Here is a 57,671-nt window from a genome sequence, read left to right on the forward strand (position 1 = left end):
TCCTTGAACGCCACCAGGATGGTTTGCTCGTATTGTGCCAATACCTGCCTCGCCTGGGCTTCCGCGGCCCGCTGGTCGAAACCCAGGCCTTGCGCGTTCAGCAAGGGGCCGGCCAGTCCGAGCCCACCCACTCCAAACTCGCTTCCCGAGAGCAGCAGATTGGATAAAGCCGGGCTGGCGACCCCTAGAAAGCCCGTGATGGTGAGCTTGGGAAACCGCGCCGCCTTGGCCATCCCGATTCTGGCGGTGGCCGCCGCCAGGGTTTGCTCCGCCTGTAAAATATCGGGACGCCGCTGCAGCAGCTCGGAAGGCAGGCCGGCGGGCACTTCCGGCGGCATCAATTGTTCCGTCAGCGAGTGGCCCCGCACAATCGGCACCGGGTTTTTTCCCAGCAGTACACTCAGTTCATTTTCCTTCTGAACCATCTGCCGTTCAAGTTCCGCCACCCTGGCCGTCGCGTTGGCCCGCTCCGCTTCGAACTGATCCAGATCGAGGCGGGAAATCAACCCGCCTCGCAATTGGGCCCGGGAAATGGCAACGGATTCTTCCCACGATGCCAGGGCGCGCCGGGCAATATCCAATTGCATATCAAATTGCAGCAGATCGAAATAGGACTGTGCTACCGAACTTACCAACGTTAGCACTATCGCCCGGCGACTTTCCTCACGCGCCATCAGATCGGCGCGGGCAGCCTCATTGGAACGGCGCAGCCTGCCCCAGATATCCAGCTCCCAGTTGAGGGTCGTCTGTCCAAAGTAATTGAAAGGGGTGGGAAAACCGGGTATCAGGAAGCCGCCGAGGGTACCCATCGCCGGAGCATTGGCGTTTATGTCCATTTTGGGAAGGAAGTCCATGCGTGCTATGCGCAGGCGTGCCTGGAGTTCCTCGACGCTCGCCACCGCCCGCTTGAGATCCCTATTCTCCAACAAGGCCTGGTTGATGAGCCGCTGAAGTTCTTCATCCTGCAGGAGTTCCCACCAGGGGAGGTTGGCGATGGACTGCCCTTCCGTTTGCGCCATGCGAAACTTCTCGGCGGTGTCGATGGGAGGCCGGGAATAGTCGGGTCCCATGGCGCAAGATGCCAGGAGCAAGCTGGAGAATAATAGAAGAATCCGGATTCTATTATGAGATTGCATCATGCCGTTTCCTGAGGTCGATTGCCCGAAATGGCATTATCGTATTCACACTAACCAAAGTCTTGTCGCATGGTTCGAAAGACAAGATGCAGGTGAGTGCTGCCGTGAGTGAGAATTCCGCATCGGACAGAAACGCCTGGATCAACAATAACATCCGGTTTAGCATTTAAGATGATTCTTTTTCCGAGAAGGGGGCGTCAGTCGCACTTTGCCGAGTTTCAGCCGCCGAATGCTTACCTCGTCGCGCTATTTTTCCAATCATTACAAAAAAAAGCGGCACAAAGAATATGGCCAGAAATGTGGCGGTCAGCATGCCACCAAACACGCCTGTTCCAATGGAATTCCGGCTGGCCGCACCAGCCCCCGAAGCCACCACAAGGGGGAATACCCCTAGAATAAAGGCTAGGGAAGTCATAACAATAGGCCGAAAACGAAGATGCGCTGCTTCGAGCGCGGCGTCAGCCAGCGGCACACCCGTCGCGTATCGCTGATTGGCAAACTCGACGATCAGGATCGCGTTTTTTGCAGCCAGCCCGATCAGTGTTACTAATCCGATCTGGAAATAAATGTCATTGGTCAGCCCCCGCGTCCATATGGCCAGCAATGCGCCCAAGACTCCAAAAGGTATTGCGAGAATGACTGCCAGTGGAATCGACCAGCTTTCGTACAGAGCGGCCAGGACGAGAAAGACCATGAGCAGGGCGAAGGCAAATACCACGATGGATTGTCCCCCGGCTTTATGCTCCTGGAACGAGATTCCGCTCCATTCGATCGCGTAACCCCTGGGAATCAGGATTTCGTTGGCTACCTGTTCCAATGCTTCAAGCGCTTGTCCCGAGCTGTATCCGGGTGCGGCGCCTCCCAGCACGAGCGCGGTGTTGAATCCATTGAAATGCGTGACCGGGTCCGGACCGCTGGTGAACTCGGTGGTGACGACCGAGTCCAGCGGAATCATGGTGCGACCCTCGTTGTTCTGGGCGCGCACATAGACCTTGCTGATATCCTCCGGGCTGGACCGGTATTCAGGGAGCGCCTCCGTTTGCACGCGATAGATGCGGCCGAATTTTACGAAATCATTGATATACAGATTCCCAAAATAAGCCTGCATGGTATCGAACACCTCGGAAATGGGCACGCCCAGCGCTTTGGCCCGTTCCCGGTCCACCTGCGCATAGAGCCGGGGTGCGCTCACACGAAAATTTGTGCTGGCAGCCGCAATTGCAGGGTGTTCCACAGCCTTGGCCACAAATTCCTGAGCGACGGCGGCGAACTCGGAAAAATCACCCCCGCTGGGGTCTTGCAATTGGAGGGAAAAACCTCCCGTGGAACCCAGGCCCCTGATGGAAGGGGCATTAAAGGCCAGGATCAGGGCCTCGGGGATTTTGGCAAATTCCTGAAAAGCCGCGGCAATAAGACCGGGAACTTGTTCGTCGGCATTCTTGCGTGTATCCCAATGATGCAGCGGGACGAACATTGTCGCCTGATTTGTTCCGCGCGTCCCGAAAACAAAATTCTGGCCGGCCAGAGTGTCTGTCGAGTGAATGGCCGGAATCGACTTAAAGTAACTTTCGATTCTACTCAGTACCTCTATCGTCCGTGTCTTGGAAGCTCCATCCGGTAGTTGAACGATGGTAATAAAGTAGCCCTGATCCTCTTCCGGAAGGAAACTGCCCGGGATAGTTTTGAACAGGCCAAGGATGATCGCTATCAGCGCTCCGAAGATAACCAGAGCCATCATCGATCGTTTCAGGATGATTCCGACAGCTCCAACGTAGCGGGTCTGTATCCAGCCAAACGAGCGGTTGAACATTTTCCATATTCCCCTGGGCTGGCCGTGACCTGGCTTGAGAACAAGGGCGCACAGGGCAGGGCTCAGCGTGAGTGCCACGAACCCTGAAATGGCCACTGACAGGGCAATGGTAATTGCAAATTGTTTGTACAGCTCACCGGTAATTCCTCCCAGAAAGGCAACCGGCACAAACACGGCAGCCAGCACCAGGACGATTGCAATGACTGGCCCGGTCACTTCATCCATGGCTTTTTTAGCCGCGTCCCTGGGCGACAGGCCGCCCTGGGTCATGTGCCGCTCAACGTTCTCCACCACCACGATCGCATCATCCACCACGATGCCGATGGCCAGGACCATGCCGAACAAGGTCAAGGTATTAATCGAAAAACCCAGTGCTGCCATGCCAGCAAGGGTTCCAATAAGCGAAATCGGAACGGCGATGGCTGGAATGAGCGTCGCACGCCAGCTCTGCAAAAAAACAAAAACGACCAGGATGACCAGAAGTGTCGCTTCAGCGAGCGTCTTCAGGACTTCCTTGATGGAGACATCAATGAAGGTGGTGGTGTCATAGGGAATATCGTAGGACACGCCTGCCGGAAAACTCTTGGCGAGCTTATCCATTTCCGCACGGACCCGCCGGACGGTATCAAGCGCATTGGCTCCCGGCGCAAGAAAGGTCAAAAGAAACGTGTTGGGTTTTCCATTCCATCGACCTTCAAGATCGTACGATTGGGCGCCCAGTTCCACTCGCGCGATGTCCCGCATCCGTACCATGGAGCCATCCGGATAGGCCCGCACTATCATGTCCTCGAATTCCTTCACCTCGCTCATTCGGCCCCGCGTAATGACCGGGATAGTGAGTTCGGTGCCCTGGGAGGTGGGCTCGCGCCCAACTCTTCCAGCTGGGAAATCCCGATTCTGCTCTCGAACCACAGCCGCGATCTCGGTTGGCGTGAGGTCGAGCTGAGCCATCCGGACGGGATCAAGAATCAACCGCATGGAATAGTTCTGACCGCCAAAAATAGTGGCGTCTCCGACACCCGGCAGCCGCTTGACGTTATCGAGAATTCGAAGCAGGGCATAGTTCGAGAGAAAAACGGTGTCATGGCGGGGATCGGTGGAGCTCAGCGCGATGACCGCCAGCAGATCCGGAGACGTCTTTTTAACAGTTACGCCCTGGCGGACGACCTCGTCAGGCAACTGCGGTTCGGCAAGGCGCTGCCGATTCTGTGTCTGAACCTGGGCGATATCCACGTCTGTTCCGATTTCGAATGTGAGCCTCATCGTCATATGCCCATCATTCGTACTTGTGGAGTCGTAGTACAGAAGATTATCGATGCCGGGGAGCTGTACCTCGATCGGGCGCGCCACAGCCTCTGCCACGACTTCCGCGCTGGCGCCCGGATAATCGGCGTCAATCTGCACCATGGGGGGTGTAATTTGCGGAAACTGCGCGATGGGCAGCGTCTTTAACGCGACCAGACCGACCACCACAATAACGATGGACAGGACCGATGAGAAAATGGGACGATCAATAAAAAAATGAGAGTTCATGGCATCTTTTGCGCGTCTTGTTCCTCCGGACGCTCACTCGACGAGGCCTTCTTATTCCGGTATGGAATGGTGCTTACTTGAATGCCTGGCCGCACGCGATGAAAACCTTCCACAACCACCCGTTCTCCGGTATGGAGACCATCTTCGATCAACCACTCGTTCCCACGCCACATGCTGGCATGAATCGGGCGAAGTTCCGCTTTGTCTTCCGCATCGATTACATAAACAAACGATCCCTTGGGTCCCTGCTGAACGGCCCGCTGCGGGATGAGCATGGCATCGGTCCGTATATAGCCCTTGATACGAATCTTGACGAACTGCCCAGGATAAAAGTACGACTGCCCGGGAGAATATCCCCCTTCCGGATTGGAAAACATAAATCGCGCCTGCAGCATTCCTGTCTCGGAGCGTAAGGTAACATCGGCAAAATCCAGTATCCCTTCTTCTGGATATACACTTCCGTCAGAAAAGGTCATCACACCACGTAATTGAAAAATATCCGGCCGCTCGACTTTATGTTCCGCAAGTTCGCGGCGTCGCCGGAGGAGATAGCTTTCCGGAACGCTCACATTGACATACATGGGATCCAGTTGATCGATGGTGGTCAAAAGGTTGGTCTGGGCAGAGACCAACCGCCCTTCGTAGAAATGGCTGCGTCCGATGCGGCCGTTTACGGGTGCGGTAATGAGCGTGTTATCGAGATCGAATTTCGCCTTGACCAGATCGCTTTGCGCGGCCTCCAGCGCGGCCCTGGTTCCCAGTACTGCCGCTACGGCATCATCGACATTTTTTCGGCTTACGGCCTGTTCCTCAAGAAGCGGTTTTACGCGAGCCAGGTCCTGCTCAGCCTGGACAAGCTCAGCCTGAGCCTGGGCCACTCTGGCTTTGCCGCTGAGATAGATGGCTCTGAAGGGCACAGGATCGATGAGATACAACCGATCATCCTTTTTGACGTTCCGGCCTTCGGTAAAAAAGACTTTCTTGATAATCCCGGTTACCTGCGATCGAATCTCCACGGGACGAAAGGCTTCTGTCTGCCCGATAAACTCCGGTTCATCCGGGACCGTTTGAGTGGCTACAGTAATGACTTCCACCTGAGGGATGGGCGGAGGGGGAGCGGGCGCTTTCTCCGAACAGCCGGCAAGGAGCGTCAGGAGCAGCCCGGTACTCATGCGAATAATGGCAGCCCCGTCTTTGGGGGCCAGCATCATCGGCCATTGTATTGTCAAGTTCATATGCGTGGCTCTTCCTGACAAAAGGATGAAATATCTGAAGAGTTATGGCGTTCAGGTATTGAAAACTCCCGTTTCCGGAAAATCAGATCCCGGTAGAAATCCAAAGAAACCCTCGGTTCGCGTATGTCAATGACGCGGCATCGATCATCCCGGCATCCATCCTCCACCCAGGGCCTTATAGAGTTGAACGACAGACACCAGATGGAAGCGGCGTGTCGCCGTGAGGGCAAATTCTGCATCGAACAGATTGCGCTTGGCAAGGAGCACATCCACATAGCTCGTAATGCCCCCCTTGTAGCGAAGGTCGGCCACATGCAAAGCGGAGCGCAATGCTTCGACCTGCTCCTGCTGCGCCTTGCGCTGGTCATTGACGGTACGAATAGCCACCAGGGCGTCTTCCACCTCCTTGAACGCCACCAGGATGGTTTGCTCATATTCTGCCAACACTTGCCTTGCCTGGGCCTCTGCGGCCCGCTGGTCGAAACCCAGGCTTTGCGCATTAAGCAAGGGGCCGGCCAGTCCGAGCCCACCCACTCCGAACTCGCTTCCCGAGAGCAGCAGACGGGACAAAGCCGGACTGGCCACCCCCAGAAAGCCCGTGATGGTGAGCTTGGGAAATCGCGCCGCCTTGGCCATCCCGATTCTGGCGGTGGCCGCCGCCAGGGTTTGCTCCGCCTGTAAAATATCGGGACGCCGCTGCAGCAGCTCGGAAGGCAGGCCGGCGGGCACTTCCGGCGGCATCAATTGTTCCGTCAGCGAGTGGCCCCGCACAATCGGCACCGGGTTTTTTCCCAGCAGTACACTCAGTTCATTTTCCTTCTGAACCATCTGGCGTTCAAGTTCTGCTACTCGGGTGGCGGCATTGGCCCGCTCCGCCTCGAACTGATCCAGATCGAGGCGGGAAATCAACCCGCCTCGCAATTGGGCCCGGGAAATGGCAACGGATTCTTCCCACGACGCCAGGGCGCGCCGGGCAATATCCAATTGCATATCAAATTGCAGCAGATCGAAATAGGACTGCGCCACCGAACTTACTAACGTTAGCACTATCGCCCGGCGATTTTCCTCGCGTGCCATCAGATCGGCGCGGGCAGCTTCATTGGAACGGCGCAGCCTGCCCCAGATATCCAGCTCCCAGTTCAAGGTTGTCTGTCCGAAATAACTGTAGGGCGTGGGAAAGCCGGGACGAAGGAAGCCGCCGAGGGTACCCATCGCCGGAGCATTGGCGTTTATGTCCATTTTGGGAAGGAAGTCCATGCGCGCTATGCTTAGGCGTGCCTGGAGTTCTTCGATACTTGCCACCGCCTGCTTGAGATCCTTATTCTCCAGCAAGGCCTGGTTGATGAGCCGCTGAAGTTCTTCATCCTGCAGGAGCTCCCACCAGGGGAGGTTGGCGATGGACTGCCCTTCCGTTTGCGCCATGCGAAACTTCTCCGCGGTGTCGATGGGAGGACGGAAATAGTCGGGTCCCATGGCGCAGGATGTCAACAGAATGCTCGGGAGTAATAACAGTATGCGGATTCGGCGGTAATATCCCTTCTTCCTCGAGGAAAGCGCGGCCGATGATAACTCTCCGGGGATAGCGGAAAGCGTTGTGGCTGTATCAACCGATTTAACGCCGTTGACCAAGGCAACCACCGGATGGGGTAATCTTGAATATGGCATCATGTCGCTTCTGTCTGCGCATTTTCAACCTGCTTCTCCGTTTGCTTACGAGAAAGCCAGGTAAAAAACAAGGGAATGAATATGGTGGCAACAAAGGTTGCAAGTATCATTCCTCCAAACACGCCGGTACCCATTGAGCGGCGGGCAGCGGCTCCTGCTCCTGTGGCAATCACCAGCGGCACGATCCCCAGCACAAAAGCCATGGAGGTCATGACAATCGGCCGAAAGCGCAGACGCGCAGCCTCAACCGCGGCTTGCGCAACCGGCATCCCTTCCCGCATTTTCTGACTGGCAAATTCTACAATCAGGATAGCATTCTTTGCCGCCAGTCCTATCAGTGTAATCAGGCCAACCTGAAAATAAATATCATTGGGCATCCCGCGAATTAAAACGGCAAGCAGCGCGCCGGTCAGCGCAAATGGCACAGCCATGATAACGGCCAGCGGCAGTGCCCAGGTTTCGAACTGTGCGGCCAGAATGAGAAATACCATGATGATGGCGAAACTGAAAGCGAGGACTGCGGCCGAACCGGTACGTTTCTCCTGATAGGCCTGTGCTGTCCAGGCAATTTGATAATTATCGGGTAAATTCCTTGCCGCAATCTCCTCCACCAGCTTGATGGCGTCACCCGAGCTTACTCCAGGTGCGCCGCTCCCCATAATTTTTGCGGAAAGCAGACCATTGTAACGCTCCAACTGTTCCGCCCCGACTATGGTGCTGATTTTGCTCAGTGCCGACATAGGCACCATCTCGCCGGATTGTGACCGGACGTACACCCTGCCGAGATCCTCCGGTTTCATGCGGTATTGGGGCTCAGCCTGTAATTGCACACGATAAGTGCGCCCGGCCTTATTGAAATCATTGATATAGAGCGAACCCATGGTGCTCTGCAAGGTGGCATACAGGTCGGCAATCGACACCCCTTGCGAGATTGCCTTGGCCTCATCCACTTCAATAAAGAACTGCGGCACGGTAGGCCGGAAAAAGGTGGCTATGCCGGCGAGACGTGGTTCATGGTTGAGTGCGTCAATGAAATTATTCACGACACCCGACAACTGCAAAGGGTCCGAACCACCACGGCTTTGCACGTAAACCTCAAAGCCTCCCGCAGTACCGAGGCCACGAATGGCTGGCGGATTAAACGTTATCGCAATGCCGTCCGGCTGCTGCATGCCGATGCCCGACAGCTTGCCGACGATATCCTCCGCTGTGGCGGTGCGCTCGGACCAGTCTTTAAATGCAACGAACATGGTTGCCGAGCTGGTTTTATTCCCGCCGCCGATAAGATCGAAGCCATTGACCACAAATTCGTGGGCAACAGCCGGATCTTCCGCAATAGCGGCGCGCACCGCTTCGGCGGTTTTGGTGGTTCGGGCGAGCGTGGCACCGTCCGGCAAAATTGTTGCGGTTACCACATAACCCTGATCTTCCGGAGGTACGAAGCTTTCAGGAACTATTTTAATCAGGTAGATTGCGGCGGCGATAATGCCTGTGAATACGAACGTTCCAATGATCCTGTGTTTTAAGGTCGTGCTGACCGTCTGGATATAAAAATTGGTCAGGCGGCTGAAGCCGTTATTAAATGCGCGAAAAAATGCGGAGTCGCCATGCGTATGTTTCAGCAGGATGGCGCATAACGCGGGCGTGAGCGTCAATGCCACCACACCCGATATGATGACCGCGACAGCGACTGTCACCGCAAACTGGCGATATAATTCGCCGGCAATGCCCCCCATGAACGCTACAGGCACAAATACCGCGCACAGTACCAATACAATGGCCACTACGGCACTTGCAACCTGCTCCATGGATCGGATGGCGGCTTTCATCGGCGACAGTTTTTCTTCGTCCATCAAGCGTTCGATATTTTCCAGCACGACAATGGCATCATCCACCACGATCCCGATGGACAGCACCATGGCGAATAGCGTAAGCGTATTGATGGAGAAACCGAATACCCACAAACCGGCAAAAGTGCCGATCAGGGAAATGGGTACCGCGATAATGGGAATCAGCGTGGCACGCCAGCTTTGCAGGAAGAGGTAGACAACCAGTATAACCAGGATCATCGCCTCGCCGAGCGTTTTGACCACTTCCCACATGGAGGCTTTGACGAATTTGCTGGTGTCGTAAGGCACGACATAATCCATTCCTTCCGGAAAATATTGTTTCAACTCATCCATTTTTGCCATGAGCGCGTTCGCCGTATCCAGGGCATTCGCGCCGGGCTGCAGAAAGATGGGGATACCCGCGCCTGGCTGGCCATTCAATGCCGTACGCACGTCGTAACTCAGTGCCCCGAGTTCGATCCGGGCTACATCCCTGAGATAAAGAACTCCCCGGGGACCCTCGGCACGCAAGATGATATTGCCGAATTGTTCGGGTTCCAGCAGCCGGCCTTTGGCGTTAACGGTATAAATCAGTTGCTGATCCGCTGGCGCCGGTTCCTGGCCTATCTTGCCCGCAGCATACTGTGCATTTTGTGTCCGGATAGCCGCAGCCACATCTGTCGTGGTCACTCCCAGTTGCGCCATGCGATCGGGGCGCAGCCAGATGCGCATGGAATAGTCCTGGCCGCCGAAAACCAGGGCGTCACCCACGCCCTTGGTGCGTTTCAGTTCATCCAGGATATTGAGCGTGGCGTAATTGCTTAAATACAGCGGATCGTATTTTCCTTTCTCCTTCGAGATCAGCATGAACACCAGCAGGATGTCATTGGACCGCTTTTCTATTTTCAGACCGGTCCGCCGGACTTCGTCCGGCAATCGCGGCAAGGCAATATTGACGCGATTGCTGGTGTTGAAAGTGGCCTGGTCGATATCCGTGCCGACCTCGAAGGTCGCGGTAATGGTGAGCGTGCCGCTGGAGTCGGCGCTGGAACTGAAATACAGCAAATTGTCGACGCCGCTCAGCTGTTCTTCAATCGGGGCGGCAACCGTTTTAGCCAGGGTTTCAGCGCTTGCGCCCGGAAAGGTCGCAGTTATCAATACGGTAGGAGGCGCGATTTGGGGGTACTGCGCGATGGGCAGTTGCATCGCGGCAGCCAGCCCTGCCAGAACGATGATAATGGACAATACCGATGCAAAAATGGGCCGCGTAATAAAGAATCTGGTCATGATGGTTCCCGCTCACGTCCACTGGCCTGCTTATCTGGGCTGGACTGAGCAGGAGGCTCGGCGGGCGCCTTCGCCGCAGGAGCTTCTCCGGGTGCATGGAGTGACACTAGCGTGCCAGGACGAAGCTTGATGATGTTATCGACGATGACTTTATCGCCGGCTTTCAGCCCGCCGAGAATCACCCAATCCTTGCCTATCCACTTACCCGCCTCTACCGGCCGTATCGTGGCTTCATTTTTTTCGTTGACTATATATACACTTTTGCCTAGGTCGGACGTTTGCACTGCAACCTGCGGCACGAGAAAAACCCCATCGCGTTCGCCCATGATTACACGCGCCCGGACAAATTGTCCCGGTAACAGGCGCTGTTCGGGGTTCTCAAACGTGGCACGCAGTTGTTGTGTACCCAGTGACGGATCGATTCGACTGGCGGCGAAATTCAATTCTCCTTTCCTTTCATACTCCGTCCCATCCGGTAATATCAACGTGACCTGCTTTACCCTCTGTTCAGTAAGCGGCCCGCCAAGCTGTACCAGTTCGCTATCGGAAAGACTGAAACGTACCCATATGGGCGAGAGCTGAACCAGCGTGGTCAGCAGACTGTCGTTCGCCTCCACCAAGGCTCCCTCGGAGAATTGGAAGCGGCCCGATATACCGCTCACCGGCGCTGTCACGATCGTATAAGAAAGATTGAGCTCTGCGTCGCGCACGCGCGCTTCGGCCTGCTGCAAGGCGGCACTGACGATTGCACTGTCAGAGGCGGCGTTGTCATACTCACGCTGACTGATGGCTTGCGTGTCGAGCAGATCACGCAAACGATGCTCTTCCCGCTCGGCCTGTTTGATACGGGCTTTTTGTTCAGCGAGTTGCGCCCGGGCCTGGGCCAGGGCATTTTGATAAGGCACGGGATCAATCTGAAACATGGGCTGCCCTGCTTTTAACGCGGCGCCTTCTTCATACAGGCGTTTGAGCAGAATGCCGCCTACACGAGGCCGTATTTCGACTTCCTTGGCGCCTTCGGTTTGGGCAACGGCTTCGGCGCTTATCGGCACGCTGGTGGGTTGCACTTCGATCACGCTGACAGGAAGCGCCATTCCGGCTTGGGGCTGATTGGCCGTCTGATCACTTTTGCCGCACGCGCTCAGTGCGATGCCAACTATTAGCGCAATGAGTAATTTTGAGTGAATTACCAACGAACTACGAAATTTTTTCTTATAATATCTGGCGATTGCCATTTTTTAACTCCATGCCGGACAAGCTAAACGTCTCAAACAAAGTGGATCAAACGGAATATTTGCATACATTCGTGTTTGTATGTAAATTATATACAAAAATCTCTCCATGTAAATAGTAAAGGAAACAGGAGAACACTCGCGCGATGGCTCGGAAAACAAAAGAGGATGCAGAATTAACCCGGCAACGTCTTATTCAGGCGGCACGTGAGGTATTCCTGGCGCGTGGTGTCAGCCGTACCACGATGGAACACATCGCCGTCCAGGCGGGTGTTACGCGCGGAGCCATCTACTGGCACTTCAACAATAAGATCGCCCTGTTTCAGGCGATGCGCGAACAGGTGTTTCTGCCACTCATTGATCGCATGGATGATACCTTGCTGGTGGAACGCTCTGAAGATCCGCTTGCATGCATAGAAAAGTTCCTATGCGGCACGATCCAGATCCTGACCGATAGTATCGAGACACGGCAAATTTACGAAATCATGATGATCAAGTGTGAATATGTGGACGAATTCGCCACCGTTTTGCGGCAAATTTTATCAAATTGTTCCGGTATAGAAGAAAAGCTTAAACTGGTTTATGAGCGCGCAAAAACCCGCGAGCAATTACACATTTCCCATGATCCCTCTCAATTAGCGACAGATACGCATCTATTCTTTATCGGCCTGCTGCATATGTGGGTGAAAGATACGGATGGCAATCATTTTCGCCACCAGGCAATAGAATTGGTCAAATCCCATATGAGACTCCGCCGACGCTAACGGCGTGCTTGCAGCAGCATACTGTCTCATTTTCGCTCGACTTCATCGTCAGGGCGTCCGCTATGGATGGGGATCGCGAGTTTTTTGCGGCATATCTCCACATACCCCAGGCTTCTCGGCGGCCCCAGCGGCGCTTTATACATATAAACCGGATGGACGAAGTGTATCCGGCGACAACCATTTTTCCGGTAAAATATAGTTGACCAAATCAATCAAGTATCTTATAGTTGACTAAATCAGTCATGTATTGATCAAGGTACTGATTGACCTACGGGCTGAACCAGCAATAATTAATATCTTTATTGATTGAATTTACGAGAGTAAAGAGGAGCTTATCATGAGGCTAACAACCAAAGGACGGTTTGCGGTAACGGCGCTGCTGGATCTCGCAATGCAGCGCAGCGCCCATCCCGTGACCCTCGCTGAAATCAGCCAGCGTCAACAAATCTCACTATCTTACCTTGAGCAGCTGTTTGCCAAGCTGCGGCAGCGCGCCCTTGTCGACAGTGTTCGCGGTCCAGGCGGTGGATATTGTCTTGCGAAGGATATGGGGGAGGTGTCGATCGCCGAGATTATCCTTGCGGTGGATGAGCCGATGGATTCGACTCAATGCAGTGGAAAGGAAAATTGCCACAACGACAAAAAGTGCATGACACACGATCTGTGGATAAAGCTTAATGATCTGATTTTCGATCACCTTGGCGCGATAACGCTAAAGCAGCTGGTTGATGACCAGAGAGCGAGGCAAGCGAGACAGAGTGGCGTGGTACAAATGCTGGATATGCGGAAGGTCATGCCCGAGCGTGAACGTGGAGTCATGTCCGAACGTGAGAACGCCGTATTTTCGGTCTGATTTGGCTCGTATATGCTTATTTCGATCATCATCATTTAGAATGACGACCGGAGAGTAGTGATGACGATAACACTCACCGAGAATGCCGCGAAACAGATCCGGAAACAACTCGCGAAGCGTGGCAAGGGATTGGCCTTGCGCATCGGCGTGAAGAAGGTAGGTTGCTCCGGTTTTGCCTACACATTTGGGTATGCGGATGAAGTTTGCGCGGACGATCAGATGTTCGAGTCTTACCAGGCTAACGTGGTGGTGGATGCCGGCAGCTTCCCGTTTCTCGATGGTTCGCGTATTGATTTCGTCAAGGAAGGACTCAATGATTCGTTCAGATTCGACAATCCTAATGTCGAGAATACGTGCGGCTGTGGCGAAAGCTTCAGTCTGAGGGAGCCGGCCAAGATCTAGCCTGCTGGCATAGGCGCGGGGGTGGAAAAGAATTTTAGTAACGAGTTCGAAGTTTTTTTCTTCGACGTGAACGATATTGGAGCAACCTAATGAGTGCAGTATTGCAAAATCTGGTCAACCAGCCCTACAAGCACGGCTTTGTTACCGACATCGAATCCGATGTCGCGCCGAAGGGGCTGAGTGAGGACACCATCAAGCTGATTTCAGCCAAGAAAGAGGAGCCCGAATGGCTGCTTGAATTCCGGCTCAAGGCCTATCAGCAATGGCTCAAAATGGAAGAGCCGAAATGGTCGAATGTCAAATACCCGAAGATCGATTTTCAGGCCATCAGTTACTACTCCGCACCCAAGCCGAAGAAAAAGCTGAGCAGCATGGACGAGGTTGATCCTGAGTTGCTGCGTACCTTCGAAAAACTTGGTGTGCCGATGCATGAACGTGCCGCCCTTGCCGGCGTCGCCGTCGACGTCATTTTCGACAGTGTGTCGGTAGCAACCACATATAAGCAGAAGCTTGCCGAGGTGGGTATTATTTTCTGTTCGATTTCAGAAGCCGTCCATATGCATCCGGATCTGGTGAAGCAATACCTCGGTACCGTGGTGCCGGTGGGTGACAATTACTACGCCGCGCTTAACTCGGCGGTCTTCACCGATGGCACATTCTGCTTCCTTCCCAAAGGCGTCAAATGCCCGATGGACCTGTCAACTTACTTTCGTATCAACACTGAGGAGTCGGGGCAGTTCGAGCGCACTCTCATTATCGCCGAGGAGGGGGCGTCGGTTTCCTACCTGGAAGGTTGTACCGCGCCCAAGTTTGATACCAATCAATTGCATGCGGCGGTGGTCGAGCTGGTGGCGCTCGACAATGCCGATATCAAGTATTCGACCGTGCAGAACTGGTATGCGGGTGACGAAAATGGCCTGGGTGGCATCTATAATTTTGTCACCAAACGTGGTCTGGCCAAAGGTGTCAATTCGCGCATTTCATGGACCCAGGTGGAAACGGGTTCGGCCATTACCTGGAAATACCCTTCCTGCGTCTTGCTGGGTGAGAACTCGGTCGGTGAATTCTATTCCGTTGCGGTCACCAATCATTATCAACAGGCCGATACCGGCACCAAGATGGTCCACTTGGGCAAGAATACGCGTAGCACCATAGTCAGCAAGGGTATCTCAGCCGGTCATTCCAACAATAGCTACCGTGGGCTGGTCAGAATCGCGCCGACCGCCGCCGGAGCCCGCAATTATTCGCAATGTGATTCGATGCTGATCGGCGACGAATGCAGCGCCAATACTTTTCCCTACATTCAGGTTCGTAACCATACCGCCAAAGTCGAGCACGAAGCATCAACGTCAAAGATCGGCGAAGATCAGTTGTTTTACTTTGCACAACGCGGCATCGGCAATGAGGAAGCGGTATCGATGATTATTAATGGATTCTGCAAGGATGTATTTCAACAGTTGCCGATGGAGTTTGCGGTCGAGGCGACCAAGCTGCTTGGCTTCAAGCTCGAAGGGAGTGTCGGATGATCTACCAGGACAGCAAAACGCTGCTCGACATACGCGGATTGCGGGCGACCGTCAATGGCATCGAGATACTCAAGGGTATCGATTTGACGGTCAGAAGTGGTGAAATCCACGCCATCATGGGAACGAATGGTTCGGGTAAAAGTACCCTTGCAAAAGTACTCGCCGGTCATAATGCCTATGAAGTCACTGATGGCTCGGTGACGTTTGAAGGCAACAACCTGTTCGATCTTGAACCGGAGGAGCGTGCGCGTGCTGGCCTATTCCTTGCTTTTCAGTACCCGATAGAGATACCTGGCGTCGCCAACAGCCATTTTCTGCGTCTTGCTTACAATACCGTGCAGGCCCAACGCGGCAAGGAAGAACTTGATCCGCTCGAGTTTGAGGACTTTGTGCGTGAAAAGATGAAATTGCTTGAAATGAATCCGGATTTTCTCGATCGGGGTGTCAATGAAGGTTTTTCCGGCGGAGAGAAAAAAAGAAACGAAATATTGCAAATGGCGCTGCTTGAGCCACGGCTGGCGATTCTTGACGAGACCGACTCCGGCCTCGACATTGATGCCCTCAGGATCGTTACCAATGGCGTGAACCGGCTTACGAACAAAGACAACGCCATCATACTGGTGACGCATTACCAGCGCCTTCTCAACTATATCGTGCCGGACTATGTGCATGTGATGGAGTCGGGCCGTATTATCAAGACGGGTGGAAAAGAGCTGGCACTGGAGCTGGAAACGCGTGGTTACGATTGGGTCAGCGTCGAGCAACGCGCCGCAGCCAGAGCATGAGCGTGAGCATGGTCACCGGCAGCAGCTATCTTGAAAGCCTGCTTCAGGGGCAGCCGCAATTGCCATCGAGTCCGCTGGCGTGGCTTAACCAGTTGCGGGCTGACGCCGTCGATCGTGCCGGTACGCTGAAGGTGCCTACCACACGCGATGAGGAATGGCGCTTTACCGACATCTCACCGCTGTACCGGCTATCGTTCCAACCGGTGCGTGCCGAGTCATCGTTGAGAACCGCGGACATCGAACACTTCTACCTGGCAGAAACGGCGATCCGCCTCGTATTCGTCGATGGCGTGTACGCGCCGCAGTTATCCCGGGAGCCGGATGGCGCTAAAGACCCCGGCCTGGTCGTTACGAATCTATCGGGGTCGGCAGCCGCCCATGCGGTGGCGATAGAGCCGCATCTTGGCCGTCACGCCGGGTTTCAGGACAACGTGTTTGCCGCACTCAATACCGCATTCCTGCACGATGGAGCGCTGATACTCGTGCCACGCAATGGAGTGGTCGAAGAGCCGGTGCATCTTTTATTTATCGCGACACAAAAGGAAGCGGCAAGTCATCCGCGTTGCTTGTTGATAGCCGAATCCGGCAGCATGGTAACGGTTGTCGAGGACTACGTTACGTTACAGGAGGATGCTTACGTAACCAATGCGGTGACAGAGATCGTACTTGCCGACAATGCCCGGGTTGATCATATTCGCGTTCAGCGCGACAGTACCGAGGCATTTCACATTGCGAATTGCGCGGTGTCGCTCGCCCATGCAAGCCACTACCGGTCAGTCAGCGTCGCACTTGGCGCACGTATCTCGCGCTATAACCTGAACACGCTGCTTGCAGCTGAAGGGGCGGAGTGCGCCATTGACGGACTGGCATTGATCACAGGACGGCAACTTGCCGATACGCATACCTGCATCGATCACGCGAAGCCTCACGGGACAAGTATCCAGTCACATAAATGCATCGTGGATGGCGCTGCGCACGCGGTATTCAACGGTAAAATCGTGGTTCGTCCGGGCGCACAGCGTACCGATTCTTCGCAATCGAGCCGTAACCTGCTGCTGAATGCGAAGGCGCGCGTGGATACCAAGCCGCAACTGGAAATTTTCGCGGATGATGTGAAGTGTGCGCATGGGGCAACTGTTGGCCAACTTGATAATGAGGAAGTATTTTATCTCAAGAGCCGCGGGCTATCCGAGACCACCGCACGCAACTTGCTGACGTATGCGTTTGGCGCCGAAATCATCGATCGCATATCGATTGCGTCGCTGAAACAACGGCTTGAGCAGACAGTGCTTGAGCAAACTCAGAGAAACTGAATAATGCAGCTTATCGAATCCGCTTTGAAATCACAATTCGCCTCGATGCTGGACGTTGAAAAAATTCGTGCCGATTTTCCAATTCTCAAGCTCCAGGTCGGTGGCAAACCTCTGGTCTATTTCGACAACGCGGCGTCCAGTCAGATGCCGCAGCCGGTCATCGACCGCCTGGTGCGTTATCAGATCACGCAACATGCCAATATCAATCGTGGGGTGCATTATCTGTCAGAAACCGCGACCGCAGAATACGAGGAATCACGCCGCAAATTGCAGCGCTTCATCAACGCGCGCGAAGACAGGGAGGTCATCTTTACCAGCGGTACCACGGATGCGATCAATCTGGTGATGCATGGCTACGGCCGAAAATTCATCGGGGCGGGTGATGAAATCATCCTGACTACGCTAGAGCACCATTCGAATATAGTGCCTTGGCAGATGCTGGCGGAAGAGAAGGGGGCAAAAATCCGTGTTGTGCCCATTACTGATGCGGGTGAACTTTTAATCGACGAATACGAGAAGCTTTTTAACGAGCGCACGAAATTTGTCGGCGTGATGCATGTGTCGAATGCGCTGGGTACGATCAACCCGGTCAAATCCATGATCGCGTTCGCGCATGCGCGCGGGGTACCGGTACTGATCGATGGGGCGCAGGCGGTGCCGCATATGAAAGTCGATGTGCAGGACCTCGACTGCGATTTCTATGCGTTCTCAGGTCACAAAATGTGCGGCCCGACCGGTATTGGCATTCTTTACGGCAAGGCCGAGCTGCTCGAGCGCATGCAGCCGTTCAAGGGTGGCGGCGATATGATTTTGTCGGTGACGTTTGAAAAGACCACCTACAATACCATTCCGCACAAGTTTGAGGCGGGTACGCCCCCGATTGCGGCCGCGATCGGACTGGGGGCCGCGATCGATTATTTGTTGTCGATTGGCATGGATGCGATTGCTTCGCAGGAATTTGACCTGCTCAACTATGCGACTGAACAGATAAGCCGTGTACCGGGTGTGCGTATTATTGGCACCGCCGCCATGAAAACCGCGGTGCTGTCGTTTGAAGTCAAGGGTGTGCATCCGCATGATATCGGTACACTCCTGAATCAGGACGGAGTCGCGGTACGTACCGGTCATCATTGTGTGCAGCCGGTGATGCTGCGTCTCAAGGTGCCGGCAACCACACGCGCCTCTTTTGCTTTTTACAACACGATGGCTGAGGTGGATTCATTTATTGCGAGCCTCCGCACTGTACAGAAGATTTTTACGTAATGAGCACAAAATCACTTTATCAAGAGGTTATCCTCGACCATAACAGGAAGCCGCGCAATTACGGTACGCTCGATAACGCAAGCCATCATGCAGTCGGCCATAATCCACTGTGCGGCGATCATCTAGATATCGAACTCAATCTTGATGGGGAGCGCATTGACAGTATTGCTTTCCATGGCGAGTCATGTGCGATTTGCAAGGCCTCCGCATCAATGATGACTACCGTCGTAAAAGGCAAGACACGCGCGGACGCTGAAACACTGATTCACGAATTTCGTGATATGGCGATCGGCAAGCTCAATCTGGATGGGGCTCATCATCTGGGGCGGCTCACCGTCTTTGCGGGAGTGCGGGATCTTCCGACACGCGTCAAATGCGCGATTCTGCCTTGGCATACATTGCAGGCGGCGCTCAATTCCGTGACCGCCACATCGACGGAGGCTGAAGACGATCCGATGCATGCCTCAATCGGTGATGCTTAATAGGAAGCAGGAAGGGAAAAATGCCAAAGATATCTGAAATAGAAGGTACACCAAACAAGAATGCATTGAAATTCATTCTCAAGGAGCCATTGACCTGGGGCGTGACGCACTCGTACGACAACGCCGAGCAGGCGCAGGACGATCCCCTTGCCGCCGCGTTATTCGATATCGATCACGTGACCAACGTATTTTATGTCGATCGCTGGATCACGATCACGCAGGATGGTGGCGCCGATTGGCAGGATCTGGCCCGCGAAGTCGCCGATCCGATCCGGGCTGCGCCTGCGGCGACTTCGCAGTCAGCCGCTACCGTTGCGGCGGCATCCAGCGCCATTGCCGGTTTGAGCCCGGAGGACCAGCAGCGCCTTGAAACGATCAATACGCTGCTTGATGAGGAGATACGTCCTTATTTGCAAAATGACGGCGGTGATCTTCATGTGCTCGGCCTCGACGGCAACAAACTCAGCGTTCACTACCAGGGCGCCTGCGGCACTTGCCCGAGCTCAATTTCGGGCACGCTCAGAGGCATTCAGAATTTGTTGAGGTCGATAGAGCCCGAATTGGAAGTGGTCGCGATGTAGTACCGCTTGTCCGGGTGTAAGGAAGGTGCCTTTATCGTAATGTTTCCAGATATTCCTTTAGCACGACGGCGTTATTGTGATTGAGCTCCCTGGAACCAAAGAGAAGCGTGGCGTTTCCGTTTCCAAGTTTCGCGATGAGTTCCTTGACAGCCGCGTCGTTGTTCTTAAGCTCTTCCCGGTATCTGCGCCGGAATTCGGGCCACTTCTCCAGCTCATGTTGATACCAGTCGCGTAACTCATTCGAGGGCGCTACTTCCTTGGCCCAGAAATCGATCCCGGCCTTAGCCTTCGAAAGACCGCGTGGCCACAAGCGGTCGACGAGTATGCGTATTCCATCCGGGTGTGGGGGTGGCTCGTATACTCGTTCAAGTCTGAGTCTCATCGTCATTACACGGCATATCGCCTGCTATCGGTCGGTTATAATTCGACCCATGTCCCAGAAACTCGTTCCTGGTTTCGGGGTAGTTTGCATGATAATTATTTCCGAAGGTCGCTTAATCCATTCGATGATGCCGATCGGCTATAGTATTATCCTGAAGCCGATAGTTGGTCTCGTCTCATTGGAACCCGCCAGGGTGGAAGGTCAAGTGATGCGAGGAGTCATTGCCGATCATGTCGCGTAATTGACAAATGAACCGGGAATGAGTGGTCACTGCTGGATTTAGGTTATCAGATGCTCTGGATAAAATCGCTACATATTATTTTCATGGTGACCTGGTTTGCCGGGCTCTTTTATTTGCCTCGCCTGTTCGTTTATCATGCGATGAGCGATGATGCGTCCGGCATTGAGCGTTTCAAGGTGATGGAACGCAAGCTCTATTATGGCATCATGACACCAGGTGCCGTATTGACGATTCTTTTTGGCCTGTGGCTTTGGCTGGGTTATGGTATTTCCGGCGGATGGTTGCATGCCAAACTTGCATTGGTGATCGTACTGATTGGATACCACCTCTACTGCGGCAGATTGCTTGCCGATTTCAAGTATGACCGCAACCGCCATAGTCACGTTTATTACCGCTGGTTCAATGAAATTCCGGTGGTGATTCTGATTGTGGTGGTGATACTGGTCGTGGTGAAACCGTTTTAAGAATTGCTATCTTTCATGAAATTCTCCGGATGCAACGCTTTCTATCAGCGGGTAGAGAAGAAAAGCAAGATCATGCATTCAAACCCCTCGGAAACCCTTCAAAGTCCTTTCAAACCGGCTAATCCATGAAAACCATCACGGTAGATCTTGATGCTACACCGAGCGAGCGCAGCTATCCGATACATATCGGCAGCGCCATTTTGAGCCAGATCGAACTCATCATGACCCACTTACCGCGGAAGCGGGTTGCTATCGTGACCAATACCACGGTGGCGCCGCTTTATCTGGAACGGTTGCGTAGTGCACTGGAGAAGCAAGATGTGGCGTCAGTCCCCATCATTCTTCCTGACGGGGAAGAGTACAAGAATTGGCAAACACTCAATCTCATTTTTGATGCGCTGCTGACAAACCGCTGTGAACGCGGCACCCCGGTTATCGCGCTCGGTGGGGGAGTTGTCGGTGATCTGGCCGGCTTCGCCGCCGCCACCTATTTGCGTGGCGTGCCATTTATTCAATATCCGACCACGCTGCTGGCGCAGGTTGACTCTTCGGTCGGTGGCAAGACGGGTATTAACCATCCGCTTGGCAAGAATATGATCGGTGCTTTTTATCAACCCAGGGCGGTGGTGGCTGACAGCACGACATTGGAAACTCTGCCCGAAAGAGAATTACGCGCAGGCATTGCGGAGATTATCAAGTACGGTTTGATCCGGGATTCCATTTTTCTGGCGTGGATAGAACGGAACATGACAAAACTTCTGGCGCGTGATCCCGAAGTGCTGATCGAAGCAATATACCGCAGTTGCAGGAATAAGGCCGAAGTTGTGGAGGCCGACGAGCATGAAAGCGGTGTCCGCGCATTGCTGAACCTGGGGCATACCTTTGGTCATGCCATCGAGAATGCACTCGGTTATGGTACGTGGCTGCATGGCGAGGCCGTGGCGGCAGGTACGATATTGGCAGCGGAATTGTCACGGCGCATGGGTATGATCAGCCAGGTTGACGTGGAGCGTATCCGCAGCATCTACGTGCAAGCGGGCCTCCCTGTAGCCGCTCCCGATCTGGGCCCGGAAAAATATATAGATTTGATGGGGCTGGACAAGAAAGTAGCGGAGGGAAAAATGCGTTTCATCCTGCTCCAGCAGATTGGCGAGGCTGTTGTCCATTCCGGTGTGCCTGCTGAGGCTCTCGCCGAAACGCTTCTGGAATGCACTGCTCATGCATGAGTTGGCGCCTTATGCGGTATGCTCGATAAACTCGCGCGGCCGCCGTATCGAGGAAGAGTCGTCCCCCGGCCGTACGGAGTTCCAGCGGGATCGTGATCGTATTATTCATTCCACCGCATTCCGCCGCCTCGAATACAAGACCCAGGTTTTTGTCAACCACGAAGGCGATCTTTTTCGCACGCGCCTGACACACAGCCTGGAAGTCGCGCAAATCGGCCGTTCCGTTGCCCGGAACCTGCGTCTTAATGAAGATCTGGTTGAGGCTATCGCCCTGGCGCATGATTTAGGCCATACTCCATTTGGCCATGCGGGGCAGGATGCGTTGAACGATTGCATGAAGGACTACGGCGGCTTCGAGCACAATCTGCAATCTCTGCGAGTGGTGGATGTGCTGGAAGAGCGTTACGGGGCATTTGATGGCTTGAACCTGTGTTTTGAAACGCGCGAAGGCATACTTAAGCACTGCGCCAGGAAGAATGCCCGAAGACTTGGCGATGTAGGCGAACGTTTTCTCACAGACCAGCGGCCTTCACTGGAAGCGCAGCTTGCCAATCTTGCCGATGAAATAGCCTACAATAACCACGATATCGACGACGGCTTGCGTTCAGGTCTCATTACGCAGGAGCAGCTTGAGGGGGTTGGTCTTTTCTCCCGGCACTTGGCGCTGGCTAAAAACCAGCATCCCGGAATCTCGGGACGGCGCTTGATTCATGAGACGGTACGGCGCATGATCAATACGCTGGTAGCGGATCTGATCAGGCAAAGCGCGATCAATATCGCCGATGCGCGTCCGGATGATTTATCCGCGGTGCGGGCGGCGCCCGTACTGATCGGCTTCAGCAATAAAATCCTGCGGGAACAGCAGGAATTGAAGAAATTCCTGCGCGACAATCTTTACCGGCACTACCAAGTGGCGCGCATGAGCACCAAGGCGCGTCATACCATCGAGATGCTATTCAACGCGTTCCACTCCGATATCCTGTTGCTTCCGCCCAAGTACCAGACCAAATATTCTCAGGGTAAACATCAGGCTATTGCCGACTATATAGCAGGCATGACCGATCGTTACGCTATCCGGGAATACCGGCGATTGTTCGCCATCGACGAGACATAGGCTCCCCCAATTGTTTCCAATTCGCCCGCAACGCGTTCCATAAAGGAAGAGCTGTTCTCCCGGTTCTCCCTTGGCTTCGATTCTTCAAGTCCCGTGGTCTGCCAGATAAATGAGGGGTCTTGAGCCGAACGCCGGCGTTGGAGCAAATGATAGATGCGATGCATAATCACCGATATCGCCATCGTATTCATCAGGGATAATGTACCGGAAGGCCAATCGCTGGTAATATCGGCAATTCCGGAAGTGCCAACCACTATCCATCCGCGGAATATTCCTTGATGGAGTCATGTGGATTCACGCCGCGCTGGTTGTTGTCCCGGTGGACACAAATTCCGACAGGAAGTTTTTCTCCTGAATTTTTAGCGATTAAATAGATCTCGATGACAAAATTAAAAAACGATACCCTGCTGCGAGCCCTGCTGCGGCAGCCCACCGAGTACACGCCTGTATGGCTGATGCGCCAGGCAGGCCGTTATCTGGCCGAATACAACCAGACCAGGGCTCGCGCCGGTAGTTTTCTTGCGCTGTGCAAGAATCCCGATTTTGCCACCGAGGTTACCATGCAACCCTTGGCACGGTTTCCGCTGGATGCCGCGATACTGTTCTCGGATATTCTTACCATACCGGATGCGATGGGGCTGGGACTTTATTTTTCCGAAGGCGAGGGCCCCAAGTTCGAGCGTCCATTACGAGAGGAATGGGAAATTCGTTCGCTTACGGTACCTGATCCCGCCATTCATCTGCGTTATGTCATGGATGCCGTTTCACAAATTCGCAAGACGCTGGACAATCGTATTCCGCTGATTGGTTTTTCAGGCAGCCCCTTTACGCTTGCCTGCTATATGGTGGAGGGATGCGGCGGCACCGATTTCCGTCAAATCAAAACCATGTTGTACCAGCGGCCGGATTTGCTGCATCACATACTCAATATCAACGCCCAGGCGGTAACCGCCTATCTGAACGCGCAGATCGAATCCGGCGCCCAGGCGGTAATGATTTTTGATACCTGGGGTGGAGCGTTGTCGCACGCCGCCTATCAGGAATTTTCTTTGCGTTATATGAGCCAGATATTGGCTGGAATCAAACGAGAGCAGGGGGGGGTGCGCATTCCCAGCATTGTTTTTACCAAGGGCGGCGGGTTATGGTTGGAGAGCATCGCTGACAGTGGTTGCGATGCGGTGGGTCTCGACTGGACCGTCGATATCGGTGAAGCACGCCGGCGCATTGGCCACAAAGTGGCGCTGCAAGGTAATCTCGACCCCGCGGTGCTGTTTTCCACGCCGGAAATAATTACCGCAGAGGTGGAAAAAATTCTCGCCGCCTATGGTGACGGCCCCGGTCATGTATTCAACCTTGGGCACGGTATTTCCCAGTTTACTCCGCCCGAGAGCGCCTTGACGCTGGTGGAAGCCGTCCACAGCGTTAGTCAAAAATATCATCGGCACTAGTTTTTTATAAATATAAAAGGTATAAACTGAAAAACATATCCTTCAAAAAAGGAGAGTCCGTTATCCGGTATATTGCATGAGCCGGATGTTGATTGCTTGGTATTGCATATGTAATAGTGGAACATGATGATTGAGATCGTGAACCCTTCGTGGTTCACGTGGTTAATCAGAGAATTTCCTGCGAAGCCGGAAGAAAGCAGGGGTGTCCAGTTTTCGGCACAGTTTGTCAGTTCGGTTGAGCCTTCGTTATCTCATATTTTCGATAGGTCTTTCGTGCATATACTTATTATTGAAGACGATCCCGCGATTGCCACTAACCTTTACGATTTTCTGGAAGCTCGCGGACACAGTGTTGATGCCGCCGCGGACGGCATCACGGGCCTGCATCTCGCGGTTACGCAGCGATTTGACGGTATTCTGCTCGATCTCGGCTTGCCGGGCATGGACGGCATTACCTTGTGTCGCAAGCTTCGCCAGGAAGCAAATCTCGATACGCCTGTGCTGATGCTGACAGCGCGCGATACGCTGGCGGACAAGCTGAAAGGTTTTGATTGCGGAGCGGACGACTATCTGGTCAAGCCTTTCGCGTTAAAGGAGGTGGAGGCGCGTCTGGCCGCGATGCATAAACGGCACGGAGGCAAAGTTACCAGCCGTATACTGGAAAGCGATGATCTGTCGTTCGATCCAAAAACGTTGTCGGTCCGTTTTGCGGGCGCAGCCGTCAAATTGCCGCCAAAATGTATCCGCCTGCTCGCGCTCATGATGGGTGAACCCGGCCGCGTATTCAGCCGACGGGAGCTGGAGTCGGAAGTCTGGGGCGATGCGCAGGGGACCAGCGATACCTTGCGCAGTCATATGCACGAATTGCGCCGTGCATTGACCCGGGCTGGCGGCTATGATCCGATAGAGACAGTTCATGGCCTCGGCTACCGCCTCATTTCCCGTGCCGGGGTTTAAGCGCGGCCTCCGCCTGCGTGTTGCGCTGGCATTTGCGGTATTCTGCATAGTTGTTGTTGGGACCCTCGGTATCAGCCTTTATATCGCTTCCGACGATATCGAAGAGGCGCATATCGAGCAGATCATCGAAACCGAGATGGATTATCTGCTCCAGCGCTATCGCGAGCGTGCCGATTTTGTGCCGCAGGTCGGATCCAATCTCGAGAAATACATCATCCATGATTCCATTGAGGAAGCCCAGCTTCCATCCTATTTGCAGGGCCTCAATTACAGGCGTCACAAGGTTTTCCGGGGTCCCGAGGAGGTTCGCGTCGCGGTACGACACGTCGATGGCGTGAAATTTCTTGTTGCCTATGAAATCGGACTTCACGACCAGCGGCAGCAGGAACTCAGGCTTCTTATCGTGCTGTCCCTTCTCTCGGTGGTCGGTGTCGCGCTTGTGGTGGGGTACCTGCTTGCGGGGTTGCTTGTCAAACAAGTCACCGATCTTGCTGAACGGGTAAGACATCTTGCACCGGGCGACGTACAGGGCGCAACCATGATACAGCCGGGGCAGGATGAGGAGGTAGCTCAGCTCGCTCATGCACTGGATGATTATCAGAACCGTATTACACGCATGTTGCGGCGCGAGCAAGAGTTCACCGCCAACGTCAGTCATGAGTTGCGAACGCCGATTACCACGATTCTGACGAGTTGCGAGTTGCTGGTTACGGAGCCCAATCTCTCCGAGCGAACGCGCTCTCGCATTGGAATGATCGAAGCCGCGGCGACCCGCATGGGCGAGCAATTGCAGGCCCTGCTATTTCTCGCCCGTGAACAGGCCCTGGGAATTATGGAACCGGTCGCACTCGCCGAGTGTGTTTATGATGCGGTAGAGCCTGTGTGTACGGAGATCTATCGTAAGCGCCTTATTTTCGAGGTCGCGATAGCACCAAAAGCTGTCCTTACGTTGAACCGCCAAGCGCTTCATACCGCTCTCGTGAATCTGCTTCGCAATGCGGTGCAATATACCGAACGTGGTTTTATCCGGGTGAATTTCAGTCGAAACCGGCTATCGATCTCCGATTCCGGCATTGGCATCGAACCCTTTTATATGCCTCTTCTGTATGAGCGTTTCTTTCGCGGATCAAGCCAGGGTGAGGGTTTGGGAATCGGCTTGGCTATCGTCAAGCGTATTTGCGACCACTACGGCTGGATTATCGAGGTTGAAAGTACTCCCGGAAAAGGAGCGACTTTCCATATCACCTTTCCCTGATATGCATACTCCCACTTCACAAATTTATGACATTTTCTATGTTAATATTTTCACCTCTCACTTATCCATATTAAACGATCGGAGTTCACAGAATGTACACGAATGTTACCCGCCTACCCATCGAAAAGCGTATAGACTGGCTATTCAATCTTGCTGACCGTCACGGTGCGACTTTCCGGAGTCCGGACGCCTGGTTGGCACGCGAGCGCTATCTCGCCGAACATCCCACCGCTATTGCTGTGCTGAAGTGTATGGACGGGCGTATTAATCTTTCCGTAATGACCAATACGCCAGCAGGCATTCTGATGCCGTTCCGTAATCTCGGGGGCGCATTCGATCTGGGCTGGCCGCATTTGGGCGAGGTGCTTGCCCATCATGTGCAGGGTTGGATAAGGTCCGGCCGACGGGTGCTGTTTCTTGTTACCTATCACTATTCCAAAGGCGATCCGCACCGCGGATGCGCCGGTTTCAATTACGATACCGAGGCTGCATTTGCTCACACCAAGGTGATCCGGCGACAGATGGAACAGATCTTCGGCTTGGGGCATACGACCATTTACCCTCTTATCTGTGGTATTGAAACTGACGAGGATACGATAATCGTGCATGGCTCCACGGGTGAGAAACTCGATTTGTCGCAGCTCACGCCGGATGAGAGCGAAACCTTGGAGCCTCGTCTTGCCGCATTATTGCCTGATATGCCGCCACAAATGCGCGCCGACCTGTTACCACTGCTGCTCGGTAACCTGGAGAATATCGCGCGAGTACGCGAGCAAGCGCGGCGCCATGAACGGCAGCTGGAGATCGAGCACCGCGAGTGGATGATCTGCGTCGGCCGTGGCTTTGACTTTTTGCACACGCCCAATCAGGCTCTGATCATTGGTCCGTACAGCCCGAATCTCGACGTGCCTATCGGCAAGGCAGGCGGCATCATTCAGTCCAACATGCGCGGTGGGCGCATTCCCGATGACGGATTCCTGCTTCTGGCGTCTGTTCCCTACATGGAAATTGGCATGGATCGGGCGCGTGCCGAGTTGAAATCTATTTTTCTGGCACGTTTCGCGGCGGAGGTGCTGCGCAACGAATTCCCGGCGCTTGCTGAAAAGATGTTCGTTCGCACTGCCGTACTTGACTGGCACTCGCGCACGCTCGAAACGGTAAACGACACTCTGCCTGAGAGCGATCGCAGCCAGATAGCCGCATCATTCTGATACTTCGGCGCTGTCTCCGCTATAGCATGATCGCTGTGGGTTGGTGTTTCATTCCGCGGTAGACAGCGAGCTGAGGGAATTTGGAATAACGGATTTCGTCAGCCGGACAGCGGCATTGTATGGTGTGCTTCGCGGAAAGATCGGCGAAGTCTTTTAATTGATGAGCCGGTTTAGCCACGACTCAGCGGCAATTTTATTGATATCCAGCACGAAGTCAGGAAAAAATCCAAAGAACAATACCAATAATGCGGGGACGCATAGTAGTCCGAATTCACGAGTACGAAGATCCTGTATCTGATTTAACCTGGCATGAACAACCGGCCCAAAAAATGTCCGGCGCATAAAGGACAACATATACGCCGCGCCAAGAATAGCACCCAGCAATGCGGCAACCCCCAGGCCAGGATGTGCGTTTAGCGCGCCAACAATCAATAGCAGTTCTGCAGGGAAGCCGCTGGTGCCCGGTATGCCCATACTGGCTATGGCGAATAAAAAGAAGAAGGTAGTCAGACGGGGCATTACCCTTGCCAAGCCGCCTAGATGGATAACTTCCGTACTCCCGACGCGATGCTGGATAAAACCCGCAATCAATATCAGGCAACTCGCAATCACGGAAAAATTGAGCAATTGAAAGATGGCTCCCTGAATACCTTGCATGTTAAGCGTCGCAATACCCACTATCACCAAGCCAACATGACTGATACTGGCGTAAGCCAGCAGGCGGCGCAAGTTCGTCTGGTGCAGCGCAATCATCGCAGCATAAATAAAAGTAATGGCACCAAAGATACCCAGTACCCAGGCGTATTCGACGGACGCATGGGGTGTCAATGGCATGGCAAAGCGCAGTATGCCAAATGCTCCCAGTTTCAGGCCGATCAATAACGCCGTCAGTTGTGTCGGCGCTTCCACGGCTGTAGTGGGCAACCAGGTATGGAACGGTACCAGCGGAGCCTTAACCGCAAATCCTGTAAGTAAGAGCAGAAAAATAATGACCTGCAAATCATCCGGTATGCGCGTGTTGAGCAGCACGGGAAAGCTGAACGATAAATCATGCGGAATAGCGCCCCCTGTTTGCATGGCATGATTGACCCCCAACATGATGAGGGCAAATAATATCGGCACGCCGCTGAATAACATATACAGCATGTATTTCATTGCCGCGCCACGCCGGTGCGGACCGATGCCCCACAAGCCGATCAGAAAGAAAATGGGGGGCAATATCAATTCCCAGAACAAGAAAAACAGCATCATATCCAGGGCTACAAATACACCCATGGTACCGCCCTCGATAGCCAGCAGCAGGGCAAAATGAAAACGAGGCAGGTGCTGTACCGAGTTCCATGAAGCAATAATGGCGACCAGGGTCAACAATGCCGACATTGGCAAGAAAAGTACGGATATACCATCGATGCCGATCAGGAATTCAATATTCAAGCTCGGTATCCAAGCGTGTCTTTCGACCAATTGAAAATTATTGCCGTCGGTGGCATTAAACCAGTGAACCACAATTAGCGTGACAATCAACTCGAGGCCGGCAATGAATAATGCAACCTTTTTAGCTAAATTGATGTTCTGGATCGTGCCGGCCGCAATGGCGCCCAATAAGGGCAGCACAATGACAAGGCTTAATATCGGAATATTTGCTTCAATCATGCTTGACGCTCCCCGCGGCGCTGCCGGCGGACTCAGCCGGGGCCTCATTAGAATGCTTTCCGCCATACTTGTGATAATACGCGCTCATTCCGGTCGGATCTCTTTCTATATAATTTAGCCAAGGCTCCGTATTGAAACCGGTGCCGATAAGCAATGAGCAGATCGTTATGACAATAACGGGTTCCATTCTGACCATGTATTGGGTATTTCTGAATGGCTGTATGGTGCGTTTTGAACTCGCCATGAATATCTGCTGAAAGGCCAGCAGCAGGAAGGCGGCCGCCAGCACATTCCCCACCAGAATAGCGATGGCGATCAACCAGCCATATTCATCTATGGTGCCTTCAATAAGCAGGTGAGCCGCATCAAATCCCGGTGTGCCGGGCATGACCATCGTGCTGAGCGCGGAAATGAAAAAAAGCAGCGCTATGCTGATGTTGGTATCAAAAAGACCGCCTAGACGTGGGGTAAACGCCGTATGGGTGCGCTCATAAACCAGACCGATACTGAACAGCATGCCCGCTGACGCCAAGCCCCACGCCAGCGACAGAAATATGCCACCATTCAATCCATGCTCGTTGAAACAAAAGATTCCGATAACCAGCATCCCTGCATGGCTGATGACAGAAAAGGCCAATAGCCGTCGAATATTGATTTGCATAAGTGCCAGCAGCGCGCCGTAAAAAATAGTGATCAGGCCTAGCGTGACCACAAATCCTGCCCACTGTTCCGCCGCTTCCGTGACCAGCGGCAGGACGAAACGGGCAGTTGCATAGACGCCCAATTTCAGGCCCACCAGGAAAACAACCGCGCTGGCCACGGTTCCCCGCTCCGCCAGTACCGGCAACCAGCCGTGAAATGGAAATAAAGGCATGCGTATGGCAAAGCCGCAAAACAGAAGAATAAAGATTAACGTTTCGTTTTGTAAAAGAGACTTATTCTGCTTCAGCGTCGACCAGTCGAAACTCAGAGGATGACCGGAATCCATTAATCCAAGGCCCAGCAACAGGAAGCCGGCTAAGGTCATCAGCAACCCCCACCCCCAATACTGTAGCAGGTGGGTGATTACCCAACGCTTTCTTTGGCCCGTACCGCCATGGATCGTCAATAAAATTACCGGTAGCAATTCCAGCAAGGTCCAAACCCAGAACTGGATAACATTCAATGCACAGAAGGACCCTATCAGGATAGTTTCATAGCCAAGCAGGTACGCCACGAATTTCCAGTCAACGGTTCGACGAGTAATTGCCTTATAAACCAGAACAAGGAATGCGATAATCGCCGTTAGAGAAATAAACAGGATATTCAGGCCATCAACGCCAACGCTGTAATAGGTAAAGTCGAAAAGGCGCTGCTGTTCGACCAGTTGAAGCCCGGCTTTTTCAGGATCAAACACGGACATCAGATAAAAACTTAGAAGCAAACTGAATAATGTTCCGGCAAAGCCCAGGCTCATGGCGATGACTGTGGAACGTGAAAACAGGACAGCGCACATGGCCACCAAGGGAATAAGGGTCAGCGTGGTCAGCAGGGGGAACCCCACCGATTCCGACCAGAAAGTGATATCGGTAACCATCAGACCCTCATAACGCAACCAGCAATATGACTGATACAAATAATGCAAGATAACCGGGGTTGAGCAGCAGCCGTTCGATCTTGTTGGCAGCTAATCCAAGTTGGCGGCCGTAGTTAATCAGATCTTCGCCAACGCCTCGTATTACCAGCCGATCTTCGAACCAGTACAGGATTGCAGTGACCCAGCGGGTGAGATCCCCCGCAAACCCGCTACCTCGGGCAAAATCGCTTTCCTGACCCTCCTGCGGCATGGCGGTTTTCTGCTTTTCCAGCTGCGCCAGGCTACCGAAAACGCCCAATGAAGAGTACAAGGATTGCCGCATGGCAACCTTTCGCTTTTCCATCTGAGCCAAGGTAGATATTGTCCGGACTGAGGGGAGGGGAATTCCCATGGCACGATCAACGATATGATCATCAAAATAGGCCAGATCGTGGGCCAGTCCGCGTACCGGTTTTACTAACGCCCAATCGGTAATCTGATCCAGCCAGAAACGCTGTAAAGATGCCACATAAATCCAGCGCAAACTCGCGGTGTCAGGATTAACGGGCTTGATGGGATTGCCCACTATGTAATGCATGAGCGAGGGCGCGAGTAATACCTGATAACCGCGAACCACGGCATGGGCGCAGAGATGCCAGCTCGCCAGTTGCCAGAAACCCAATCCGCATTCCAGAAACATCAGGCCCAGTTGCCCGGTTGTCGCGAAAAACAGCGAACTCTTGGCATCGGTCTGGGTTAACCCTACGATAAAACCATACGCAGCCGTCAGAAAACCTACGATGGCCACCAATGCCATGATCACGGGTGCTCGTTCAAAAATCGGTTGTAACAGAAGCATGAGATAAACGCCGGCATGCACCATGATCGCGCCATAAAATCCCGCACTGGATGGCGTGGGACCCTCCGCGGCGCGAGCCAACCATGGGGCAAAAGGTATCTGCGCTGATTTTGCGAATGCCGCCACGGCAAAACAAAGCGCAATGGAGCTTGCCTGTCCGCTGGTCAGCTGTGTCGACAAGGCATTGAGCTGGGACCAGTCGAGACCCTTGGCCCACGTATAGCTAAGTCCCATCCCCAGAATAAAACCGGCATCACCGATACGGTTGGTGACAAACACACGCGTCGCATTGAAGGCGGCCACAGGACGGTCATAGGCGTAGGCGATTAATAGATAAGAACAGAGTCCGGCGATCTCCCAGCCGATAAAGGTGCCTATCGCATTACCTGACAACACCAGCAGCAACATTGCCGAAGCAAACAGGCTCAGGAGAAAAAAGAAGCGGTGAAAGCCTGCTTCTCTATGTAAGTAGTTGATGGAAAAACGGATTATGATAAATAACAGAATGGAAAACAAGGCTGCCAGTATCACACTGAATCCGGTGGTGAGGAAAGTCACCCGAATATTCAAATTACCGCTCCCCAGCCATTGACCAATACCGAAAGAGCCGATGTTTTTGCCCTGCAAATCAGCGCCCAGCAACATCAGGGCCAGCAGGCACGACAGTATGATGGCCCAACTGGCGATACGCGCCGTCATCGTTTCACTGGCTTCGCCAGTGAGCACACCCAACAGATGACCGATACCGATAACGGCAGCGGCGAGCAATGGGAGTAAGGGGATTAGAACAACCCAAGTATCCATGATGTCAAATTCCCAGTTCGGGCTGCCTTATGAAGGCGGGCGGTAACGGCAGGGTCTGATTCCGGTAATAGTCTGCTGATTTTTGAAAGACCGGCAATTCTTTCGCTTCGGCTTGCCAGGGGATAAAGCCAATCCCGCGTTCAAAGATGAAAATTTCACCGCTATCAGGATCTTTAACGTTCAGATGCACCCAGCCGCCCCCGATCAGTTCACGCAGGCTTTCCTGGCGACCATAAATTTGTTCCAGAACCGAAGTTTTTGCTTCGATCAGAACCTGCAAGCGCATCGCTTCATGAATTTCGATCATTTGCCTGGGTAGACCGGTACGCAAATCGCTGGACGCCCCTTCCATGACACCAAACATTCCCGCAACATTATGCGGAATCTTGGTCCCGCAACCCAGGCGTTCATTATTGACGGTGGAAAAATAATATTCCAGATTAATGCCGGCACCGACCGGGGTAGCAGCCAGCAGGATGCCTTCCAGAATCTTTCCTTCCGGATCCTGCGCCGAATCATAAGAAATCAGAAACACACGCCGATCCAGGAATAGGCCGCGTGTAAATGACCTGCGCCCCACTGCTGCCCAGGCAACGGTGGCATGCCCCAGTTCCGGCCGTGCCTGGGAAAAATCAGTAGCGCGTTCCTGGATATGCTTCAGAGCTTGCTCCGGCGTAGGATTACGCGGGGCGGACGCCAATCGGCGGCAGCGTTCGTGCGCGGACATATACTGCGCACGGCGCAGTTCCTGCTGTATCTTTTTCAATGCACCGAGCCGTTCCGCGGGGATATCGTCAAGGTCATACCAGATAATATCCTCATTGCAGGTATTGTGTTCGGTGCCAATAAACCAAGTGTCGTCCGGAATACCGATACCACGCTCGGCGAGCAACTTGCGTATTTGCGGGCGATTGGCCATCGCCGCGAATAGTCTTGCATTCGGCCCCCCGTGACGACCGCTGCAAGCTCCGCAATCGTAAGCGGCCAGGTGTGGATTGTTCTGACTGATGGAGCCGTGGGCAGACACGAGCACTAATTCCGCGAAGCCATAAGTCAAGCCAATATTGCGTAATAAACCGGCGATACGGTCAGCCTGTTCCTTATCGGTAAATCCCAGCCTGGGGTGTTCCGGCGTCGCGGCAACCGTCGTATCATCCGTTGATGTAAACATCAGTTCTGTGTCGACGGCGGGTGCGACAAACCGGCGGACACCCGCCACAAGTTTCTGCTGGGGTTTAGGGAATAGTGATTTGGCCAGCAATCCAAGAAATGTTACCGGCGCGATTGCATCAATAAGCGGATGTGATGACACCAGGTTGCGGCGTAGACTCTGATGCAGCAGATTGGCGGTTCGACGGACCCATTTGCGGCCAGTGTTATGCTGGATCAAGGCGTGCTCAGTTCCCGCTCTAGGTATTTCCCGTACCTCATTGGCCGGTGTTACCACGATGGGACATAGCGGTGTCACTGCGGTATCGTCCAGACCTTTGTAATTTATGGGCAGGCCAAAAAAACCCGGCGCCCCAAACGTTTCAACGGCAGGATTGAGTTCTTCCAGATGCCTGCGGAAACTTTCTTCGCGATCGTCAAAGCAGAAAATAACTTGTGACTCGGGACGTGTATCGCGTTTCGCCCATCGGCCCTGATTGTGGTTTGCTTGTATCGCCCGGAAAATGTCGTCACGATAATGGCGTTCATAAGCGTACAGCCAGACTTTGCAACGTTCCACCTCGGAAAATTGATCCAGCAGCATCAACATTTCCAGCAAGTCTGCTTTTGGCAGCTCCTGTATAAAGGAAGCGTTCAATCCCAAGTGCTGGCATAAACGGAACAATCGCCAGCCGCTGCTATAAATCGTATGCTTCTTGCCTCGCCGCTCAGCCAGCGGACTGAACTGCCAAGTCTGGATCAGGTCGGCAAGCTGCTGCCAAACCGCACGTTCATGCCGTTCCGAAACAGCAAGCATGGTCAGGGATTCTACCCGTTGGGTCAGATACTCCGGTAACTCTCCCTTATACAGTTGCCTGCGCGCCATGAATTCGGATAGATTCTTATGAAAATAGGTCTGCAAGCTGCTCAATTTGGCTTCGATCCGCCAATTTTCCTGACAGACCTGATTTAACCAGAGCCGATCCAGTGTCAACCGGATTGCCAGGTAATCGGCGAGGTTCGGTTTGGCATCGTTCGCTGTATGATAATCTGGATGGTGCTGACGCCAGTTGATCAAGCCTGACCAGCCAGGCAGCTCAAGCGACAATCGGCGCAGATACCCTTCCCATTTTGTGCGCGGTATCTCAAGCTGCGATAGTTGCAGAATAATCGTGTCCACCGCATCCATGGGGAGTTGCGCGACTATCTGCCGCCAATCAGGTAACTCTTGCAGAAATGGATTGGCATCATACTGGGCAGTTGCCCGCCACGCGGCATAAAGTCCCAACCTGCTGCGCTCAGGTATCTGCCATGCCGCGATACCTTCATCCATGGCGGAAGCGCAGATGCGGATCAATTGCGGCCGAACGGAATCGAGAATATCGATCCCGCTCAACTCCATGATAAAACCGCGCAAGGTAATGCTATCGCCCAGTTGGTCCAGTAAATCATCCAGGACCTTGCCTGCCTGGCGCTGCATTTGCTCATGAATCGATGCCCCGTTTCCCTCATAAACGTGTTCAAGCCATTCTTCAGCCTGTTCCATTGACAAATCCAGCAGATTCTCCGGATGCAGCCCGGCATGCTCCATTTCGAGCTTCGTCAAGATGCTCTCCCAGAGTTGCCTGATGACGTTATCCGGATAGGTACTATCGGCAAGCAATTGCTTGCGGGCCTGTTCAGAGACGTCGGTTTGCACGGTATCCAAGGCTTGCAATTCTTCTATCTGCCAAGTCAGCTCGCTGACGCTTAATGGTTGCAGGTCGAATAACAATGCAATGCGATAGAGGTCTTTACGCCGGACGACTTTATCTTTCACCGTGCAGATGATCGTATCCGCTTCTAACTTCGGATCATGTGCCAGCGCCGCAAGGATATCGCTGTCATCGATACGCTTCTGCCAGTAAAAAGCACGGCTTTGTGTTTCGGGAAGATAGCCGCGAATTCCGGTCAATGCTTCGAAGGCCGCCAGAGCTTCTTCAAAGGGAAGGTGCTGGAAGCCGTGGAGCGTATTATGGTGTACAAAATTCAGAATAGGTGCCTGGCCCGGCAGGACATGATCCAGATGGTTCAGCGCAGCAGTGATGTGCTCACGCGGGCTGCTTGCCTGATCGCCGGATTTAAAATGTGCTTCTTGCATCGCTAACCCCCTAGAATTTTTAGCCTGACCAGGCTGTTCATCTGCGAGATGGTTGCTGTTGACAAATCAATCAGGGACGCGGGCAGCAGGCCGAACAGGACTATTCCAGAAACCAGAATGCCCAGCGCCAGCAGTTCGGGCGGTCTCAAATCTTCAATCTGTTTCATCTGCGGTTTCACCGGGCCGGTGAACAGCAGGCCTACGGTACGGATCGCATAAGCGGTACTGATCAGAATAGCCAGGCTGAAAAACACCATCAAGCCGCCCCATTGCTGAAAACCACCAACCATGGCGTGTAGTTCCGCCACTGCTCCGACCGTTCCTGGCATGCCCATTGCGGCCAGCAACGTTATGGTGGTAAAAAATGCGAAACGCGGCATGACCTGAACCAGCGAGCTGTAATCCTGGATGTTGCGGGTATGGGTGCGGTCATAAAGCAGACCCACCACCAGAAATAATGCACCCGCAATCAGCCCGTGAGCACTCATTTGCAAGACCGCGCCGGTAAACCCCGTTTCATTTAATGTGGAAATCCCCAATAAGACAATGCCCATGTGACTGATGGAAGAATAGGCGACCATGGCTTTAAGATCACTTTGCCTCCAGGCCAGCAAACCGCCATAGATCATGCCGAACAGAGCCAGAAAGACGAGTAAGGATTGTAGAGTCTGGGCGGCCGCCGGCAGGATGACCACCGCTCGGAGTAAGCCGTATGCTCCCATTTTCAGCAATATGCCGGATAGCAGGATACTGACCGGGCTAGGCGCTTCAACGTGAGCCAGCGGCAACCAGCCGTGAAGAGGGAAAATCGGCATCTTGACGCCGAAGCCGATCAGGAAACCGAGGAATGCCCAAACTTGCTGATCCTTGGGCATGTTTTCGGATACATGACTCATCGCGCTCATCAGGGAGACATGTTCCGGCACGTATTGATACACCGCGATCAGGCTGACCAGCATAAAAATCGAACCGCCCATCGTATACAGCACAAAATTAAGACTTGCCGTCTGCCGCCGCTTGCCACCCCAGCGGTCGATCAAAAAAAACATCGGAATTAAGGTGATTTCCCAGAAAATATAAAAGAGAGACCAGTCCTGGGCAAGAAACACGCCCAGCATGCCGAATTCGGTCAGCAGTATGCTGATGTGATATCCCTTGACGCCGACGACAATGCTGGAAGAAGCGAGTAGTGCTATGGAAGTAAGCAGCGTGGCCAAAACCACCATCGGAACGGATAAGCCGTCGACGCCCAATGCGTACGCACTGCCGACTTTGGGGTTGATGGAAAAATATTCGTTGAACTGCAGACCGGCGTTGTGCGGGTCGTAATGAAAAAGCAGGTAACAGGTAAGTAAAAAAGTGAAGCCGGCAAATAGATTCCCGAGATAGCGGGCTATATCGGCGTCCCGGCCGGAGATCAGTGCCAGGATCAGGGCACCAATTGCGGGGGTCCAGAGAATTGCACTCAAAATCCCCATTTTCTTAGTTGTTAAAAACTCCCATTTGTTACCCGTTAAAAACCCTAACTGCGGGATGGTTATTTGTTATTCATATTTTATAGTGTCATGGATTCGACAAAAAAGTGCAAATTTTTTTGAAAAATGGAGATTGCTCTCCACCATTCACAAATTAATCACACTTACAAAATGTTTTCTTCACAGCGGGTATGTTAATTTCCTTTCAAAACGTAATTCGCATCCTTTATAACGAAACTGGCCCCTTCATAAAATTACTTATTTGGTTAATATTCAAATAGTTACATTGACTATATTTAAACTAGTGGCTTGTAATTGAGATTTAATTCGGAGATTGATTTTCATTAAACTCCAGAAGCTGGAAGAAACCCGTCAGCTTAATGGATGGAGAAGTTTAAAAGAATTTACATAAAAATGATATATGCAAGCTGGGTTTTACAGTGCGTTAATTCTGCTTGTGTTCCAGAAATTCTCATTTGCCTGCGGAGGATTGTATGACGGTAATATATTTGGAAGATGTAAAAAGGGCGCGCGCCGAGATCGAAGCGGCAAACAATGTCACCGCCGTCAAGGAGGTAGAAGACGGATGGAAGATTGAGACCAAAACGATTAAAAAATTCATTCCCGGCTTTCTCTATGAGGGGGTCGAGCAGGTGGTGAGACATCTTTGCCGCAACAATAATAAATAGGGTACGTCACGTAAAAGCTCATTCTGAAGGAGATAGAGTAATGAAACGCCATAAGAGGTCGAAGCAATATAAGGGATGCTGCAACACGGCGCTGGGAAAATCGCGCGAATCGATACCACAATCAATAATGACAATAGGAGGATGACGCAATGGCGACCATACAACCAGTAGTGCTATTCTTCATCTTGGGGGTTTTAGCCGGCGTGCTGAAATCCGACCTCAAGATCCCCGAGGCTTTATATAAAAGCCTTAGCATCTTCCTGTTGATCGCCATCGGTTTCAAGGGTGGGGTGTCGATGGCCAAGTACGAGATCATGGAGGTGCTGCCCATCGCCCTGTCGATGGTTGTGCTCGCGGCGCTGATACCACTGACGGCCTATCCCATATTGAAGAAGCTGGGGAAATTCAATCAGGCCGATTCCGGCGCTATTGCGGCCCACTACGGTTCGGTGAGCGCGGTGACCTTTGCGGTTGGCATTGCCTTCCTGGATGGTATCAAGGAAACGTCCGAAGGTTACATGGTCCTGATCATGGCGTTGATGGAGATACCGGCGCTGGTGACCGGCACCATCCTCGCGCGGCGTGGCGCTGGGGGCTCTACCCAGTGGGGCAAGCTGATGCATGAGATCCTGACTGGGACAAGTATTTTTCTGATGGTTGGCGGGGTCATCGTCGGCTACTACGCTGGAATGGTAAAACTTGTCTCGCCGCTGGATAAGATGTTCATGGACCTGTTCATGGGCGTGCTGGCCTTGTTCCTGCTGGAAATGGGCTTGCTGGCATCAGCGCGGTTATCGGCAATCAGGGCAAAAGGGCCGTTCCTGCTCGCATTCGGCATACTATTCCCATTAACGGCCGGGTTCTTTGGCGCATTCCTGGGCGCTTTATTCAGTTTATCCCTGGGTGGCACCATGATGCTCGCTGTGCTGTACGCCAGTTGTTCCTACATTGCGGCTCCCGCAGCCATGCGCATCGCGGTGCCGGAAGCGGATCCAGCAGTGTCGATCGGCGCTTCTCTGGGGGTGACCTTCCCGTTCAACATATTCGTCGGAGTGCCGATCTACTTTGAAATGGCGAAATTTTTCAAAGCAATGTTTTAAAGCATCGGCATAATCAGCGCAAAAAACTATGGACGTACTATCATTACGGAAAAGGCATTAGAAAAGCACTTGTCCGGGGGGATAGTACGTTTCGGTAGCAGGTTATATCAATACCGGGTGGCGCGGTTACACGACACTCTTCACTTTCTAGGAGGAAACAATGAATGCCACGATAGCTATGAAACGGTTGGAGATCGTAATTGATGAGGAAAAGCTCGAAGACCTGATAGCCTTATTGAATGAGGTCGGCGTGCGGGGCTATACATTCCTCAGGCAAGCTAGTGGGCTTGGCTCGCGTGGTACACGGCGCCCTGACGATATTTTTTTCGAACAAACCAACGCCATGATGATTCTCGCCTGCGAAGAAAAGCAGGCGGAGAGACTTGTTACGACACTTCGCCCGAGGTTAAAGGAGTTTGGTGGGATGTGTCTGATTTCGGATTGCGCATGGGTGATAGGACCCGCAGTTTCATACTGATCCGTTCATCAAACTTGAGACGTTTCGCATGGGTAAAGTAAGCCAGAAACTGTTGCCTCTTGTTACCACGGCATGACTGTTTTTTTGCATGGTTATGGTTCCAATAACTCAAGGGGTGGTCATGTTACAAGACAGGATATTTGAGAAAACACTGTTGGGCGGCATTGCGATCTCATTTCTGGCCGGCTTATTCATCACTCAAGCCGCGCCCGTTGATGCGGCGGAACCCCACGCGAAATTTAACAAAGCCGGAGAGCTCATCCGTCCCACCAAATATCGGGAGTGGGTTTTTGTGGGCTCGCCAGTCACACCGAAAGATATGAACGAGGGTAAACCTGCATTCCCGGAGTTTCACAATGTCTACATTGATCCAGCCAGCTGGGCTCACTGGAAAAAAACAGGGATATTTCGCGACGGTACCATTTTTGTTCTCGAAATGGTTAGCGTGGGTGACAAGAAGTCGGCGAGTGGAAATGGGTATTTTCAGGGAGAATTTGGCGGTATCGCGGCAGCGGTCAAAAGCAAGAGACGCTTCCCGGACACACCCAACAATTGGGCTTACTTCGGTTTTAGCGACAAACCCACCGCAGCGGCACAACCTGATGAAGCCTGCGCAGCATGTCATAAGGCTAATGCCGCGGATGATATGGTTTTCATTCAACATTATCCTGTGTTGCGCGCTGGCAAAGGCAAACCCAGGCAAAAGGCTTTTTGAACGTTAGTGTTTCTGATAGTAACAGACCCTACGTCTGAAAACTTGGCCGGACACGTTCATTCTTCCAACTGTTCAGCCAATTTGGTGATCCTTGTTGGCAAGTCCCGGGTCACATTCGCAATGTGAAAGCTCTCGGATATGGCGACCAACGGCAGGACCACAGGGGCGCAGTTAACACTCTGTCAATAAGCCGCACATTATGCAGCGTCATGTTTGACAGAGCGTCGAGTGATCGGAAGCATTTGTTTGATCAAAAGAGACGGAGTCACTGGGACGACGGTTTTCCAAGGTCCATTCTGTAGATTTTACTTATTCACCTGATATGAGTATGCAATGGCGAGACCTGTGACGGGACGTGAATTTGTGAAGGCAGCGAAGGAAAAAATCGTGGCGGCTAAAACGGTTGACGCCCTGCGTGCGGCGCAGGCCTTGCTTCTTCCGCTGGAGTTCGGACTATCGCTGGAACAGACGGCCACCGTCATTGGGCTCTCCAAGAGCCGGACAGGAAAACTACGGACGCGGTTTCAGCGTATCGAGCTGGGTGTCGAACAGGTTAAAACAAAAAAAGGGCTTCGTAATCATGCACGAATGAGCCTGGATGAAGAAATAAAATTCCTTACTCCTTTCATTATTGAGGCACAAGATACTGGCACCCTGCATATTCCACAATTAAAAGCGGAGCTTGAACGATGCGTGGGCAGATCGGTGTCGACGTCGACGGTTTATCAATTACTCAGACGCCACGGTTGGTCAAAACTTGCACAGCATCCGAGAACCGATATGGAAGTGATGCAGGCATGGAAAAGAATGAGTTCAAAAAAATAGACATCACACCAGAAAAGCATCGTCAATGAGCTGCATGTTTCCGGGACCTTCCAATTCCCTTTTGTACATTCGCTAGCTGAATCGTTATTCATGCAACTCACCTAACCGGAACCTCTTTCCGGTTTTCATCTCGCGTAATAAGAAATAGCTTTGGGTCAAATCCCAAGAAGCGGGCGGTGTTCGCCCGCATGAGAAAATCTTCCCTGTTTGCGCCGTCGCTACAATCTTCATGTATACAAAACACAGCCAATCGGTTATGCAGCTTCTTGGTAAGCCCTAAACGTATCTTGAGCGCGTTACTTTCGGAAATCCATACATTCGATAACCGCTTGACTCCATGTAGGTATGTGTTTCCTCCCCGGTAGGTTCTTCAGTACCAGCGGCAAAATCTTGCCTCTGCACATGCGTTTTCGCCAAGCAGAGAGTTCGAAACCGGGATATTCCGCTGTACAGGCGCTGTTTCACTAGGGTTTGCGTACTGAAGTTTCCCGTTGACCGCTGGATGATCGACCACTGGCTTGGTGCAAGCTGTACAAATCCACCCGACGAACGAGCTCGTCGTTAGTCCGCGCTCAGTGAAATATCCGCACTAGCCTCATCTGATTCTGGGTTAACCATAACGATGTAAAACTAAACATCACAAATAGAAAATTCGTGGATTTTAATTGATCAGCTATGTGAGTCTGATCCCTTCCGACGAAGCATGAAAATATATCGGTAACTATTTGATAAATAATATTAATAAATAACTAGCCGCCTGATTCCTTAGTATGTGTCTCTGATATGAGTAGTAACTTTACCTGCACGAATTCCCGATACTTCACAAATTCTTTACAAATACAGAACGGTTTCTTCACAGATGTAGTGATATGTTAGCGTCGTGTTTAAGGTATTCACGAAGCGCAGCAATTTAATATAGCGTTTACGGTGAAGACGGCTTGCATAAGCGGTCATGCGAAACACTATCGGATGGGGTAGCGGATGTGTTTTCGAAGGGGTTGGAGTTACCGGAGGAGCGGGCGGCCATATCTACTTATGAGTTATATAGATCAGCCGCTTATTTATCCGCACGGGCTGCAGGCGTTAAGCAAGATGACAGAACCAGGCTCCGTGGCGGTTTATTCTTTTTGTATGTAAATCTTTTTGATAGTTAAATTTTTTTAAAAAGGATGGGTATTATGAGTTCATATACTTCAGAAAAACCGCTTGTGCCATCGGACGATCACCAGTCCGGCGGGACACGGGAATCGGTTACTCCCGTGGGATCAGCAGGATTTCAGGCCAAATACGTTGCCCGCGATATCCAGGCGGGCATCATAACCGGGGCGATGGCAATTCCCCTGTCCGTCGGTATCGCCTTGATGTCCGAGTACCCAATCAAGGTTGCTCTGGCAACAGTTGCATTTGCCTGTTTCATCGGCTGGATCAATGCCTTCATCAGGCCAGGCAACTATATCGGCGCGCCCGGCGTCGCAGCGGGCCTGGCGCCGGTCCTGGCGATGGGGGTTCACAGCTTTGGCATCGAAAACATGGCGTTCGTTATTTTCCTGACATCCGCCATGCAAGCGCTGATATGGAAATATGACTGGCAGAAATATATTCTGCTGGCGGTACCGAGCTACCTCGTCGAAGGACTGCTGGCGGGGGTTGGCTTGAAGATCGCCCTCAAGTTCCTGACATTTACCTATGAGCTGCCCGCAGATCAGGAGGCGGCGGATGCCTTCTGGAACGGGGCACGCATACAAATGGCGCTCATCTCGCTGGCCGGTTTCGCGACGTTCGTGTATCTGTTCTCGAAATTCAAGGACACGAAACCCGCCATTCCTTACTTTCTCCTCATCGGGGCAAGCATCGTACTGGCGCAATTCATGCCCATGTCCATGCTGCACGTGGATGATGTGGATCTCGCCCTGGCCTTGCCGGTACCTCACTTCGACAGCGCATTGACCTGGATGTATGTGATTGGTTTTGCAGCCATGCTGGCGGTGATCGACGTGATCGAACAGGTCATGAGCAATGCCGCCATCGAGAAGATCGATCCGCTGAAACGCAAATGCAACACCAACAACAGCCTGCTGGCTATCTGGATAGCCAATATGGGTTCCAGCTTCTTTGGCGGCATGACCAATCTGGACGGCCTGGCAAAGAGCACCACCAATAAGCTGGCTGGTGCCATGACCAAGTTTTCCGTCTTCATTATCGGCATCGTGGTCACCTTCTTTGTCATGAATTCCCAGTATCTCGAGTTTCTTCCCAAGTTTTCGCTGGCGGCGATCATGATATTTTCCGGGTGGAAAATGATCATGGGGTTGTGGCACGTCGCGCATTACGGACAATATGCCATGATACTTGCCACCCTTTGCGGATTGCTGGTCTACAAGGTGGGAATTTTCGAAGGCTTGCTGATCGCCATGGCGGTACATGGCCTGGTCAATTACCTGGTTTTCAAGCAAGCTGGCAAAATACCGAGCAAGGTTATTGTCAAAAAGTATTTTGAGAAATTCTCGGCCAACGCAAATGGCGGTGCTGACTGATTGATAGTTTTCTGGAAGTGTACGGCGGGCGGAGAAGTGCCCGCCATCCAGTTTACAGATTTATTCTTTATCAAGAGGAGTTTACATGTACAAGAAAATCATGGTGGCTATCAACGATGACAAAACATCGCAAATTGCTTTGCAGGAGGCTCTGCATATTGCTACCACCGATAGCGCCAAACTATGCATCGTTCATGCTGTAGCGGAATCCTCCAGTGATGTCGACGACCATGATAACACTGGCCGGCAAAGCGGCGTAGGTCTGCTGGAGAGCGCTAAGTCCACTGCAGGTAATGCAATCTCGGTGGAAACGCGTCTATTGGCGGCAGATGGCGAATATGGTCTGAACGGTGTTTCAGAAGCCATCGCCAATGCCGTCACGGAGTGGGGAGCCGATCTGCTTGTGGTAGGAACGAAGGGTCGCCGGGGCTTGGAACGCCTGGTTATTGGTTCGGTAGCCGGGCAACTGGTGAATACCGTAGACACTTCAATTTTATTGGTTCGGGCGCACTAAAAATTCAGGGTACTGCAAAAAAATTTAATAAAGATGTGAAAAATATGTGTATAAAGTGTAAAAAACTTGTGAATTTGTGAAAAATATGTATACTTTATGTTAAGTAATTGTGAAGTTGATTTGGGTTAAATAAACAACATTTTTTAGGAGTATTTTCCATGAAAACGATCTTCTCTTTACTCTTGACTGCGGCTGTTGTGCTGCTGTGGGCTTTTCCCGTTTTGACGTCGAAGGAATTTGATGCAGGCCGGTTTGCCATAGACTTTTGCATATTTATGGGGACTTACCTAATGCTCGTGTACCCGGAGCTTTTCAGCTCCGTGGCGCGTCGCAAGAGGCAATTTACCAGCCGCGTCCCTGCATAACGGAGCAGTCTCTTCGTTTGGCGGGCAAGCGGAAGCGAATATAAAAAGCTTTTATTTGATTTATCGGGCTTTAGCTTTCAGATTAATTGTGATCGATCGCAAATCCGCTTGATCCAAGTGTTCGTTGGTTCGCATTTTTTGGAAGTTACATGAGAAATGGCGTAATTAAAGTGCTTCTGCTCGTAGGTGCAATGCTCACCGGATTTCCGGTTTTTGCGCAGGGCGGTACAGGCAAGGACACGCTCAAGATAGATGTCTCCTGTATACAGAATGCAATCGATGAACGTGATACTGCATTGGCGACTATGGTTGATACCTGGTCGTCATCTGTCAAAAGTGCGCTTGAAACACGGCGTGACTTAGAAAAGGCCAGTTGGAATATCACCAGCTATAAGGAACGACGGATCGCTCAAAGAAAGGCGTGGAGCGACTATGGCAAGGCTCTTCGTAATGCGAATACCAAAAAAAAGAAAGAGCGAGTTAGTGCGTGGAAAAAATTTGATCATGATCGCAAAGAATGTGACGGAGCTTACTCTCCTGAAATGAACACAGGGAGTACTTATGACGCAAATCTCTAGAATAAGAAAATAATTGCATAAGCCATGCAATATGAATGAATTGCCTGAGGTACAACTCTTGCAAGATTCGCCAGTTAAAAGCAGGGAAAAAATGTTAGGAAAGTACGCTGAATAATCAGTCATTGAACGCGCGATCCTTATCCTAATTGTTAAATGTTAGACGATTTATTTAAGTTTTGCATAATGCATTTTTAATTTTTTCTAACCCCTTTTATATATATATTAAATCATGTTAAAAACATCTACATCAACCAGCACATTTCTTTATTTTGCATATGGCGCAAACATGTTATCACGGAGGCTTCATACGCCGGATAGAGCGCCATCCGCTGTAGCAATAGACCTCGGGTTTGTTCAGGGGCGGAGATTCTCTTTTGGCAAGGTGAGTCGCGATGGGTCCGGCAAATCTGATCTTGAAGCAACCGGCAACCTGAAAGATCGGGCTTATGGGGTTCTTTTTAAAATAAATGTAAAAGAAAAGCCGAGCCTTGACGAGGCAGAGGGCCTCGGAATTGGATACAGCGAAGCGAATATTCAGGTCGTTACCGCAACGGGTGTCTACAATGCGTTAACGTATGTGGCGAGCTATAAAGAAAGTCCTCTCCTGCCTTATCAATGGTATAAAGCGTCTGTCATAGCGGGGGCCGTAGAACATGGTTTGCCGGCTGAGTACGTTGAATGGCTAAGAACATTTGAAGCACAACCTGATGCAAATACGAAGCGCCGTACCGAGAGGGAAGCGTTGATATTCGGTGATTTGCCGCTGCATCGCTTCCAGTTCGACATGAGTAGGCGCCAGGCAGCCGTTAACGAGGCATAGGAGTAGGCGTTTCTCATTGCCGAAACGCGTCAGCAGCGGTGCTCATGGGTAGTTGAGTACAAAGTCGTAGCACAGGGCTATTTTTCTACAGCGAAGCGATATTTAATCGTCTTTCGGGCGTAGATTCAAGCTCACGATATAGTGCCCGATAATGTGGCAAGCTTGTGATAGAAATTAAAGCGCCGTCTGCTGATTTTTCCGTCGTGCGCCGCTTCGGCGAGCGCACAGCCAGGTTCATCGGCGTGACGGCAATCATTGAATTTGCATCGTCCGATATAAGGGCGGAATTCAATAAATTCCCATGCCAAGTCCTCGCCATCAATATGGCGCAGCCCAAATTCCTGCATCCCTGGGGAATCAATAATGCAAGTACTTTCATCGAGGTGAAAGAGCCGGGCGTGGGTAGTTGTATGACGCCCGGTATCAAGTGCTATGGAAATTCCGGCGGTAGCACGTTCAGCCTCCGGAATCAGAGCGTTGATGAGAGTGGATTTGCCCATGCCGGACTGACCTACCATAACGCTAAGCTGGCCTTTGAGGTAGGGCAGAAGAGGCGCAGCGCTGGTCTTGGCGCTAATTTGCAGCAGAGGATAACCAAGTTCCCGGTAGAGGGAGAGTGAGGCAGCGGCAGTACGTGTAGGTTCGATAAGATCACCCTTGTTAAGTATAATCAATGCCCTGATACGCTGATTCTCCGCGGCTGCGAGACAACGGTTGATAAGTTCTTCGCTAAAGCTTGGGACGGCGGCCACCACGATAATCATTTGGGTGACGTTGGCGGCGATGAGTTTCTCACGGTAAGCGTCACTACGATAAAGCAGGGTACTACGTGGCAGAATAGTTTCTATCACCCCCTGTCCTGATGTGGTGAGTTTGATTTCGACTCGATCACCGCACGCTGCGCCCCCCTTTTTTCCGCGCATTACGCAGGAAAGCAATGCATGGTTCGCGGTTTTAACAAGAAAATGCCTGCCAAATGCAGCGACTATCTGTCCAGGAACTGCAGATGGGTTAGAAACGCGGCAAGTTGAGCTCAAATCTTGAATAGCGTGTCTATTTTTGCGGCACAAATGAAATCATTTTCGGACAACCCGTCGATGGCGTGTGTGGTGTATTCCACACGGCATTTATTATAGCTGACAGTAATGTCCGGATGGTGGTCTTCGCGATGCGAAATCCATGCGATGGTATTGACAAAAGCCATGGTCTGATAATAATTGTTGAAATTGTAGGTCTTTGCAATAAATTTATCGGAAAACTCCCACCCCTCAAGCTGGTCCATCAGTATGGCAATTTCCGACGGTGAAAGCGGCGGCATCCCGCCTTCACAGGGCCTGCATTGTTTGGTGGCCAGATCGTTGACAATAGTATCCATTAGGGCTCCTGGTTAGTGATTAATCAAGCCGATGCTTATGTTCAAGAAAGGGCACCTCGAAACATTAATTTGGCAACCATTTGATTGCAGGTGTCCGCTTACGTCGTTTCATCGCCACAATACATTGCTCACGCCTCCGATTTGATCAGTCTCTTTAAGTGCAAACTTGAGTTTTCGGTGCGGTGCAGGCATCAAGCAAACATCAATTATGCGCCAGGTTTTGTAGGCGCGCTATTCTGATCGCCGCTGGCGGATGTGTATCATAAAACGCCGAATGCAGGGGATCGGGAGTAAGCGTTGCGGCATTGTCCTGATAGAGTTTAACCAGCGCTCGTATGAGATCGCTGGCAGATGCATTATGCGCTGCATACTCATCTGCCTCGAACTCGTGCTTGCGCGAGTATAGACTTGCCACCGGCTGGAATAGAGAGGTAAACGCGGGCATTATCAAAAAAAACAGAAGCAGCGCCATTGCGGTTGAAGGGATGGAAGAAACAGAAACACCCAATCCCCGGTAAAACCAGTCCTGCTGCATCAAATAGCCCAGTACCCACAAGAACGCCAAACTCATGGCAAACGTCCACAGGATGCGCTTAACAACATGACGACGCTTGAAATGTCCCAATTCATGCGCCAATACCGCTTCAATCTCGGATCCATCCAGACGAGAGAGCAGGGTATCAAAGAAAACGATCCGCTTGGTTTTGCCGAAGCCGGTGAAGTATGCGTTGCCGTGATTGCTGCGACGCGAGCCATCCATTACGAAAAGCCCGCTGGACTTGAAGCCGCATTTCTGCAACAGCTGTTCAATACGCACCTTTAGCGGAGCATCTTCCAGCGGCGTGAATTTATTGAACAGGGGCGCGATCCAGGTGGGGTAAATAGCCAGAACCGCCAGGTTGAAGCCCATCCACGCGAGCCAGACATATATCCACCAGTTTGTACCCATTTGTTCCATTAGCCACAAAACGGCAAATAGCAGGGGTGTGCCCAATAGTATTGACAGCAGGGTTCGGCTTGCGAGATCCTTCAGGAACATGCGAGGTGTCATTTTGTTGAAGCCGAATTGCTGTTCAATAACAAAAGTCCGATAATAACTAATGGGGATTGCAGCCAGACTCATCAGCGACACGGCGCTGATGATGAGAGCCATGCCATGAAAAAGTGGATCGCTCAGCCAGTTCGACCAGAATGCATCCAGGACATTCAGTGCGCCTCCCAAGGTGAATATCAGCAAAAGTACTGTTTCCAGCAATATGCTGGCGTAGCCCAGGCGAGTTTTCGCACATGTGTAGTCCGCAGCCTTCCGATGCGCTTCAAGATTGATCCGTGAAGAAAAATTTGCCGGCACGTTCTCCCGGTGGGCGAGGACATAATGGATATGCCGCATCGCCAGCCACATCCGAACACAGAATGTGAGTAGCAGCGCAAAGAGAAATACAGCTGTGAAGGCTTCCATATCTATTCGCCGATGATTCAATTGATGAGCCCAACGAAAGATGACGGGGGTCCATCGATATGACACAATTACAAATGGTAAATTCAGGAACTTGGTTCAATTATGGCACAAGATAGCAATAACCTCATCTGGATAGATATGGAAATGAGTGGGTTGAGCCCGGACAATGACCGAATCATGGAAGTTGCTCTGGTAGTCACTGATTCTCAATTACAGGTGCTGGCTGAAGCGCCGGTACTCGTGGTATCGCAATCGGAAGCGGTGCTGGATGGAATGGATAGCTGGAATAAGTCCACCCACGCCAAATCCGGTCTGATTGACAAGGTCAAGGCATCCAGGCTTAATGAAGCCGAGGTAGAAATGCGCATGACCGCGTTTCTGCAAGAACATATCTTGCCCGGCGTTTCTCCCATGTGCGGTAACTCGATCTGCCAGGATCGGCGTTTCCTGGCTCGCTGGATGCCCCAACTGGAAGCATATTTTCATTATCGCAATCTCGACGTGAGCACCCTGAAGGAATTGGTAAAACGCTGGAAGCCTGAAATTGCGGCAGGGCTGACCAAGCAATGCAAGCATGAAGCGCTGGCGGATATTTACGATTCCATTACCGAGATGAAATATTATCGCGAATACTTTATTAAAACATAGAATCACCCCAAATCCGGTAGTTGACCGACCATTTAATCGATTACTGTTAAGATCAATAATAATATTTCGTATTATTTGACGCTTACCTTTAGCTGAAGTCGCGCTATGGGATGAATTGCACCGTTTTTGCGGCATAGGGCTGCAACTTCTTCGGATGGACTCCAGGGACCTCGCGAAGCGAGGGCCGGGCAGCTTAAGGGATACCGCGAACACGTATGCGCTTGGTTGCATCTTGCACGGCACCTCAAAAACCACACACTTCACTCATCCAGCTAATAGATTCAGGGTAAGTGCGATCTCCGTGTCGAGATCATCTTTTTCCAACTCTTTCAAGGAAAATCACGTATGTCTTCGGGCACCGCTTTCACTATTGCTGTCAATCCCAAGATTCCTGCTCGCCTGGCGCGTCTCGATGAGCTCGCCAACGATCTCTGGTACAGCTGGGATCGTTCCACGCGCTCGCTGTTTTCGCGCCTGCATCCCGGACTCTGGGGAGCGGTGGGGCATAACCCTAAGGCTTTTCTCAAGCGGGTGGACGAATCGATATTGCTGAAAGCGACGGAAGATCCGGTGTTCATGGCTAATTACAACAGCATAATATCCGCTTACGATTCCTATCAGTCGGGACCGGCACACCCGGATAGCGGCGGAGGTTTTCAGCCAAATGACCAGGTGGCATACTTTTGCTTCGAATTTGGATTTCACGAAAGTTTTCCAATTTATTCCGGCGGGCTTGGCATTCTGGCCGGCGACCATTGCAAGGCGGCGAGTGATTTGCGCCTGCCATTGATCTGTGTCGGCCTACTCTATCGTCAAGGGTATTTTTTCCAGACCATCGATAATCAGGGGAATCAGCAAGTCACCTATACTGACTCGGACTTCGAGGATCTGCCGGTAATGCCTGTATTGCATGAGAACGGTTCGGAAGTACGCATCGAAGTGGATTTGCCACACCGCAAGGTGGTGGTGAAGGTCTGGCGGGCAAAAATCGGCCACGTTACGCTCTATTTGCTTGATACCGATCTGCCGGAAAATTCACTAGACGATCGTGATATCACCCATCAGCTCTACGGCGGCGACAGAATCATGCGCATCGAGCAGGAGATAATACTCGGCGTGGGTGGTTCCCGTGCGCTACGAGAAATCGGAATAGCACCGACGGTATGGCATATCAACGAGGGACATGCTGCATTCATGATGCTGGAGCGCATGCGTGATCTGGTACAGCACGGCCTGGATTTCGCTGGCGCACTGGAGGCGGTGGCGGCAAATACCGTGTTCACTACCCATACCGCGGTCCCGGCGGGGCATGATTATTTCAGCAATGATATGATTTCAACATACTTCGAGGGGTTCTGCCACGACCTCAAGATCACTCGCGAGGAGCTTATTTCATTGGGCCGTGTACCAGGCAGCAACGATTTCAACATGACGGCCCTCGCTATTCACGGTTCGCGCTTTCATAATGGCGTAAGCAAGATACATGGCAACGTATCGGCCCGCATCTGCAAAGATTTATGGGCTCAGATCGAGCCTGAAGAGAATCCGATGGCATACATCACCAATGGGGTTCACGTACCAACTTTTCTGGCGCAGGAATGGTCCGATTTATTCGATCGCTATCTCGGCTATGAATGGCGCACCAATATTACCGACCCTGAGTATTGGTCGCGTATAGAGGCTATCCCTGATCATTTGTTCTGGAGTGTGCGGCAAACATTGAAATCGCAAATGCTCTATGGCATCCGTGCCCGTCTTGCCTTTCAAAATTCGCGCAATCACGGTTCCGAAGCGCATCTTGATCGCCTGCTCAGATTCACCGACCCCATTAATCCAAATATCCTGACACTCGGCTTTGCCCGCCGCTTCGCCACTTATAAACGCGCTGCGCTTTTGTTTGAAGATCTTGACTGGTTGCGAAGAATCGTGATTCATCAAGAACGCCCGGTATTGATGATTTTTGCGGGCAAGGCACATCCCGCTGATGTGCCGGGGCAGGATTTGATCCGGCGCGTCAGCCAGATTGCGCAGCGTCCTGAATTCGAGGGGCAGCTTCTGCTGGTGGAGGGTTACGATCTCCGCCTTGCCCGCCGTCTTGTGGCGGGAGTGGATGTGTGGCTTAACAGCCCTGTGTATCCTCTGGAAGCGAGCGGTACCTCGGGTATGAAAGCGGGCATAAACGGGACGATTAACCTGAGTGTCCTCGACGGCTGGTGGGGAGAAGGTTACAACGGCAAGAATGGCTGGGCTATCAAACCGGGCCCGGAGAATATGGCTCCATCGTTACGCGACAAGGAAGAGAGCAGGGATTTCTATGAAACACTGCAAGACCATGTCGTGCCGCTTTATTACAACCGCGATAAATTCGGTTATTCGCCAGAGTGGGTGAAAATGGCCAAAAACTCGATGATGTCGTTGCTACCGCGATACAACGCAGCACGCATGGTTGGCGAGTATGCCAAAAATTTTTATGTGCCGGCCAGCAGGCAGGGTGCGCTATATGCTGATAAAGATTTCAGCGGCGCAAAAAAAATTGCCGCATGGAAGGCTTTTGTGCGGAAGTCGTGGCGCGGCGTATCGATACGCCGCCTGGACACCCCAGGCAAGTGCATTAGTTTTGGCGAGACTCTGTACTTTGATGTCGCGGTGAGATTGAATGGCTTGCAGCCTGAGGATGTAGTGGTCGAACTGTTGATTTGCCGTCAGTTCAAAAAGACTAAGCTATGCGATTTCAAACACTTCAAGTTCGAATTTTCCGGTATCGAAGAGTCGGGTGAGCACCAGTTCACATTGAACCTTACCCCGGATTTATGCGGAAAACTGGAATATTTCATACGTGTTTATCCATCTCATCCATTGCTGACGCATCCTTTCGAAATGGGCATGATGGTTTGGCTGTAAAAAATCGATGGAACTGGCAGCCTGTCGGATTTAAGGGAAGTCGGCTGCAAAAACCCTGCTTGGGTCCATATTTCGCACTTTTCGGCCAATGAAACGACTGAATGACTATGAGCCCTCAAAATCCATCCCGTCCCGCCACTCTTCCGCTTCGATTCTTCAAGCCCGGCAAGCAGCCAGGATCAAGGCCGAATCAGGATAATAGCGACAAATAGATTCTCCGGTAGGCGGCAGCACTGGAGCGCCAGCTGAAATCTTTGGCCATGCCATTTTTCATTAACCGGCGCCAGACGGGTTTGTTATTGTAGGCGATGGTGACGCGGCGGATGGCGCCCAGGAAACTATCAGCAGTCATATCGAAAAACAAAAAGCCGCTGGCGCTTCCGTCAGCCAGGGTTACAGGAGTGCAGTCGACCACTGTGTCTACAAGACCCCCTGTCGCATGTACTACCGGGGGCGTTCCATAGCGTTGACTATACATCTGATTCAGGCCACAGGGCTCGAAACGGGAGGGCATCAGGAAGCTATCCGCTCCGGCTTCGATCATGTGTGAGAGCTTTTCATCAAATCCGATACATACGGCGATTTTCCCGGGATTGTTTTTCGCCAACGCAGTCAATGCCTGTTCCAGCATGGCTTCGCCACTACCCAGAATAGCCAGTTGTCCCGGCATTTCGGTGAGTTGCATCGCTACTTGAAGTATTAAATCGTAACCTTTTTGGTAAGTGAGCCGGCTTACGGCCCCGAACAAAGGAATACCGGGATCGATAGCCAATCCCAGAAATCGTTGCAGTGCCCGTTTATTGGCGGCTTTGGCGGCAAGTTTATTGGCGGTGTAATTCCGTGAAATATCGGGATCGGTGGCGGGGTCCCAATCGGCGGTATTGATACCATTGACGATGCCGCTGATATGATTGCGGCGCGCGGACAGTAAACCCTGCATGCCAAAGCCCAGGGTTTCCATCTGAATTTCCCGGGCATATGTAGGACTGACGGTGGCGATATGATCGGAATAATAGAGGCCTGCCTTGAGAAACGACATGCCACCATAATATTCGGCGCCGTTTATATGGAAGCTGGCGGCGGGCAGCCCCAACTGGGCAACAGTATCAGCGGAAAATATACCTTGGAAAGCGAGATTATGTACCGCCATCAGGGAAGCCGCTTTTTCGCCTTGATGGAAATGCAGATATGCTGGCACCAGACCGCTCTGCCAATCGTTACAGTGCGCAACGTGTGGGCGCCACGCGAGCGGGCTGGCATCGCTCGCCAGAATTGCACCGATTCTTGAGAGTAGACCGAAACGCAACGCGTTATCCGGCCAATTGTGACCGGCCGCATTCACATAGGGGCCGCCTTCCCGTTGGTAGAGAACGGGACAATCAATGATAAATACCGGAACGTTCCCGGAGGTTCCTAACGGGAGCTTGGCGGATAGCAGTACCGAGGGCGGGAATGGAGGCTGAGCGGTGAACTCCGCAACTCTGCGTTTGTGTTTAAGTCCACTCAATACCTGAGGATAGCCTGGTATAAGTAGGCGCGCGTCCACCTTGATCTCCCGCAATGCCGCCGGCAACGCGGCGCTTACATCACCTAGACCGCCGGTTTTGAGTAATGGATAGACCTCTGGTGTTATGAACAGAACGCCAGGAAGTGAAGCTGGTGGAGCAAGCGTCATGGATGAGCCGTGTTTTGTTACGTCAATTATTTGATGGTTTTCGGATGCCAAATACTCCTGGCAAATCTTAACCGTTTCGCGCCGGCAATAATCTGCCACGCAAAACGTACCTTATTTTCCTGATAATCCGATTTTCGCCATCGTATGGGAGGGCTGGGAGCGCTTCACAGCGATGTGTCGGCAGACTATGCCACTATCCGGTTTCAGACCGGGAACTCCTCAAAGCCGACCTGCGGCTTGGGAATCCGTGATCAGCCGCGGCTTGCCTTCCTGCTGTTTGCCTGCTCTACAGGAGTTTGGGCGCGATAGTGTAACTTTGGCAGGAAAATGTAGATTCACGCCTCATTCATACCCCGACATCACGCGAGCTTTCAAGCGAAAGAATAATTCCTGCGAGCGGTGGGAGTATGATAATAATAGAATCCGGCAGCCCCATCCAGGGCTGACCTGAAGTCTCGATTTCCCCCATATTGCCCAGATTACTACCACCATAGTGTGAAGAATCACTGTTGAATATCTCATGATAAGTTCCCCGGGAAGGAACACCAATCCGGTAGCCCGTTCGCGGGACGGGGGTAAAATTAAGTATGATCAGCGCAAATGAGCCGTCGCATGCGCGCCGGATATAACTGATAACAGAGTTATCGGCGTCGTGGCAGTCTATCCAGGCAAAACCTTCCGGTAAAAAATCGAGCTCATGTAATGCGGGGATATCGCTGTATAGGTGATTGAGGTCGCGCAACGCCGCGTGTACGCCACTGTGCTGTTCATAACTCAGCTGATACCAGTCCAGCTCCCGGCTGGAGTTCCATTCGCGCCCTTGTGCAAATTCGTTGCCCATGAAATTGAGTTTCTTGCCGGGATAGGTCATTTGATAAGTAAACAACAGGCGCAGATTTGCGAATTGCTGCCATGCGTCACCTGGCATTTTACCCAGCAGCGAGGCCTTGCCATGTACCACTTCATCGTGTGAAAACGGCAATACGAAATTTTCTGTGTACGCATACAGCTGGCCGAAGGTAAGCCTGTCATGGTGAAAGCGCCGATGCACCGGATTCTCGAGCATATAAGAAAGCGTATCGTTCATCCAGCCCATGTTCCATTTCATTGAGAATCCCAGACCGCCAACATAAGTGGGGCGGGATACGGCTGGCCACGCGGTGGATTCCTCGGCCAGTGTCAAGGCGCCCGGGAACTCCTCATGTACCATTATGTTCAGCTCACGCAGGAAATCTATTGCCTCCAGATTTTCCCTGCCGCCATATCGATTGGGCAGCCATTCGCCCGGGTGACGGGAATAGTCCAAGTAGAGCATGGATGCAACAGCGTCCACACGCAATCCATCAAAATGAAATTCCGATAACCAGTAATGGGCGCTGGACATCAGAAACGATTTCACTTCGTTACGCCCGAAATTAAAAATGTACGTGCCCCAATCCTGGTGCAGGCCCACACGCGGATCTTCATGCTCATACAAGGCGGTGCCGTCAAATCGTGATAGGGCGAATGCATCTTGCGGAAAGTGCGCCGGTACCCAGTCGAGCAAAACGCCGATGCCCGCTTGATGACAGGCGTCGACAAAAAATTTTAGATCATCGGGTGAACCATAGCGGCTGGTGGCGGCGAAGTAACCCGTTGTCTGATATCCCCAGGATTCATCGAGAGGATGCTCCGAAATGGGGAGTAATTCGACATGGGTATAGCCCATTTCGCGTACATAGGAAGTCAGGTGCCGGGCAAGTTCGCGGTAAGAATAAAAGCGTCCATCCGGATGCCGCTTCCAAGATCCTGCGTGAATTTCGTAAATATTCAACGGCGCCTGCAGCCAATTCCATGCCGCACGATTTGCCATCCAGACTGAATCCAGCCAGGTTATTTCGCCTCTTTCAGGCGTGCGGGCAGCATTATTGGGCCGTAACTCGTAAAATCTGGCATAGGGGTCTGTCTTGAGAAGAATTTCACCGCTGTTACGGTTGCGTATCTCATATTTATAAAGTGATCCCGGCGGCAGACCGGGGATAAATAGCTCCCATACCCCGCTTGATCCATGAACCGCCATCGGATGTACCCGCCCGTCCCATCGGTTGAAGTTTCCCACCACGCTGACTCGCTCCGCATTGGGTGCCCATACAGAGAACAGTACACCGGCGATACCCTTGATTTCCGTGGCATGAGAGCCCAGGGTGCGATAAGCTTGCCGTAGCCGGCCTTCATTGAATAGATACAAGTCCTGATCAGAGATTTGCGGAGGGAAAGCATATGCATCATAGGTTTCATATACTGTTGCCTCGGGTGCGGCGTTACCGTCCTCAATACGCAGGCGATACGGCATCTGCGGCAAGACTGTGCCGCACCATTCGAAAACGCCGCCGGGATGGATGCGCGCCATTGGCTCGAATTCGCCTGCGATATTGATCCACACATTAGTGGCGTAGGGATAAAACGCGCGCACCAAATTGTAATTCTGCTCCACGCGAGCGCCGAGATAAGCGAAAGGATCATGCAGCCGCGCGGCCAATAGAGCCTCCAGCATTGGGTTGTTCCTGAAGGGAATACCGGATTTGATTGGATTAGGGTTCATGCCGGGATTATAGCTTGCTTGTGCGCGGCTATGGATTTAGATCGGTTCAAAACCATTAGGACGCGAGATGATGTGAGGCGGGTTGCGAGATAGTTTCGCCGGTTGGGAGAAATCCATAGCCTGGTCTATGGACGCCGGGGCAAGCGGCGAAAATGGTCGCAAACTGACCGCCAGCACTTGGGCAGGCTCGAGCCTGCCTGGTGGATTATCCGGGTTTAACACTACGGTAAACATCGCAATTGCAATAGGTGCACAGGCGGAAAAGAAGTGGTATAAACATAACCCGGATGTTTCATGAATTGGCATGTGTCCGCGCTGGTCTTTTGTTTCGTATGGAAATTTTGTTCACTTGGGCGTATGAATAACTACGCCAATCTCACACACAAAATTCCCTATAAAACAAAATACTGCACAATCATCGCGTGAATTTACGAAATATCCGGAATAAACATACAAGGACTATCCGATGACACAGGAAGCGGATTTACGTTTTCATAGCCAGATTACGCGTAATTCGATCGCGTTGATACTCGCGGGCGGCCGTGGCAGCCGATTGCGTCAACTCACCGACTGGCGTGCCAAGCCCGCGGTACCGTTCGGAGGAAAATTCCGCATTATTGATTTTCCCCTCTCAAATTGTGTGAATTCCGGTATTCGCCGTATTGGCGTCGCTACCCAGTACAAGGCGCAGAGTCTTATCAGTCATATTCAACACGGATGGGGGTTTCTCGACGGACGCTTCAAGGAATTTGTCGAGCTGCTGCCGGCTCAGCAGCGCATTGAGG

Annotated in this window: 47 protein-coding genes (2 of these 47 only partly in view); 30 read left to right on the forward strand and 17 right to left on the reverse strand. The window is 52.2% G+C overall.

Annotated elements, in window-relative coordinates; all coding sequences use genetic code 11:
* The 6 genes from EBAPG3_RS05600 to EBAPG3_RS05630 all read right to left on the reverse strand — a co-directional run.
* Positions 1 to 1,139, reverse strand: the 5' portion of a protein-coding gene (locus EBAPG3_RS05600; RefSeq protein ID WP_004174052.1) for an efflux transporter outer membrane subunit. 259 nt of this gene lie to the left of the window's left edge; the window shows 1,139 of its 1,398 coding nt (coding positions 1-1,139); it begins with the start codon at positions 1,137 to 1,139; the stop codon falls past the left edge of the window.
* Between the two features lie 163 nt (positions 1,140 to 1,302).
* Positions 1,303 to 4,479 (reverse strand): multidrug efflux RND transporter permease subunit, encoded by a 3,177-nt coding sequence (locus EBAPG3_RS05610; RefSeq protein ID WP_004174050.1) that lies wholly within the window; start codon positions 4,477 to 4,479, stop codon positions 1,303 to 1,305.
* Positions 4,476 to 5,714, reverse strand: a complete 1,239-nt coding sequence (locus EBAPG3_RS05615) for an efflux RND transporter periplasmic adaptor subunit (RefSeq protein WP_004174048.1) — start codon at positions 5,712 to 5,714, stop codon at positions 4,476 to 4,478. Before EBAPG3_RS05615 ends, EBAPG3_RS05610 begins: the two co-directional genes overlap by 4 nt.
* A 144-nt stretch (positions 5,715 to 5,858) precedes the next feature.
* Positions 5,859 to 7,382: an efflux transporter outer membrane subunit gene (locus EBAPG3_RS05620; protein WP_004174046.1), complete on the reverse strand. Its 1,524-nt coding sequence runs from the start codon at positions 7,380 to 7,382 to the stop codon at positions 5,859 to 5,861.
* Positions 7,379 to 10,495: an efflux RND transporter permease subunit gene (locus EBAPG3_RS05625; protein ID WP_004174044.1), complete on the reverse strand. Its 3,117-nt coding sequence runs from the start codon at positions 10,493 to 10,495 to the stop codon at positions 7,379 to 7,381. Before EBAPG3_RS05625 ends, EBAPG3_RS05620 begins: the two co-directional genes overlap by 4 nt.
* A complete protein-coding gene (locus EBAPG3_RS05630; protein ID WP_004174042.1) occupies positions 10,492 to 11,730 on the reverse strand; it encodes an efflux RND transporter periplasmic adaptor subunit in 1,239 nt (412 codons plus the stop codon). The genes EBAPG3_RS05625 and EBAPG3_RS05630 overlap by 4 nt, the downstream gene beginning before the upstream one ends.
* 143 nt (positions 11,731 to 11,873) lie before the next feature.
* Here EBAPG3_RS05630 and EBAPG3_RS05635 point away from each other — a divergent pair, with 143 nt between their 5' ends.
* The 9 genes from EBAPG3_RS05635 to EBAPG3_RS05675 all read left to right on the forward strand — a co-directional run bounded on the left by EBAPG3_RS05635 (position 11,874) and on the right by EBAPG3_RS05675 (position 19,696).
* Complete coding sequence (locus EBAPG3_RS05635) at positions 11,874 to 12,491, forward strand: TetR family transcriptional regulator (RefSeq protein WP_004174040.1); 618 nt, start codon at positions 11,874 to 11,876, stop codon at positions 12,489 to 12,491.
* 337 nt (positions 12,492 to 12,828) lie between these two features.
* Positions 12,829 to 13,344 (forward strand): Rrf2 family transcriptional regulator, encoded by a 516-nt coding sequence (locus tag EBAPG3_RS05640; RefSeq protein WP_004174038.1) that lies wholly within the window; start codon positions 12,829 to 12,831, stop codon positions 13,342 to 13,344.
* Positions 13,345 to 13,404: 60 nt separating this feature from the next.
* Complete coding sequence (locus EBAPG3_RS05645) at positions 13,405 to 13,746, forward strand: HesB/IscA family protein (RefSeq protein WP_004174037.1); 342 nt, start codon at positions 13,405 to 13,407, stop codon at positions 13,744 to 13,746.
* A gap of 89 nt (positions 13,747 to 13,835) precedes the next feature.
* Positions 13,836 to 15,272, forward strand: coding sequence for a Fe-S cluster assembly protein SufB (sufB, locus tag EBAPG3_RS05650; protein WP_004174036.1), 1,437 nt, complete (start codon positions 13,836 to 13,838; stop codon positions 15,270 to 15,272).
* Positions 15,269 to 16,057 (forward strand): Fe-S cluster assembly ATPase SufC, encoded by a 789-nt coding sequence (sufC, locus tag EBAPG3_RS05655; protein ID WP_004174035.1) that lies wholly within the window; start codon positions 15,269 to 15,271, stop codon positions 16,055 to 16,057. Before sufB ends, sufC begins: the two co-directional genes overlap by 4 nt.
* Positions 16,054 to 17,370: a Fe-S cluster assembly protein SufD gene (sufD, locus tag EBAPG3_RS05660; protein WP_151898866.1), complete on the forward strand. Its 1,317-nt coding sequence runs from the start codon at positions 16,054 to 16,056 to the stop codon at positions 17,368 to 17,370. Before sufC ends, sufD begins: the two co-directional genes overlap by 4 nt.
* Positions 17,371 to 17,373: 3 nt before the next feature.
* A complete protein-coding gene (locus EBAPG3_RS05665; protein ID WP_004174033.1) occupies positions 17,374 to 18,633 on the forward strand; it encodes a cysteine desulfurase in 1,260 nt (419 codons plus the stop codon).
* Positions 18,633 to 19,115, forward strand: a complete 483-nt coding sequence (sufU, locus tag EBAPG3_RS05670) for a Fe-S cluster assembly sulfur transfer protein SufU (RefSeq protein WP_004174031.1) — start codon at positions 18,633 to 18,635, stop codon at positions 19,113 to 19,115. Before EBAPG3_RS05665 ends, sufU begins: the two co-directional genes overlap by 1 nt.
* A 20-nt stretch (positions 19,116 to 19,135) precedes the next feature.
* Entirely contained in the window at positions 19,136 to 19,696 is a 561-nt protein-coding gene (locus EBAPG3_RS05675) for a NifU family protein (protein ID WP_085921928.1), read from the forward strand.
* 31 nt (positions 19,697 to 19,727) lie between these two features.
* Here the strand turns inward: EBAPG3_RS05675 and EBAPG3_RS05680 are convergent, their stop codons facing one another.
* Entirely contained in the window at positions 19,728 to 20,084 is a 357-nt protein-coding gene (locus tag EBAPG3_RS05680) for a DUF488 domain-containing protein (RefSeq protein WP_418304117.1), read from the reverse strand.
* A gap of 82 nt (positions 20,085 to 20,166) precedes the next feature.
* Here EBAPG3_RS05680 and EBAPG3_RS15145 point away from each other — a divergent pair, with 82 nt between their 5' ends.
* The 8 genes from EBAPG3_RS15145 (at position 20,167) to EBAPG3_RS05720 (ending at position 27,994) form a co-directional block, all read left to right on the forward strand.
* Positions 20,167 to 20,319 carry a hypothetical protein gene (locus EBAPG3_RS15145; RefSeq protein WP_004178339.1) on the forward strand — a complete coding sequence of 51 codons (153 nt, stop codon included), beginning with the start codon at positions 20,167 to 20,169 and terminating at the stop codon, positions 20,317 to 20,319.
* Between the two features lie 50 nt (positions 20,320 to 20,369).
* Positions 20,370 to 20,783: a protoporphyrinogen oxidase HemJ gene (gene hemJ / locus EBAPG3_RS05690; RefSeq protein ID WP_004178352.1), complete on the forward strand. Its 414-nt coding sequence runs from the start codon at positions 20,370 to 20,372 to the stop codon at positions 20,781 to 20,783.
* A gap of 125 nt (positions 20,784 to 20,908) precedes the next feature.
* The gene (aroB, locus tag EBAPG3_RS05695) at positions 20,909 to 22,009 is read left to right on the forward strand and encodes a 3-dehydroquinate synthase (RefSeq protein WP_004178356.1); all 1,101 of its coding nucleotides are present in this window, start codon (positions 20,909 to 20,911) and stop codon (positions 22,007 to 22,009) included.
* On the forward strand, positions 22,002 to 23,123 hold the full coding sequence (locus EBAPG3_RS05700) for a deoxyguanosinetriphosphate triphosphohydrolase (protein ID WP_004178358.1): 1,122 nt from the start codon (positions 22,002 to 22,004) through the stop codon (positions 23,121 to 23,123). The genes aroB and EBAPG3_RS05700 overlap by 8 nt, the downstream gene beginning before the upstream one ends.
* A gap of 380 nt (positions 23,124 to 23,503) precedes the next feature.
* Positions 23,504 to 24,571, forward strand: coding sequence for a uroporphyrinogen decarboxylase (hemE, locus tag EBAPG3_RS05705; protein WP_004178360.1), 1,068 nt, complete (start codon positions 23,504 to 23,506; stop codon positions 24,569 to 24,571).
* Between the two features lie 273 nt (positions 24,572 to 24,844).
* Positions 24,845 to 25,528 carry a response regulator transcription factor gene (locus tag EBAPG3_RS05710; RefSeq protein ID WP_040852523.1) on the forward strand — a complete coding sequence of 228 codons (684 nt, stop codon included), beginning with the start codon at positions 24,845 to 24,847 and terminating at the stop codon, positions 25,526 to 25,528.
* On the forward strand, positions 25,488 to 26,783 hold the full coding sequence (locus EBAPG3_RS05715) for a sensor histidine kinase (protein ID WP_004178380.1): 1,296 nt from the start codon (positions 25,488 to 25,490) through the stop codon (positions 26,781 to 26,783). The genes EBAPG3_RS05710 and EBAPG3_RS05715 overlap by 41 nt, the downstream gene beginning before the upstream one ends.
* 92 nt (positions 26,784 to 26,875) lie before the next feature.
* Positions 26,876 to 27,994, forward strand: coding sequence for a carboxysome shell carbonic anhydrase domain-containg protein (locus EBAPG3_RS05720; protein ID WP_004178382.1), 1,119 nt, complete (start codon positions 26,876 to 26,878; stop codon positions 27,992 to 27,994).
* A 153-nt stretch (positions 27,995 to 28,147) separates the two neighbouring features.
* Here the strand turns inward: EBAPG3_RS05720 and EBAPG3_RS05725 are convergent, their stop codons facing one another.
* The 5 genes from EBAPG3_RS05725 to EBAPG3_RS05745 are packed head-to-tail and all read right to left on the reverse strand — an operon-like array spanning position 28,148 to position 37,632.
* Positions 28,148 to 29,647: a complex I subunit 4 family protein gene (locus EBAPG3_RS05725; protein ID WP_004178384.1), complete on the reverse strand. Its 1,500-nt coding sequence runs from the start codon at positions 29,645 to 29,647 to the stop codon at positions 28,148 to 28,150.
* Positions 29,640 to 31,223, reverse strand: coding sequence for a complex I subunit 4 family protein (locus EBAPG3_RS05730; RefSeq protein WP_004178386.1), 1,584 nt, complete (start codon positions 31,221 to 31,223; stop codon positions 29,640 to 29,642). The genes EBAPG3_RS05725 and EBAPG3_RS05730 overlap by 8 nt, the downstream gene beginning before the upstream one ends.
* Positions 31,224 to 31,230: 7 nt before the next feature.
* On the reverse strand, positions 31,231 to 32,865 hold the full coding sequence (locus tag EBAPG3_RS05735; protein WP_004178388.1) for a proton-conducting transporter transmembrane domain-containing protein: 1,635 nt from the start codon (positions 32,863 to 32,865) through the stop codon (positions 31,231 to 31,233).
* Between the two features lie 4 nt (positions 32,866 to 32,869).
* Complete coding sequence (locus tag EBAPG3_RS05740; protein WP_085921929.1) at positions 32,870 to 36,154, reverse strand: DUF2309 domain-containing protein; 3,285 nt, start codon at positions 36,152 to 36,154, stop codon at positions 32,870 to 32,872.
* Positions 36,155 to 36,156: 2 nt separating this feature from the next.
* Positions 36,157 to 37,632 carry a complex I subunit 4 family protein gene (locus EBAPG3_RS05745; protein WP_004179060.1) on the reverse strand — a complete coding sequence of 492 codons (1,476 nt, stop codon included), beginning with the start codon at positions 37,630 to 37,632 and terminating at the stop codon, positions 36,157 to 36,159.
* A gap of 491 nt (positions 37,633 to 38,123) precedes the next feature.
* On the opposite strand from EBAPG3_RS05745, the gene EBAPG3_RS05750 reads away from it, so the two are divergent.
* From EBAPG3_RS05750 to EBAPG3_RS05795, 10 genes are all read left to right on the forward strand, one after another.
* The gene (locus EBAPG3_RS05750; protein ID WP_004179058.1) at positions 38,124 to 38,318 is read left to right on the forward strand and encodes a hypothetical protein; all 195 of its coding nucleotides are present in this window, start codon (positions 38,124 to 38,126) and stop codon (positions 38,316 to 38,318) included.
* A gap of 149 nt (positions 38,319 to 38,467) precedes the next feature.
* Positions 38,468 to 39,418, forward strand: coding sequence for a sodium-dependent bicarbonate transport family permease (locus EBAPG3_RS05755; protein ID WP_004179056.1), 951 nt, complete (start codon positions 38,468 to 38,470; stop codon positions 39,416 to 39,418).
* Between the two features lie 160 nt (positions 39,419 to 39,578).
* Positions 39,579 to 39,896, forward strand: coding sequence for a PG0541 family transporter-associated protein (locus EBAPG3_RS05760; protein ID WP_040852691.1), 318 nt, complete (start codon positions 39,579 to 39,581; stop codon positions 39,894 to 39,896).
* A 121-nt stretch (positions 39,897 to 40,017) separates the two neighbouring features.
* Positions 40,018 to 40,611 carry a cytochrome P460 family protein gene (locus tag EBAPG3_RS05765; protein ID WP_004179055.1) on the forward strand — a complete coding sequence of 198 codons (594 nt, stop codon included), beginning with the start codon at positions 40,018 to 40,020 and terminating at the stop codon, positions 40,609 to 40,611.
* Positions 40,612 to 40,944: 333 nt separating this feature from the next.
* Positions 40,945 to 41,436 (forward strand): winged helix-turn-helix domain-containing protein, encoded by a 492-nt coding sequence (locus EBAPG3_RS05770; protein WP_004179053.1) that lies wholly within the window; start codon positions 40,945 to 40,947, stop codon positions 41,434 to 41,436.
* Positions 41,437 to 42,614: 1,178 nt separating this feature from the next.
* Positions 42,615 to 43,970 carry a SulP family inorganic anion transporter gene (locus EBAPG3_RS05775; protein ID WP_004179049.1) on the forward strand — a complete coding sequence of 452 codons (1,356 nt, stop codon included), beginning with the start codon at positions 42,615 to 42,617 and terminating at the stop codon, positions 43,968 to 43,970.
* A gap of 85 nt (positions 43,971 to 44,055) precedes the next feature.
* On the forward strand, positions 44,056 to 44,484 hold the full coding sequence (locus tag EBAPG3_RS05780) for a universal stress protein (RefSeq protein WP_004179048.1): 429 nt from the start codon (positions 44,056 to 44,058) through the stop codon (positions 44,482 to 44,484).
* Positions 44,485 to 44,642: 158 nt separating this feature from the next.
* On the forward strand, positions 44,643 to 44,849 hold the full coding sequence (locus EBAPG3_RS05785; protein WP_040852689.1) for a hypothetical protein: 207 nt from the start codon (positions 44,643 to 44,645) through the stop codon (positions 44,847 to 44,849).
* A gap of 149 nt (positions 44,850 to 44,998) precedes the next feature.
* Positions 44,999 to 45,427, forward strand: coding sequence for a hypothetical protein (locus tag EBAPG3_RS05790; RefSeq protein WP_040852687.1), 429 nt, complete (start codon positions 44,999 to 45,001; stop codon positions 45,425 to 45,427).
* A gap of 229 nt (positions 45,428 to 45,656) precedes the next feature.
* Complete coding sequence (locus tag EBAPG3_RS05795; RefSeq protein ID WP_081607285.1) at positions 45,657 to 46,247, forward strand: gamma-glutamylcyclotransferase; 591 nt, start codon at positions 45,657 to 45,659, stop codon at positions 46,245 to 46,247.
* Positions 46,248 to 46,378: 131 nt separating this feature from the next.
* Here EBAPG3_RS05795 and rsgA read toward each other — a convergent pair whose 3' ends face one another.
* The 3 genes from rsgA to EBAPG3_RS05810 form a co-directional block, all read right to left on the reverse strand.
* Complete coding sequence (gene rsgA / locus EBAPG3_RS05800; protein ID WP_004179043.1) at positions 46,379 to 47,170, reverse strand: ribosome small subunit-dependent GTPase A; 792 nt, start codon at positions 47,168 to 47,170, stop codon at positions 46,379 to 46,381.
* A gap of 110 nt (positions 47,171 to 47,280) precedes the next feature.
* Positions 47,281 to 47,622 carry a 4a-hydroxytetrahydrobiopterin dehydratase gene (locus EBAPG3_RS05805; RefSeq protein WP_004179042.1) on the reverse strand — a complete coding sequence of 114 codons (342 nt, stop codon included), beginning with the start codon at positions 47,620 to 47,622 and terminating at the stop codon, positions 47,281 to 47,283.
* A gap of 202 nt (positions 47,623 to 47,824) precedes the next feature.
* The gene (locus EBAPG3_RS05810) at positions 47,825 to 49,081 is read right to left on the reverse strand and encodes a M48 family metallopeptidase (protein ID WP_040852686.1); all 1,257 of its coding nucleotides are present in this window, start codon (positions 49,079 to 49,081) and stop codon (positions 47,825 to 47,827) included.
* A gap of 102 nt (positions 49,082 to 49,183) precedes the next feature.
* Here EBAPG3_RS05810 and orn point away from each other — a divergent pair, with 102 nt between their 5' ends.
* Positions 49,184 to 49,729, forward strand: coding sequence for an oligoribonuclease (orn, locus tag EBAPG3_RS05815; RefSeq protein ID WP_004179038.1), 546 nt, complete (start codon positions 49,184 to 49,186; stop codon positions 49,727 to 49,729).
* Positions 49,730 to 50,074: 345 nt separating this feature from the next.
* Positions 50,075 to 52,630 carry an alpha-glucan family phosphorylase gene (glgP, locus tag EBAPG3_RS05820; RefSeq protein WP_004179037.1) on the forward strand — a complete coding sequence of 852 codons (2,556 nt, stop codon included), beginning with the start codon at positions 50,075 to 50,077 and terminating at the stop codon, positions 52,628 to 52,630.
* 190 nt (positions 52,631 to 52,820) lie between these two features.
* Here the strand turns inward: glgP and glgA are convergent, their stop codons facing one another.
* On the reverse strand, positions 52,821 to 54,305 hold the full coding sequence (gene glgA, locus EBAPG3_RS05825; protein ID WP_040852705.1) for a glycogen synthase GlgA: 1,485 nt from the start codon (positions 54,303 to 54,305) through the stop codon (positions 52,821 to 52,823).
* Between the two features lie 346 nt (positions 54,306 to 54,651).
* On the reverse strand, positions 54,652 to 56,838 hold the full coding sequence (gene glgB, locus EBAPG3_RS05830) for a 1,4-alpha-glucan branching protein GlgB (protein WP_004179030.1): 2,187 nt from the start codon (positions 56,836 to 56,838) through the stop codon (positions 54,652 to 54,654).
* Between the two features lie 514 nt (positions 56,839 to 57,352).
* Between glgB and glgC the strand changes: the two genes are divergently transcribed.
* Positions 57,353 to 57,671 carry the start of a glucose-1-phosphate adenylyltransferase gene (gene glgC / locus EBAPG3_RS05835; RefSeq protein WP_004179025.1) on the forward strand. The gene runs 959 nt beyond the window's last position, so 319 of the gene's 1,278 nt are visible here — the first part of the coding sequence; the start codon lies at positions 57,353 to 57,355; the stop codon falls past the right edge of the window.

The sequence above is a fragment of the Nitrosospira lacus genome, assembly GCF_000355765.4.
GTDB lineage: Bacteria > Pseudomonadota > Gammaproteobacteria > Burkholderiales > Nitrosomonadaceae > Nitrosospira > Nitrosospira lacus.

Excerpts from the sequence above, each read along its gene's own strand:
- EBAPG3_RS05610 (WP_004174050.1), bottom strand. The coding sequence starts at position 4,479 with ATGAACTCTCATTTTTTTATTGATCGTCCCATTTTCTCATCGGTCCTG.
- EBAPG3_RS05615 (WP_004174048.1), bottom strand. The coding sequence starts at position 5,714 with ATGAACTTGACAATACAATGGCCGATGATGCTGGCCCCCAAAGACGGG.
- EBAPG3_RS05620 (WP_004174046.1), bottom strand. The coding sequence starts at position 7,382 with ATGATGCCATATTCAAGATTACCCCATCCGGTGGTTGCCTTGGTCAAC.
- EBAPG3_RS05625 (WP_004174044.1), bottom strand. The coding sequence starts at position 10,495 with ATGACCAGATTCTTTATTACGCGGCCCATTTTTGCATCGGTATTGTCC.
- EBAPG3_RS05630 (WP_004174042.1), bottom strand. The coding sequence starts at position 11,730 with ATGGCAATCGCCAGATATTATAAGAAAAAATTTCGTAGTTCGTTGGTA.
- EBAPG3_RS05635 (WP_004174040.1), top strand. The coding sequence starts at position 11,874 with ATGGCTCGGAAAACAAAAGAGGATGCAGAATTAACCCGGCAACGTCTT.
- EBAPG3_RS05640 (WP_004174038.1), top strand. The coding sequence starts at position 12,829 with ATGAGGCTAACAACCAAAGGACGGTTTGCGGTAACGGCGCTGCTGGAT.
- EBAPG3_RS05645 (WP_004174037.1), top strand. The coding sequence starts at position 13,405 with ATGACGATAACACTCACCGAGAATGCCGCGAAACAGATCCGGAAACAA.
- sufB (WP_004174036.1), top strand. The coding sequence starts at position 13,836 with ATGAGTGCAGTATTGCAAAATCTGGTCAACCAGCCCTACAAGCACGGC.
- sufC (WP_004174035.1), top strand. The coding sequence starts at position 15,269 with ATGATCTACCAGGACAGCAAAACGCTGCTCGACATACGCGGATTGCGG.
- sufD (WP_151898866.1), top strand. The coding sequence starts at position 16,054 with ATGAGCGTGAGCATGGTCACCGGCAGCAGCTATCTTGAAAGCCTGCTT.
- EBAPG3_RS05665 (WP_004174033.1), top strand. The coding sequence starts at position 17,374 with ATGCAGCTTATCGAATCCGCTTTGAAATCACAATTCGCCTCGATGCTG.
- sufU (WP_004174031.1), top strand. The coding sequence starts at position 18,633 with ATGAGCACAAAATCACTTTATCAAGAGGTTATCCTCGACCATAACAGG.
- EBAPG3_RS05675 (WP_085921928.1), top strand. The coding sequence starts at position 19,136 with ATGCCAAAGATATCTGAAATAGAAGGTACACCAAACAAGAATGCATTG.
- EBAPG3_RS05680 (WP_418304117.1), bottom strand. The coding sequence starts at position 20,084 with ATGACGATGAGACTCAGACTTGAACGAGTATACGAGCCACCCCCACAC.
- EBAPG3_RS15145 (WP_004178339.1), top strand. The coding sequence starts at position 20,167 with ATGATAATTATTTCCGAAGGTCGCTTAATCCATTCGATGATGCCGATC.
- hemJ (WP_004178352.1), top strand. The coding sequence starts at position 20,370 with ATGCTCTGGATAAAATCGCTACATATTATTTTCATGGTGACCTGGTTT.
- aroB (WP_004178356.1), top strand. The coding sequence starts at position 20,909 with ATGAAAACCATCACGGTAGATCTTGATGCTACACCGAGCGAGCGCAGC.
- EBAPG3_RS05700 (WP_004178358.1), top strand. The coding sequence starts at position 22,002 with ATGCATGAGTTGGCGCCTTATGCGGTATGCTCGATAAACTCGCGCGGC.
- hemE (WP_004178360.1), top strand. The coding sequence starts at position 23,504 with ATGACAAAATTAAAAAACGATACCCTGCTGCGAGCCCTGCTGCGGCAG.
- EBAPG3_RS05715 (WP_004178380.1), top strand. The coding sequence starts at position 25,488 with ATGGCCTCGGCTACCGCCTCATTTCCCGTGCCGGGGTTTAAGCGCGGC.
- EBAPG3_RS05720 (WP_004178382.1), top strand. The coding sequence starts at position 26,876 with ATGTACACGAATGTTACCCGCCTACCCATCGAAAAGCGTATAGACTGG.
- EBAPG3_RS05725 (WP_004178384.1), bottom strand. The coding sequence starts at position 29,647 with ATGATTGAAGCAAATATTCCGATATTAAGCCTTGTCATTGTGCTGCCC.
- EBAPG3_RS05730 (WP_004178386.1), bottom strand. The coding sequence starts at position 31,223 with ATGGTTACCGATATCACTTTCTGGTCGGAATCGGTGGGGTTCCCCCTG.
- EBAPG3_RS05735 (WP_004178388.1), bottom strand. The coding sequence starts at position 32,865 with ATGGATACTTGGGTTGTTCTAATCCCCTTACTCCCATTGCTCGCCGCT.
- EBAPG3_RS05740 (WP_085921929.1), bottom strand. The coding sequence starts at position 36,154 with ATGCAAGAAGCACATTTTAAATCCGGCGATCAGGCAAGCAGCCCGCGT.
- EBAPG3_RS05745 (WP_004179060.1), bottom strand. The coding sequence starts at position 37,632 with ATGGGGATTTTGAGTGCAATTCTCTGGACCCCCGCAATTGGTGCCCTG.
- EBAPG3_RS05750 (WP_004179058.1), top strand. The coding sequence starts at position 38,124 with ATGACGGTAATATATTTGGAAGATGTAAAAAGGGCGCGCGCCGAGATC.
- EBAPG3_RS05755 (WP_004179056.1), top strand. The coding sequence starts at position 38,468 with ATGGCGACCATACAACCAGTAGTGCTATTCTTCATCTTGGGGGTTTTA.
- EBAPG3_RS05760 (WP_040852691.1), top strand. The coding sequence starts at position 39,579 with ATGAATGCCACGATAGCTATGAAACGGTTGGAGATCGTAATTGATGAG.
- EBAPG3_RS05765 (WP_004179055.1), top strand. The coding sequence starts at position 40,018 with ATGTTACAAGACAGGATATTTGAGAAAACACTGTTGGGCGGCATTGCG.
- EBAPG3_RS05770 (WP_004179053.1), top strand. The coding sequence starts at position 40,945 with ATGGCGAGACCTGTGACGGGACGTGAATTTGTGAAGGCAGCGAAGGAA.
- EBAPG3_RS05775 (WP_004179049.1), top strand. The coding sequence starts at position 42,615 with ATGAGTTCATATACTTCAGAAAAACCGCTTGTGCCATCGGACGATCAC.
- EBAPG3_RS05780 (WP_004179048.1), top strand. The coding sequence starts at position 44,056 with ATGTACAAGAAAATCATGGTGGCTATCAACGATGACAAAACATCGCAA.
- EBAPG3_RS05785 (WP_040852689.1), top strand. The coding sequence starts at position 44,643 with ATGAAAACGATCTTCTCTTTACTCTTGACTGCGGCTGTTGTGCTGCTG.
- EBAPG3_RS05790 (WP_040852687.1), top strand. The coding sequence starts at position 44,999 with ATGAGAAATGGCGTAATTAAAGTGCTTCTGCTCGTAGGTGCAATGCTC.
- EBAPG3_RS05795 (WP_081607285.1), top strand. The coding sequence starts at position 45,657 with ATGTTAAAAACATCTACATCAACCAGCACATTTCTTTATTTTGCATAT.
- rsgA (WP_004179043.1), bottom strand. The coding sequence starts at position 47,170 with ATGCGCGGAAAAAAGGGGGGCGCAGCGTGCGGTGATCGAGTCGAAATC.
- EBAPG3_RS05805 (WP_004179042.1), bottom strand. The coding sequence starts at position 47,622 with ATGGATACTATTGTCAACGATCTGGCCACCAAACAATGCAGGCCCTGT.
- EBAPG3_RS05810 (WP_040852686.1), bottom strand. The coding sequence starts at position 49,081 with ATGGAAGCCTTCACAGCTGTATTTCTCTTTGCGCTGCTACTCACATTC.
- orn (WP_004179038.1), top strand. The coding sequence starts at position 49,184 with ATGGCACAAGATAGCAATAACCTCATCTGGATAGATATGGAAATGAGT.
- glgP (WP_004179037.1), top strand. The coding sequence starts at position 50,075 with ATGTCTTCGGGCACCGCTTTCACTATTGCTGTCAATCCCAAGATTCCT.
- glgA (WP_040852705.1), bottom strand. The coding sequence starts at position 54,305 with ATGACGCTTGCTCCACCAGCTTCACTTCCTGGCGTTCTGTTCATAACA.
- glgB (WP_004179030.1), bottom strand. The coding sequence starts at position 56,838 with ATGCTGGAGGCTCTATTGGCCGCGCGGCTGCATGATCCTTTCGCTTAT.